The sequence below is a fragment of the Paenibacillus sp. Y568 genome (assembly GCF_059445545.1).
This window is the reverse complement of record NZ_JCAIUM010000001.1, coordinates 1-57671: the sequence shown is the minus strand read 5'-3', so window position 1 is coordinate 57671 and position 57671 is coordinate 1. Positions and strand designations below refer to the sequence as shown.

General features: G+C 40.8%; 46 protein-coding genes (1 of these 46 running past the window's edge). 34 read left to right on the top strand and 12 right to left on the bottom strand.

The genetic code is table 11. The features are described 5' to 3' along the window. Positions 1-37 carry the 3' end of a GerMN domain-containing protein gene (locus AC1D7X_RS00230; protein WP_495454612.1) on the top strand. Its footprint begins 515 nt before the window's first position, so the window shows 37 of its 552 coding nt (coding positions 516-552); the start codon falls outside the window, past its left edge; it ends in the stop codon at positions 35-37. 147 nt (positions 38-184) lie between these two features. Here AC1D7X_RS00230 and AC1D7X_RS00225 read toward each other — a convergent pair whose 3' ends face one another. Then, complete coding sequence (locus tag AC1D7X_RS00225) at positions 185-466, bottom strand: hypothetical protein (protein ID WP_495454761.1); 282 nt, start codon at positions 464-466, stop codon at positions 185-187. 199 nt (positions 467-665) lie between these two features. On the opposite strand from AC1D7X_RS00225, the gene AC1D7X_RS00220 reads away from it, so the two are divergent. From AC1D7X_RS00220 to AC1D7X_RS00105, 24 genes are all read left to right on the top strand, one after another. Next, complete coding sequence (locus AC1D7X_RS00220) at positions 666-2084, top strand: N-acetylmuramoyl-L-alanine amidase family protein (RefSeq protein ID WP_495474425.1); 1419 nt, start codon at positions 666-668, stop codon at positions 2082-2084. 124 nt (positions 2085-2208) lie between these two features. Continuing rightward, positions 2209-2892, top strand: coding sequence for a GerMN domain-containing protein (locus AC1D7X_RS00215; RefSeq protein ID WP_495454614.1), 684 nt, complete (start codon positions 2209-2211; stop codon positions 2890-2892). 80 nt (positions 2893-2972) lie between these two features. Continuing rightward, positions 2973-5735, top strand: a complete 2763-nt coding sequence (locus tag AC1D7X_RS00210) for an S-layer homology domain-containing protein (protein ID WP_495454615.1) — start codon at positions 2973-2975, stop codon at positions 5733-5735. An 89-nt stretch (positions 5736-5824) separates the two neighbouring features. Continuing rightward, positions 5825-6499, top strand: coding sequence for an endonuclease III (gene nth / locus AC1D7X_RS00205; RefSeq protein WP_495454616.1), 675 nt, complete (start codon positions 5825-5827; stop codon positions 6497-6499). Between the two features lie 30 nt (positions 6500-6529). After that, positions 6530-6802, top strand: a complete 273-nt coding sequence (locus AC1D7X_RS00200) for an NAD/NADP transhydrogenase alpha subunit (protein WP_495454617.1) — start codon at positions 6530-6532, stop codon at positions 6800-6802. A gap of 191 nt (positions 6803-6993) precedes the next feature. Continuing rightward, entirely contained in the window at positions 6994-10659 is a 3666-nt protein-coding gene (locus AC1D7X_RS00195) for a dynamin family protein (RefSeq protein ID WP_495474424.1), read from the top strand. A 357-nt stretch (positions 10660-11016) separates the two neighbouring features. Then, positions 11017-12789: an ABC transporter ATP-binding protein gene (locus AC1D7X_RS00190; RefSeq protein ID WP_495474423.1), complete on the top strand. Its 1773-nt coding sequence runs from the start codon at positions 11017-11019 to the stop codon at positions 12787-12789. Then, positions 12786-14648 (top strand): ABC transporter ATP-binding protein, encoded by a 1863-nt coding sequence (locus AC1D7X_RS00185; protein WP_495454620.1) that lies wholly within the window; start codon positions 12786-12788, stop codon positions 14646-14648. Before AC1D7X_RS00190 ends, AC1D7X_RS00185 begins: the two co-directional genes overlap by 4 nt. Before the next feature lie 181 nt (positions 14649-14829). Beyond that, complete coding sequence (gene purT / locus AC1D7X_RS00180; RefSeq protein WP_495474617.1) at positions 14830-16020, top strand: formate-dependent phosphoribosylglycinamide formyltransferase; 1191 nt, start codon at positions 14830-14832, stop codon at positions 16018-16020. Next, positions 16010-16465, top strand: a complete 456-nt coding sequence (locus AC1D7X_RS00175; protein ID WP_495454621.1) for a GNAT family N-acetyltransferase — start codon at positions 16010-16012, stop codon at positions 16463-16465. The genes purT and AC1D7X_RS00175 overlap by 11 nt, the downstream gene beginning before the upstream one ends. A 155-nt stretch (positions 16466-16620) precedes the next feature. After that, on the top strand, positions 16621-18303 hold the full coding sequence (locus AC1D7X_RS00170) for a response regulator (protein WP_495454622.1): 1683 nt from the start codon (positions 16621-16623) through the stop codon (positions 18301-18303). Between the two features lie 94 nt (positions 18304-18397). Further along, complete coding sequence (locus AC1D7X_RS00165; protein WP_495454754.1) at positions 18398-20104, top strand: sensor histidine kinase; 1707 nt, start codon at positions 18398-18400, stop codon at positions 20102-20104. After that, complete coding sequence (locus tag AC1D7X_RS00160; RefSeq protein WP_495454623.1) at positions 20101-21078, top strand: substrate-binding domain-containing protein; 978 nt, start codon at positions 20101-20103, stop codon at positions 21076-21078. The genes AC1D7X_RS00165 and AC1D7X_RS00160 overlap by 4 nt, the downstream gene beginning before the upstream one ends. Before the next feature lie 133 nt (positions 21079-21211). After that, positions 21212-22240 carry a galactose ABC transporter substrate-binding protein gene (locus AC1D7X_RS00155; RefSeq protein ID WP_495454624.1) on the top strand — a complete coding sequence of 343 codons (1029 nt, stop codon included), beginning with the start codon at positions 21212-21214 and terminating at the stop codon, positions 22238-22240. Positions 22241-22375: 135 nt separating this feature from the next. Next, a complete protein-coding gene (locus AC1D7X_RS00150) occupies positions 22376-23887 on the top strand; it encodes a sugar ABC transporter ATP-binding protein (RefSeq protein WP_495454625.1) in 1512 nt (503 codons plus the stop codon). A gap of 21 nt (positions 23888-23908) precedes the next feature. Beyond that, on the top strand, positions 23909-24916 hold the full coding sequence (gene mglC / locus AC1D7X_RS00145) for a galactose/methyl galactoside ABC transporter permease MglC (RefSeq protein ID WP_495454626.1): 1008 nt from the start codon (positions 23909-23911) through the stop codon (positions 24914-24916). A gap of 262 nt (positions 24917-25178) precedes the next feature. Next, entirely contained in the window at positions 25179-25979 is an 801-nt protein-coding gene (locus AC1D7X_RS00140; RefSeq protein WP_495474422.1) for a CAP domain-containing protein, read from the top strand. Between the two features lie 256 nt (positions 25980-26235). Further along, positions 26236-27105 carry a GDSL-type esterase/lipase family protein gene (locus tag AC1D7X_RS00135; protein WP_495454628.1) on the top strand — a complete coding sequence of 290 codons (870 nt, stop codon included), beginning with the start codon at positions 26236-26238 and terminating at the stop codon, positions 27103-27105. 29 nt (positions 27106-27134) lie between these two features. Further along, on the top strand, positions 27135-28112 hold the full coding sequence (locus AC1D7X_RS00130; protein WP_495454755.1) for an ABC transporter ATP-binding protein: 978 nt from the start codon (positions 27135-27137) through the stop codon (positions 28110-28112). A gap of 4 nt (positions 28113-28116) precedes the next feature. Then, positions 28117-29097: an ABC transporter permease gene (locus AC1D7X_RS00125; RefSeq protein ID WP_495454756.1), complete on the top strand. Its 981-nt coding sequence runs from the start codon at positions 28117-28119 to the stop codon at positions 29095-29097. A 76-nt stretch (positions 29098-29173) separates the two neighbouring features. Beyond that, complete coding sequence (parE, locus tag AC1D7X_RS00120) at positions 29174-31156, top strand: DNA topoisomerase IV subunit B (RefSeq protein WP_495454629.1); 1983 nt, start codon at positions 29174-29176, stop codon at positions 31154-31156. A gap of 11 nt (positions 31157-31167) precedes the next feature. Further along, positions 31168-33600, top strand: a complete 2433-nt coding sequence (gyrA, locus tag AC1D7X_RS00115) for a DNA gyrase subunit A (RefSeq protein WP_495474421.1) — start codon at positions 31168-31170, stop codon at positions 33598-33600. Positions 33601-33850: 250 nt separating this feature from the next. After that, positions 33851-34273, top strand: a complete 423-nt coding sequence (locus tag AC1D7X_RS00110) for a MarR family winged helix-turn-helix transcriptional regulator (protein WP_495454757.1) — start codon at positions 33851-33853, stop codon at positions 34271-34273. A gap of 68 nt (positions 34274-34341) precedes the next feature. Continuing rightward, a complete protein-coding gene (locus AC1D7X_RS00105; RefSeq protein WP_495454631.1) occupies positions 34342-35562 on the top strand; it encodes an MFS transporter in 1221 nt (406 codons plus the stop codon). 105 nt (positions 35563-35667) lie between these two features. Here AC1D7X_RS00105 and AC1D7X_RS00100 read toward each other — a convergent pair whose 3' ends face one another. Continuing rightward, the gene (locus AC1D7X_RS00100; protein ID WP_495454632.1) at positions 35668-38508 is read right to left on the bottom strand and encodes a glycosyl hydrolase; all 2841 of its coding nucleotides are present in this window, start codon (positions 38506-38508) and stop codon (positions 35668-35670) included. 492 nt (positions 38509-39000) lie between these two features. Further along, on the bottom strand, positions 39001-39207 hold the full coding sequence (locus AC1D7X_RS00095) for a hypothetical protein (protein WP_495454633.1): 207 nt from the start codon (positions 39205-39207) through the stop codon (positions 39001-39003). Positions 39208-39472: 265 nt separating this feature from the next. Between AC1D7X_RS00095 and AC1D7X_RS00090 the strand changes: the two genes are divergently transcribed. The 3 genes from AC1D7X_RS00090 to AC1D7X_RS00080 all read left to right on the top strand — a co-directional run bounded on the left by AC1D7X_RS00090 (position 39473) and on the right by AC1D7X_RS00080 (position 41319). Continuing rightward, on the top strand, positions 39473-39667 hold the full coding sequence (locus tag AC1D7X_RS00090) for a hypothetical protein (RefSeq protein ID WP_495454634.1): 195 nt from the start codon (positions 39473-39475) through the stop codon (positions 39665-39667). An 88-nt stretch (positions 39668-39755) separates the two neighbouring features. After that, on the top strand, positions 39756-40478 hold the full coding sequence (locus tag AC1D7X_RS00085; protein WP_495454635.1) for a hypothetical protein: 723 nt from the start codon (positions 39756-39758) through the stop codon (positions 40476-40478). Positions 40479-40497: 19 nt separating this feature from the next. Next, positions 40498-41319 (top strand): methyltransferase domain-containing protein, encoded by an 822-nt coding sequence (locus AC1D7X_RS00080; protein ID WP_495474420.1) that lies wholly within the window; start codon positions 40498-40500, stop codon positions 41317-41319. Between the two features lie 274 nt (positions 41320-41593). Here AC1D7X_RS00080 and AC1D7X_RS00075 read toward each other — a convergent pair whose 3' ends face one another. Further along, entirely contained in the window at positions 41594-42454 is an 861-nt protein-coding gene (locus tag AC1D7X_RS00075; protein WP_495454636.1) for an AraC family transcriptional regulator, read from the bottom strand. 87 nt (positions 42455-42541) lie between these two features. Further along, positions 42542-43558: an SDR family oxidoreductase gene (locus AC1D7X_RS00070; RefSeq protein WP_495454637.1), complete on the bottom strand. Its 1017-nt coding sequence runs from the start codon at positions 43556-43558 to the stop codon at positions 42542-42544. Between the two features lie 217 nt (positions 43559-43775). Here AC1D7X_RS00070 and AC1D7X_RS00065 point away from each other — a divergent pair, with 217 nt between their 5' ends. Both AC1D7X_RS00065 and AC1D7X_RS00060 read left to right on the top strand, forming a co-directional pair. Next, positions 43776-44237: a MarR family winged helix-turn-helix transcriptional regulator gene (locus AC1D7X_RS00065; RefSeq protein ID WP_495474419.1), complete on the top strand. Its 462-nt coding sequence runs from the start codon at positions 43776-43778 to the stop codon at positions 44235-44237. Positions 44238-44362: 125 nt separating this feature from the next. Continuing rightward, complete coding sequence (locus tag AC1D7X_RS00060; RefSeq protein ID WP_495454639.1) at positions 44363-45073, top strand: glycosyltransferase family 2 protein; 711 nt, start codon at positions 44363-44365, stop codon at positions 45071-45073. 630 nt (positions 45074-45703) lie between these two features. Here AC1D7X_RS00060 and AC1D7X_RS00055 read toward each other — a convergent pair. Both AC1D7X_RS00055 and AC1D7X_RS00050 read right to left on the bottom strand, forming a co-directional pair. After that, positions 45704-46417, bottom strand: a complete 714-nt coding sequence (locus AC1D7X_RS00055) for an RluA family pseudouridine synthase (RefSeq protein WP_495454640.1) — start codon at positions 46415-46417, stop codon at positions 45704-45706. Between the two features lie 4 nt (positions 46418-46421). After that, on the bottom strand, positions 46422-47285 hold the full coding sequence (locus tag AC1D7X_RS00050; RefSeq protein WP_495454759.1) for a class I SAM-dependent methyltransferase: 864 nt from the start codon (positions 47283-47285) through the stop codon (positions 46422-46424). Between the two features lie 323 nt (positions 47286-47608). Here AC1D7X_RS00050 and araA point away from each other — a divergent pair, with 323 nt between their 5' ends. Beyond that, positions 47609-49102 (top strand): L-arabinose isomerase, encoded by a 1494-nt coding sequence (gene araA / locus AC1D7X_RS00045; RefSeq protein WP_495454641.1) that lies wholly within the window; start codon positions 47609-47611, stop codon positions 49100-49102. A 165-nt stretch (positions 49103-49267) separates the two neighbouring features. Here the strand turns inward: araA and AC1D7X_RS00040 are convergent, their stop codons facing one another. Further along, positions 49268-50128, bottom strand: coding sequence for a GNAT family N-acetyltransferase (locus tag AC1D7X_RS00040; protein ID WP_495454642.1), 861 nt, complete (start codon positions 50126-50128; stop codon positions 49268-49270). A gap of 38 nt (positions 50129-50166) precedes the next feature. After that, a complete protein-coding gene (locus AC1D7X_RS00035) occupies positions 50167-50442 on the bottom strand; it encodes a GNAT family N-acetyltransferase (protein ID WP_495474418.1) in 276 nt (91 codons plus the stop codon). A 155-nt stretch (positions 50443-50597) separates the two neighbouring features. Here AC1D7X_RS00035 and AC1D7X_RS00030 point away from each other — a divergent pair, with 155 nt between their 5' ends. Further along, the gene (locus AC1D7X_RS00030) at positions 50598-52049 is read left to right on the top strand and encodes a 4-hydroxyphenylacetate 3-hydroxylase family protein (protein ID WP_495454644.1); all 1452 of its coding nucleotides are present in this window, start codon (positions 50598-50600) and stop codon (positions 52047-52049) included. A gap of 270 nt (positions 52050-52319) precedes the next feature. Here AC1D7X_RS00030 and AC1D7X_RS00025 read toward each other — a convergent pair whose 3' ends face one another. From AC1D7X_RS00025 to AC1D7X_RS00015, 3 genes are read right to left on the bottom strand one after another with little or no spacing between them, the layout of a single operon-like run. Continuing rightward, entirely contained in the window at positions 52320-53147 is an 828-nt protein-coding gene (locus AC1D7X_RS00025) for an ABC transporter ATP-binding protein (protein ID WP_495454645.1), read from the bottom strand. A gap of 20 nt (positions 53148-53167) precedes the next feature. Further along, positions 53168-54211: a FecCD family ABC transporter permease gene (locus tag AC1D7X_RS00020; protein WP_495454646.1), complete on the bottom strand. Its 1044-nt coding sequence runs from the start codon at positions 54209-54211 to the stop codon at positions 53168-53170. Continuing rightward, a complete protein-coding gene (locus AC1D7X_RS00015; RefSeq protein ID WP_495454647.1) occupies positions 54208-55194 on the bottom strand; it encodes a FecCD family ABC transporter permease in 987 nt (328 codons plus the stop codon). Before AC1D7X_RS00015 ends, AC1D7X_RS00020 begins: the two co-directional genes overlap by 4 nt. Positions 55195-55357: 163 nt before the next feature. Here AC1D7X_RS00015 and AC1D7X_RS00010 point away from each other — a divergent pair, with 163 nt between their 5' ends. After that, positions 55358-56368, top strand: coding sequence for an ABC transporter substrate-binding protein (locus tag AC1D7X_RS00010; RefSeq protein WP_495454648.1), 1011 nt, complete (start codon positions 55358-55360; stop codon positions 56366-56368). Between the two features lie 169 nt (positions 56369-56537). Continuing rightward, positions 56538-57113: a hypothetical protein gene (locus AC1D7X_RS00005; protein ID WP_495454649.1), complete on the top strand. Its 576-nt coding sequence runs from the start codon at positions 56538-56540 to the stop codon at positions 57111-57113. The last annotated feature ends 558 nt before the right edge of the window (positions 57114-57671 follow it).

The window sequence follows — 57671 nt, the reverse complement described above, 5'->3', positions numbered from 1 at the left end:
TCATGCTGATCTAGAACATCCAATGCTAAGAGATTAGATAATAGATAATCTTGTTATGAGGAACCACTAAAAGCGTTCATTTCTGATACTACAATCGGAAGTGAACGTTATTTTCGGTTTGCGTAATGTTTATACCCGTGTCTGTGTTTTAATTTACTTTTTTCGCTTCAATTTTATAACGTATTCACTTGATTTGTCCTACATTCTTTGTCCGCGTAAATGCCTCGCGAATTGCCATATGTCCTACTTTACAAACGTATATCCCTAATTTAGCTACTGATTGTTGAAGTTGTTTCCAATTGCCTTTTTCACCTTTCGTAATTACAGCAGCTGTAATAATACGCTCTTCATTCATTGCAATATGTGTCTTATAGTAAGAAAAAGAGGGATCGGCCGTTTTGTGACCTACACGCGCATCTGGATTATTGCTATAAAGTTCGACAATATAACCATTTTCCTCCGACAATTCAAACTGGATTAATTGGGGATATTTTCATGATTGCGTATGTTGTATAGTGAAAAAGTAGGATATTTTTTTCGAAAAAAGGAATATATTCGCAACCTTTAGCACAGAATTGCGTCTAATAGTTGTCCATCGAAAGGATGTGAGACCAGGACTAATGCATGAGAGATTACAAAATTAATAAAGGATGGTAGGGTGAATAATGAAGAAATTTAGCTTGTTGATGATGGTCATCATCTTCGTCATGGCATTTCCTGGTAGGGGACAAGCTGCTTCTGAACATTCAAATATATATTTGGACGGTAAGGAACTTGTCTTAGCTACAGATGCTAAAATTGAAATGATTAATAACAATATTATGATTCCAGTTCGTGTCGTCGTGGAGAATCTGGGATTTAATGTTATATGGGAGCAAAAGGCGCGCACGGTAACTATAAAAAATAACAAGACAACGATACAGCTTATTGTAAATAACAAAATTGCTACAGTGGATGGAAGTAAAGTTGCATTGCCCATCGGTCCAGTATTAAAAACAGATACCGTATTAGTACCTATTCGTTTTGTTAGTGAACAAATGGGACTTCAAGTTGACTGGGATAACACAACTAAGAGAGTATATATGTTTTCTCCTACTGGAGGTTCAGGAAACACGGATGATGGAACCGTAGGAACAATACCTAACCCTGACGACACAACAAGCAGTGACTTAGCAACAATAGACGGTCTAAACTTCAGTGACAATCGTTTAATCATTTCTACTACGGGAAGTATAGAGCCTAAGGCATCCGTTATGTCTTCACCTGACCGTATTATTATTGATATACCCTATGCTAAGTTTGCAGAAACTTTTGGATCAAGTAATCAACTAGATAGTAATTCACAAGGAACATTTTCTGTGATGGGTTATAGTGATGTATCTACAATTCGTTACTCCCTCTATAACGATTCCCCATCGACAGTGAGAATTGTGATAGATTTGAATTATGCTAAAAATTATAAATTATATGCTGAAGGCAGTTTACTTATTGTAGATTTAAATACGTCAAATTCGGGTTCCGGAGTACCACAGGTGGGTGGGAATGGTAAAAAAATCGCTGTTATAGATGCTGGACACGGTAATCAAGACCCAGGAGCTATTGGTATAACAGGAAAGAAAGAAAAAGATTACAATTTGGCCGTTGCACTTAAAGTAGAGAAATTACTAAAAAACGAATCTAATATAGACGTTGTTCTGACACGAAGTAATGATATCTTCTTAGAGTTAAAAGAACGTGTTAAAATAGCTAATGATTTAAATGCGGATGTATTTGTATCCATACATGCAAATAGTGCTGGGTCTTCTACCGCAGCAGGAACTGAAACTTACTATAAGAATAGTAGTAGTAAGGCGTTTGCTAATGTTATGCATAAATATATCGTGAAAGCTACTGGTTTCACAGACCGCGGAGTTCTTTACGGGAATTTCCATGTTATTCGTGAGACGAATATGGCTGCTGTTTTACTGGAAGCTGGGTACCTAAGTAATAAGAGTAATGAGTCTGCACTCTTTACAGATAGCCTGCAAAATCGGGTGGCTCAAGGTATTGTGGATGGAATCAAGGAATACCTTGGAGTAAATTAATGTTTAAGAGTTTTGACGAAGTATATCAAGAAGTATCGCTACAAAACTTTTGGTAATGCTTCTGATGTGAGTTTTGACGAAGTATATCATGAAGTATCGATACAAAACTTTTAGGAGGAAGATCATGAATAAAATAGGGTGGTGTACGGGACTCCTAGCGTTAGTCGTAGTTATTGGAACAGGTTGCGGAGATAAACCACAGGTAGCGCTTAACAATGTCCCGAATGAAGATCAATCTGGAATTGTGACTGTACCTGAAGAGAATGCTCCAACAACGAATGCCTCGGACGGAAATAATGCAAGTAATACGGTAACAGAGAACGAAGAAAAAGGAATTGTTGATGATGACGATGATGATGGTACCCTAGATAAGGGTGCAGAAGACAAAGGTAATGTGGTAGAGAATCAAACGTCATCTAATAAAGAAACGATCACAGTGTATTATACGGATACGCAGGAAATGGAATTGAAATCGTCTAAACAAGAAATTTCATTTAAGGATGATCTAGAAAAATATAAAGTAGCCTTTATGGCGCTACAAACTAGCGGTAATGATGAACTAGTACCTTTATGGGGTAAGGTAGATTTGAAATCTATCGAAATTAATAAGGGAGCTATGACGATGGATATCCATCTTCCTGACGAAGCGCGTCTTGGTTCAGGTGGAGAGATGTTCGCACTCGAAGCTCTACAAAACACGTTTTTTCAATTTGCAGAAGTGAAATCGATAGAACTTCTTGTAGATGGAGAACAAGTAGAAAGTTTAATGGGGCATGTCGATTTAGAGCATCCCATGATGAAGAATTAAAAAAAAGCAGGAAATAGAGCTCAAATGTCGAATATACTATTTTTGTAGTAGGAGTTTTTGATTTAGAGAGGGGAAACCATATGCAGTCCAAACGTAGTAATTCTATTAAACGAAGTAATTCTATTAAACGTAGTAATTCTATAAACTCTAAAAAAGTAGTGTCAGCTATACTCGTCAGTATGGTGACTTTGAGCTCAGGAACGGTTGCCTTTGCCGGAGATGTGACAACACCCATGGTTACGAATCAATCAGTTACAACAAGCAGCTTATTTAGCGATGTAAAGAGTGGATTCTGGGCAGAAAAGCACATTTATAAATTAGCGTCTCAAGGTATTCTTTTAGGTGACAAGGGTTTATTTAGACCTAATGATTATGTAACACAACAGGAAGCAGTAACAATGGCTATTCGGTTCATGAATATTCAGGATCAATTAAATTCAGGAACCACAGTAACTTGGCCAGCTAATGCAACTGTGAATAATTATTTCAAGCCGTTTGTCACGCTAGCGATCGAGAAGAATTTGTTGGATTCGAAGTTAGTAGTGGATGATACTAAATCGAAAACGACTTGGGGTGAGACAAGAGCAAGTCGCGAATGGATTACTGAATTGTTAGTGCGCTCTATTGGAAAGGAAAGTGAGGCTGCCTCATTCGCGAATAAAGCAACATCCTTTGTGGATAATAGTAAAATTTCCGCATCCAAACTTGGTTATGTGAACACAGCAATTGAGATGGGGTTAACTACAGGTGTAGAAGGAAATCTCTTCGACCCGTTGGGATCTGTAACTCGTGCTCAGCTAGCGACCTTCTTCAGCCGTGGTGAAGCATTCATGGATACGAAATATGCTAATTCTGAGGAAGGTGTTGTTACAGGACTGAGTGACAATGCTATTAGTCTATACATTAATGGGAGTGTACGTAATTTCTCGTTAGATAGTGCGACTTCTTATTATACTAGTGTTTCAGAAAAGAAGATTCCCTTATCTGAGCTTAAAATATATTCTAAAGTGATGGTCGTTGAGAATGCTGGCAAAGCTGTATACGTAGAAGTGACGGATCCAAAGGAACAAGTAGAGAGTATAGAGACTACCTTTGAACGCTTATTCCAAGGTAATTCTTTAGGGGTATCTGACGATAAAGGTTTTGCTTCATATAATTATGATAGCAGCACCGTTTTCCTAGATGTGAGTGGGAATAAGATTGAATCTAAAGATTTAACTGCGGGAAGTCAAATTATTATTAAACGTGAAAACTACACTACGAATAAGAGTATTCTCATTGTTCAAGTGAAAACAGGCATTGTGAATAAGACAGCTACAGGAACGTTGGAAACGCTAGAGATTAATTCTAAGACAATAGGAATAAAGAATGCTGCAGGTAGCATTGAAAGTTACAAATGGGATGATTCTTCTATGATTCGTTACCATGATCAAATATTGACTCCAGCGGAACTGCAAATAGGTTCAACGATTAACTATACAATTCAAAACAATATGATTCGTTCCGTAGAAGTTACTCAAGCTGTTGAGCGCAAGGTTCTTGGTTCTCTATATGAACTTGGTTCTAACGGGAATACGATTACCTATAAAAAAACAGGAGGTTCATTAGAAGTTAAACTTCTATCTGATAAACCTGAAATTGTGATTAGTGGCATTGATAAACCTGTACTTTCTGATCTGATCGCTGATGTTTCTGCGGGTGATCAATTAGAATTGACTTTGGACTCTAAAGAAGTAGTTAAAAAGATTGTTGTACTGAATAGACAAATGGAGCAGAAACCTTCTTCAACTGTTGTATCCTATGATTCAAAGACTAAGATATTGACTCTGTTGGATTCCAATAATAAGCCATTTGTCGTAACATTAGATGACAAGACTAAGTTGATTTATAATGCGGCAACTCCTACGTTAGCTGGCATTGAACCACTCTTAACAAGTACTCGTAAAATTAATCTGAGTTATATAAGTAACCGCGCGTTATCACTAGAAGTTATTAATAAATACGATGGAATTGTGACTGTGGTGGATACAAGTACCAAGAAAATTACCCTTCAAGTGGCTGGAGGGAATAGTGTTATTGTTGGTTATGAATCACCTTTGATTGAGTGGCATGGTAAGAGTAATCTGAATATATCTGATGTGAAAGTTGGAAGCGAAGTATCATTGGTGCTTTCAAACAATCAGAGTGTTGCATTTAAAATCAATGTTAAATCTTCCAGTCAATTTGAAGTCGCGTCTACGGATACAGGTAATCGAGTCTATTTGAAAAATAGTGGAACTACTAGCTTAGTTTATTTTGATCAAGCAGCAATTACAGGAATTAGTGGAGAAACGTTGAAAGCTTCTGATCTGCAAGCAGGCCAGTTTATAAATGTGAATTTCAGTGGTAACACGGTTTCTTCAGCACAAATAGTTAAATTATTAACAGGCGAAGTGCTGAAAGTTGATGCGACAACTAAGAATGTGACATTTAAAAATTACAATGGTACCACAGAAGTCTTTAAGGTAGATGGTGCTGTTAAAATCGTTCGTGCTGGAACTACTAATATTAACTTAAATAGTCTTATTCCAACCGATCGTGTGGAATTGCGTAAAGATATGGATGGAACTTCGATTATCAAAGTTATAAATTCAGCAAATCGTGATTTCTGGAAATATGATAGTGTGACCAAGGAATTATTCGTTAAACGACAAAGTGCGACAGATACTAATAGTTATGTTTTGTCACCAAACGCATATATTCATCAAGGTGACACGACATTACTCGTGCAATCTCTCAAAGAAAATGATAATATTGTAGTGTATTTAAACAATGACGTTATTGTGGAGATACAGAAACAATAATCTGCTTTGGGAATGGTCATGAAATACACCGTCTTGATACGGGGGGTACTTCCTGTATCATGACGGTTTTTTTGCAGGAGGAATTCATCATGAAGTCTGAAACGGTACGCCACATTCTGAATACAATAGCAGAAATGTTTCCTGAGGCGCATTGTGAATTGATCCATAGTAACGCTTTTGAACTGACAATTGCCGTATTACTTTCTGCTCAATGTACAGATGAGACGGTAAATAAGGTCACCAAAGATTTGTTTCAAAAGTATACATCACCTAAAGATTATATCTCAGTTCCTCTTGAGGAACTGGAGCAGGATATTCGACGTATTGGTCTTTTTCGGAATAAGGCCAAGCATATTCAGAATTTATGCCGAATATTGATTGAACAATATGACGGTGATGTTCCTCAAGCACATGATCAATTGATTTTACTTCCAGGAGTAGGGCGAAAGACGGCGAATGTTGTCGTGTCTAATGCATTTGGTGTTCCTGCTATTGCAGTAGATACACACGTAGAGCGAGTATCCAAACGACTGGGTTTAGCAGGTTGGAAAGACTCTGTACTCGAAGTGGAAAAAAAGCTGATGAAGAAGGTTCCTCGCGAAGAGTGGACGGATACTCATCATAGACTTATTTTCTTTGGGCGCTATCATTGTAAGGCTCAAAATCCACAGTGCCAAATTTGTCCGCTTCTTGACGTATGTCGTGAAGGCAAAAAACGTATGAAGATGGCCCAAATCAGGAAAGATAAAGAGAATATAGGATAGTTGAACATTAGAGATGGGATGGGATGTCAGATGAAGTGCATTTCTGTATACACAAATAATTTTGAAGCGTTCTCCGATATTTTTGAGAATGTTGTGGAAACTGTTTTTGAAGAGAATGAAGAAAAGGAAGTAGAAGGTATTACGGTTAGCCACTCTGGAGAAGTACCTGAGTTCTACTTGGAGCGCATGTCACAGAAACCAGAAGTTGTGGTTATGAAAGATAAATCACGTGGGGTTACGATTCTTCAACATGGTTCTGTGTTCGAGATATTGATGCCTGACCTTGAGACTGTATTGGCGTAGGTTCATAATCACTGCCTCGATGCTTTAGTTACAAGGTCTTTCAACTTTCAACGAAGTTGTGTAATAAAACCGAAGGAATTTTCTTCGGTTTTATTTTTTTAGGGTAAAGGCATTTCACTAAGACTCTTGAAATGTTAGAATAGTGTTATTTCTATGAGATAGATCACAAGGGACAAGGGAGAGAGTAGACCATGATGGCAGCGACAGAGAGCAACAGGAAGAATAACCGTGCATCCTTGGAAGCGCTTAAGAGTCAACTATCATCTTGGGGAGATAGTAAAGCAATAGATACGATGGATGATTTAATACATAAGGAACAATTAAGTGAACTTACGATCGCATGGTGCGGTCATTTCTCAGCAGGTAAATCGAGTATAATTAACGCATTATGTGGGATGAATGTACTACCATCGGGTCCTGTACCAACGAGTGCCAATGTCGTTACGATTCGAAATGGGTTATCTCGTGCGCTTATTTATACACCTGAGGGCGGTCATATCCCCCAAGAGGTAACTACAGATGAGCTTAATGAGTATTGTACTAACGGGGGCGCTTATTCTGCGGTAGAAATATGGGAACACATTCCCTTTCTTACTTCTGAGGGCGTTCTAATGGATACTCCAGGAGTGGATTCTACAGATGATGGACATAAGAAAGCTACGCATTCAGCTCTTCATTTGGCCGATGTTGTTTTTTATGTGATGGATTATAATCATGTTCAATCGGAGAATAACCTGGTGTTTGCTAAAAGTCTGTCAGATTGGGGGAAACCACTGTATCTTATTGTAAACCAGATTGATAAACATCGTGAACAGGAGTTGTCTTTCCAATCGTACCGTGAGGGAGTGGTCTCGGCTTTTGATCGGTGGCAGGTGCGGTATGCTGGATTACTCTTTAATTCACTCAAAGATGCCGATCATCCTTATAATCAATATGAGAGTTTGAAGGGATTAATAGAAGAGTTAATCATGCAAAAGGATGCATTAGTACAATATAGTGTCTCCTGCTCGGCCCAACATATTGTGGATGATCATCTTGAGCAATACGTAGCATCTCTAGCGGATGAAAAGGAAAGCCTCCTTGTAGAACTCGGAGGAATGGAATATTTAAATCGGTTGGAAGATGAGAGACTCTCGTTAGTTCAAGAACAGGATCGGCTTCGAAATCGTATACAGGAAGAAAGAGCAACGTTACGTCAGGATATAAATAAAATCTTGGACAATGCCAATCTTATGCCCGCAGAATTAAGAGATATAGCTTACAATTTTGTAGAAAGTCGAAAGCCTGGATTCAAAAAGGGATTATGGTTAGCTGGAAATAAGACACGTATCGAACAAGATCATAGACAAGCTATATTTCTTCGGAAGCTTCAAGAACAAGTCTCATCACAAGTTGAATGGCATATTCGACAATCCATTGCAGCCTGGGGTGAGAAACATCATTTATGGAATGATGAATGGTCGAAGAAGATGGATCTTTGTATTCCCACGATGGATGAAGACATGATTGTAAAGACGCTTCAGTCTGATGCAATCTTGTCAGGTGAGTACGTTCTAAATTATTGCCGTAGTGTAGCAGAACATATAAAAAGCCAATATCGGCTTAGCCTAATGACGTTTACTGAACAACTTCTGCTACGCTTAGAAGAGGATGTTGCACGCGAGCTGCAACATCTGAGCCAGCAGTTGACCGACTTGCAACAGCAGTCGGTCGCCGCCTCCCGCTACGCTGCGCTCCAGCGGGAGGAGACCGCGCACGCGGCAGCTCTAGCCGAGCTGCTGCCGCTGCGCCTAAGCCTCACCCCCGGCCTTCTGCCGGCGGTGAGGCCCCTACAGCCCTTACAGCCGCCCGCTCCTGCGGAGGCGGCTGAGGCGGGCGCGCTACGCGCTGCGCCCGCGCAAGTTCTTGCCCCGCCGCACAGCGGTAGCGGGGCACACCCGCGCGGCGGTGCGGCCACAGGCCGCCGCCAACGGCTAGCAAGCGCGGCTGCGCAGCTGCATGGCGCTGCTGCGCTGCTAGAGCAGTACCCCGCGATGGCTTCCGCCGCGCGGGGAATCCGTGAACGTGCCGCTGCCCTGGAGGGCGGCACGTTCACGCTGGCGCTGTTCGGGGCATTCAGCGCCGGTAAATCTTCCTTCGCCAACGCTTTGCTAGGCGAAGACGTGTTACCGGTATCGCCACATCCAACAACCGCGGCGATTAATCGGATTCTTGCGCCACATGATGAATTTGTGCATGGAACAGCACAGGTGGTTATGAAGTCGCGTGAGACACTTATGGAAGATCTAAGAATATCGTTCTCTATCCTTAGATTAGGGGAACCGGATCCGATGCATTGGAGTGATGTCGTAAATTCCCTATCATCCGAAGGGATACATCCTGCGGGATTACCTCACTATAGTTTCTTAAAGGCCGCTTCCCTAGGTTGGGCAAATGCTGAACGGTTATTAAGAACGGTCCAAACCGTTGAGCTCCCAGAATATCGCGTGTTTGTAGCAGATGAGACCAAATCCTGTTTTGTTGAACGAATAGATTTGTTTTATAGTTGTGACCTAACGGAGCAGGGGATTATTCTAGTGGATACACCAGGGGCCGATTCATTACATGCACGACATACGGGCGTAACTTTTCAGTATATGAAGCATGCAGATGCCTTGGTGTTTGTTACTTATTATAACCATGCCTTTTCCAAAGGTGATCGCCAATTCCTCTCTCAGTTAGGAAGAGTGAAGGATAGCTTTGCACTGGATAAGATGTTCTTTATTATCAACGCCGCGGATTTGGCAGAATCAAGTGATGAGTTGGATCAAGTGATTGAACATGTTCAAACCAACTTGAAAAGTAATGGCATTGGCTCACCGCATATTTATGCTGTGTCTAGTATGAATGCCTTAGAAGGAAAACTTACAGATAATGATTCCCAAAGGTTATCTTCTGGATTTACAACTTTTGAAACTGCACTGGGTGACTTTGCAGGGAAAGAACTTCCGGGATTGTCTATTCAGGCTGCTAGACAAGAGATTGTATCTGCGCGTAGACGTGCCGAAGAATGGGATCGATTATCACAGCAAGATGAGGAGACTCGAGAGATACGACGACTTGAACTTGAGAACATCTATGCGAAGGCGAAGTCCATGTTGAGCCAATTTACGCAGGTTTCAGGACAAGATAGAATCATTGAGCAAGAGGCGGTAGAATTGTTATTCCACGTAAGGAAGCGAATGGATTATAATTGGGTAGCTTTTTTTAATGAGGCCTTTCATCCATCATTACTCCGCGAAGGAACAGGATCATTGAAAGGGATCTTTATCGATTGCGGTCGTGAATTAGAACAATCTTTATTAAGGGAAATCGATCAAGAACTATGGGCTACGACATTACGACTTGAGTTAAAAGCGAAGTCTATTCTTCTAGAAGCTGCAGTACGGGTCACAGATCAGATTAATGCTCTTGACGAAGGATTATTACTTACCCCTATCAAAGAAGAACAAGACTGGATTATTCCTGATTTGCACAGCAGTCAGTTCCATCAACAGATAGATTGGAGTACGCTGTGGTCTACTTTCAAATCCCCTAAGTTATTTTTTGAAGGTAAGGGCCGTGACAAATTGAAGATGAACGTAGAACCTATGCTTCATGAAAACATAACAGAAGCTGTTAAAGCGCAAGAATCTTCCTTATGTCATTTCTATATTCATGAATATAGTGAAGCTCTGACTCGACAGGTTTCACTATTAGAGGAGCAATTATTAGAAAGCTATAGCGCAATGGAAAGTACGCTACAATTAACAGATTCTCCTGTATCGTGGCTGGATTTAGCTGAGAAACTGAAGTCATATGAGCAAATAACACACTAAAATTGGAAAAAATAGATTATTGAAGGAAGCGCTTTAATAGCGTTTCTTTTTTTATGCTTGTGTTACCTAGGGATATGGAGTAATTGGCAACATTTAATAAATATATCATGATTGTGTCTAATATTTGACCTATGGGAAGGTATCGTGCCTGATTATGCTAGCTTATGGTCTTTGCCGCCTTTTAAAGACGATGTTAAACTTCATTAATGTTCACATATTACTAAATGAATTAGTTAGATCTAATGTATCTAAAGGGATTGAACTAAAGGGGAATACCCTATATTCTGGATTTTACTCAAAATGACAGACTTTAGGGGATTGTAAACTTTAGTACAGTCTATCCAAAGGAGGAGAAACATGAATGTTCTCAGGCAACTGCAGGGCTTCTTCTGGGACAAACGGAAGTTTTTGTATCTATCAATTCTATTCTTAGCGATTTCCACTGCATTAGGACTGGTAACACCTAACCTGCTTCGAATTCTAATTGATGATGTCATTACCCCCAAGCAGTTTGACAAAGTACCTATGCTCGCTTTAACCGTAATTCTAGTCGTCATTGTAAAGGCGATTATGCAGTTTCTAAGTGGAATGCTCGGAGGCAGATTGGGTAACCATCTAGCTTACCGTTTACGTAACGCTTGCTATGAGAAGTTGCAATTTCTATCCTTTCGTTATTATGACACGGCTAAGACTGGAGATTTAATGTCTCGTCTTACAGGTGATTTAGAGGCGATTCGTAACTTTATCGGTTTTGGATTAGCACAGATCATGAATACCATTCTAATGGTTGTGTTTGGTTCCATCATGATGTTCTCGATTAACTGGCAGTTAACGTTAGTGACCATGATCAGTGTTCCATTCTTAATCATTGTAGCTTTGAGATTTGAAGGTAAGATTCATCCAGCATTTCAAGAAATGCGGATCGCTCTTAGTACATTAACTACGGCTGTACAAGAGAATGTCACAGGTGTAAGAACCGTTAAATCATTTGCCCGTGAACCTTATGAAGTAGAGAAGTTCTCCGTTCGTAATGAACGGTATAAGACGAATCAAATTTTTACATCAACATTATGGAGTCGATTCTTCCCATTAATGGAGTTCTTGGCTTCCATAACAGTGGTACTGTTACTTACCGTAGGAGGAACCTTTGTTATTAACGGGTCACTTTCATTAGGAGAATTAGTTGCATTCTTTAGCTTAGTCTGGTACATAATTGGGCCTATGTGGAATATTGGGTACTTAATAAATAACTATACGCAATCGGAAGCATCAGGAGAACGTGTCTTAGAGCTACTTAATCATCCGATTGATGTCCAAGACCGAGAAGGCGCAAAAGATCTTCAGACGGAGGAAGTTAAAGGGAATGTGACGTTTGAGAACGTTACTTTTGCTTATGGTAATAAGATAGCAGCCATTAAGGATGTTAACTTTGATGCCGCTTCAGGTTCTGTTATTGGTTTTCTAGGTGGAACAGGTTCGGGTAAATCAACAATCATTCAGTTATTAATGCACGCTTATAACGTTAATGAAGGATCCATCAAGTTGGATGGAACCGATATTCGAGATATTACCGTACACAGTTTGCGAAGTCAGATTGCCTCCGTATTTCAGGAAACATTCCTTTTCTCTTCTAGCATTCAGAATAACATTTCTTATGGATTAAAGGATGTAACGATGGACGAAATCATTCGTGCGGCAGAGCTTGCAAAAGCCCATGAATTTATTATGGAAATGCCAGATGGATACGATACCGTAGTTGGTGAACGTGGTATGGGGCTTTCTGGGGGACAGAAACAACGGATCGCTATTGCGCGGGCATTGCTGAAGAATCCCAAAATTCTTATTCTGGACGATGCAACGAGTGCCGTTGACATGGAGACAGAGCATGAAATTCAGTCAGGGTTCCAGGAAGTGATGAAGGGTCGGACGACATTTATCATTGCTCATCGTATCTCATCCTTACGCCACGCGGATGAAATACTTGTGTTGGATGAAGGTAATGTTGTTCAGCGAGGAAGACATGAAGAATTAATACGTGTTCCAGGTCCTTATCGTGATGTTTACCAAATTCAGTACGCTGACCATATTGCCCGGATAAATGATGAAGCAGAAGAGCAGGTGAAATCATGAGTGATCGTGTAAATACAGATCGGCAGAAAGATCAATCTGGGAACACAGAGAAAGCAAAAGTTGCAAGTACCGGCGGAGCAAGATTCGTATATCAGGATGATGTAATTATCGATAAAGCGTTTGATTGGGGACAGTTCCGACGATTATTTGCATACATGAAACCTTATGCTAGACAGTTGCTTCCTCTCATTGGATTGATGATGATTCTTGGAACAATAACCAAATTAACAGTTCCTTATCTAACCAGTATGGCGATCGATAAGGCGATATCACCTGATAGCCCTAGTCTGAAGCTCTTATATATGATTGCTGCGGGTATTTTAGTTCTATACGCAATTCAGTGGGTAGCTACTGCTTTTCGGATTAAATATATGAATATTATTGGACAGAGGGTCATTTTTGACCTCCGTGCAGATCTATTTAAGCATATTCAAAAGTTATCCTTTAACTTTTTTGATAAAAGACCTGCAGGCTCGGTGCTTGTTCGTGTCACGAATGACGTGAACTCACTGCAGGAGCTATTTACCAATGGTGTTGTCAACTTAATGATTGACTTGGTTCAATTAGTAGGTATCGTTATTATCTTATTATTGATCAATTTCAAGCTTGGGATTGCGGTAATTATCACTGTTCCCATCATGTTCTTTATTTCTACGAAATTACGGGTGAAGATCCGTCGAGCATGGCAGGAAGTTCGCATGAAGGGATCTCGTATCAATTCGCATCTGAATGAGTCAATTCAAGGAATTCGTGTCACTCAAGCGTATACGCAAGAGAAGGAAAATATGGAATTCTTCGACGCGATGAACAAAGATGCCAAGAAATCTTGGGATAAAGCGACGACCATGAACCAAGGGTTTGGACCGCTTATAGAAATCACAGGTGGTTTCGGAACGTTGATCCTATTCTGGTTAGGTGCTTACTTGATCCAACAGGGAGAATTAACGGTAGGGTTACTGGTAGCTTTCTCTAGTTATGTAGGTAACTTCTGGGATCCTATTAACCGTCTAGGACAAATGTATAATCAATTGTTGGTCGCCATGGCTTCATCGGAACGTATATTTGAATTTATGGATGAGAAGCCTAATATTGATGACAAACCAAATGCGTTACCTATACCGCAGATTAAAGGGAATATTACGTTCGAGAATATTGTCTTTGAATACGAGAAGGGTCGCCAAGCTTTAAAAGGAATTGACTTAAATGTTGAGGCAGGTCAGACGATCGCATTGGTGGGGCATACAGGATCAGGAAAAAGTACGATTATTAATTTATTAAGTCGTTTCTATGACATCACAGAGGGTCAGATCAAAATTGATGGATACGATATTAGAGATGTAAAAGTAGAAAGTCTACGTAGCCAGATTGGTATTGTTCTACAGGATACATTTATCTTCTCAGGTACGATTCGAGATAATATTCGATTCGGAAGACTAGATGCTAAGGATGAGGAGATTGAAGCAGTAGCTAAAGCTGTAAACGCGCACGAATTTATCGCGAAGTTACCTAAAGGGTATGAGACAGAAGTAGAGGAACGCGGAAATATGCTGTCTATGGGTCAACGTCAGTTACTGTCCTTTGCTCGCGCGTTACTAGCCAATCCTCGAATATTAATTCTTGATGAAGCTACGGCTAGTATTGACACAGAGACCGAACTTAAAATTCAAGAAGCATTGAAAGTTCTTCTTGAAGGGCGAACATCCTTTATTGTTGCCCATCGATTATCAACGATCCGACATGCGGACAAAATTGTTGTGCTAGATCATGGAGAAATTAAGGAAGAGGGAAGTCATGCGGAACTAATTAAACGTAAGGGGATTTATAATGGACTGATCGAAGCCCAATTTAAATTTATATAAATCATATAATATTACACAATCGTTCCATATCCTTCAAATTTAAACAAGCTTTTCACCCGAATGTATCTATTTTATGATAAATTATTTGTGAAATTTGATGAAAACTTGCAGAGTACTCTTGCATTATTCTTGCCAAACCCTGAAAATAGAGATGAAAGAACTATAGGGGGGATGGCAAGTGGTGTGGGGTGCTCCTTTTTCTGCATATTCCAGGAAAATGTTACTGCTGGGCAGTGGAGAATTAGGAAAAGAAGTGGTACTTGAGGCCCAGCGTTTGGGAATTGAGACCATTGCCGTGGACCGCTATAAAGATGCCCCTGCAATGCAGGTTGCACATAGGTCCCATGTGATCGATATGCTTGATGCTGAAGCTTTGAAATGCATTATTCGACAAGAACAACCAGATGTTATTGTTCCTGAGATTGAAGCGATTGCAACACACGCTCTATTGGATTTAGAACAAGAAGGTTATCATGTAGTTCCAACGGCACGTGCTACAAATCTAACTATGGACCGCGAAGGGATTCGCCGTTTGGCAGCAGAGACTTTATCGTTGCCAACCGCTAGCTACCGATTCGCAGACAGTTTAGATGAATTAAAGGCTGCAGTGGCTGAATTAGGAACTCCTTGTGTAGTAAAACCTATTATGAGTTCGTCTGGTAAAGGGCAAAGTGTATGTAGGAGTTCAAATGATGTAGAAGCTTGTTGGTCTGCCGCATTAGAAGGTGGACGAGCTAAAAGTACGCGTGTCATTATCGAATCCTTTGTTCAGTTTGACAGTGAAATTACGCTTCTTACGGTACGTTCTGTATCCGGTACGCTGTTCTGCCCACCGATCGGCCATATTCAAAAAGATGGCGATTATGTGGAGTCTTGGCAACCGCATCAGATGAGTATTGCACAACTTGAAGAGTCACAAGCCATTGCAAAAGCAATTACGGATGAATTAGGTGGTTACGGCGTTTTTGGCGTTGAATTATTCCTAACATCCGATGGAATTCTGTTCAGTGAAGTATCACCACGTCCTCATGATACCGGTATGGTCACTATGGTGACGCAAGATTTATCGGAATTTGCTTTACATGTTAGAGCTATACTTGGGTTACCAATTGAACAAGTAGAGCTTCTGTCACCGGGTGCATCAGCAACACTGAAGGCCCATAGTTTTAGTTCTGATTTTGTAGTTAGCGGAGTTGCTGAAGCTCTTGCATTACCACGTACTCAAGTGAGGGTGTTTGGTAAGGGTGAATGTAAGCCAGGTAGAAGAATGGCCGTTGCTCTAAGTAGTACTGAGAATGTAGAGATTGCTCGTGAGACAGCTAAACATGCTGCTACTCTATTAAAAGTGGAGGTATATGATCATGAACAGTAGTTTGTCTGCTCCTACATTATGTATCCGTAATTTTCAATGGAATGATTTGGAGACTATTACTGCATTAATGCGTGAACTTAACTATCCTACAACCCTAAGTGTGATGAGGGAACGGATGGAAGAAATGGAGTCCAGTCCTTTGTATTGCACTTTGGTAGCTGAAGTTGATGGTCAGGTCGTAGGCAAAATCAGCTTGCACCAGGTTGTATCCTTTTGTCGTACTGAACGAACTACCCAGATTACTGCGATCATAGTAGCTAAAGAATTCCAAGGTCAAGGGTTAGGTAAAAGATTGATTCAGCAAGCTGTAGAATGGAGCAAGGGACAAGGAAGTACACTACTGTTTCTCACTAGTGGCAATCGTGTTGAGCGTGCCCCTGCACATGCATTTTATGAGCATATCGGCTTTACAAAGACAGGTTATCGTTTTAATAAAAAATTATAGGACAACCTAATGCCATAGCGTCCCCATCCCATCCCTTATCGGGTTGGGATTTTTTTTGTTTACATCATTTGGGGATTTGATATACAATACCTGCATAAATCACACCCAATTTTTTAAATTAGGTAAGCGTTTACATTATAGCGATGAGGGATGACATGTATAATCTTATTTTGGTAGATGATGAAGAAGATGTGAGAGAAGGCTTACTTGAAGAAATTGCATGGGAAGAATACGGTTTTCAGGTCATAGACAAGGCAGAGAATGGGCGAGAAGCGATGGAGTTAATTGAAAGACATTTACCGGATGTCGTTGTAACGGATATCCACATGCCATTTATGAATGGATTGGATCTTGCTGAATGGATTCGCAAGCATTACCCGAATATGAAGATTATCATTCTGACTGGATATGATGAATTTGTATATGCACAGAAAGCGATCAAAATGCAAATTGATGAATACGTACTAAAACCATTCTCTTCTAAAGAACTTGTCGACATTCTGTTAAAAGTGAAACATAAATTAGATGAAGAGGCCTCGGAGAAAGATAACTTAGATAATCTAATGCAGCATTATCGAAAAAGTCTACCACTTTTGAGAGGAATGTTCTTATCATCTTTAGTATCCAAAAGAGTACCTATTGCAGAGATTCAAGAGAAAAGTCTAAGTTATGAGCTTAATCTAATAGCCAACTCCTATATGGCCTCTATTATAAGAGTGGATTATAACCATTCAGAGTTACAAGTAATAGAACAGCCAAAGGTACTTAACGCTCCAGAGTCTATGAAAGATACTAAGGATCGACAGTTACAATTGTTCGCGGTGCTGAATATTACAAATGAGATTTGCCAAAAGTACCAGATTGGCGAGGTGTTCCTACATAACGATGATGTAGTTCTATTGCTAATGGATCAAGAAGAAGCAACAGATAAGACAGGTGGACGTTTGTTTGAAGTGTTAGAAGAGGTTCGACAGAATGTAGAAAAATACTTGAAGCTTACCGTCACGCTTGGCGCAGGAACGATTACACATTCCGTTGAAGGTGTGCATCATTCCTATAATGAGGCGTTACAGGCATTAGATTATCGATTGATATTAGGAAATAACCGTGTGATATGGATCTACGATGTGGAGACAAGCCATGACCCACTTCTGTATGAGCCACTTCACTATGATGAATTGAAACAACAGGCGTTGATCCGATCTATTAAAGTTGAGACTGCTCAGGAAGTAGGAGATTCCGTAGCAGGTCTATTTGCAGATTTAGAGATGACACAGCTAACAGTAAAGGATTGTCATGTATATGTTCTAGAAATTCTAACATCACTCATGAAAGTGGCCAAAGAGTTTCGATTGGAATTTGATGAGATATTTGGATCTAACGAGTATCCATTTGCAGAGATTACTAAGTTTAATAACTTGAATGAAGTAAAACTATGGATAACCGGTATTTGTATTAAACTTATGAATCACATTTCGAAAGGGCGTCAATCGAATTATAATCAGCTGGTTGAAGATGCGAAAGCTTTCATAGCGGTTCATTATCATGAGAGTGATATTTCAATCAACAAAGTATGCAAACATTTGCACATTAGTACAGGTTACTTTAGTAGCATTTTCAAAAAAGAAGTGAAGATGACTTTTGTTAATTATTTGATGCAACTACGCATGGATGCTGCAAAGGATTTACTACGTTCAAGTGATATGAAATCGTTTGAAATTGCGGAGAAGGTGGGGTTTATCGACCCTAATTATTTCAGCTTTTGTTTTCGTAAGAGATTGGGTATTTCACCTAAAGAATATCGAAATAACACGGGGGCTGCTATGAGTGAACATTAAATATTCACGTCGACCGAAATCTTCAAAAAAACCAAAAGTCCCTCTTTCATTTAATGTCAGAAGTATTCAGGTCATCATTACGATTTCATTCTCAATGATTACAGTTGTTGTGGTTCTGTTAGTCAGCCTATTACTCTACAACAAGTTCGCAAAGTCAGCTGAAGAAAACGCGTATCTGAACATTCAACAAATTATAGAACAGGTGAACTCAAGCTTAGAGATCTATGTTAAGGGAATGCAGGATATATATGAAGTTGTTGAACAGCAGATTGATCAAACGGAGAATATTTCAAATACATTATTGAAAGAACAATTGACGACACTTCTACATACTCGCGGGGATTTAGTCTCTGTTGCCTTGTTTACTCCACAAGGCAACATGGTATTGGACGTTCCTGATGCCAATATGAGACGAAATACACAGTTAACGGAACAAAGTTGGTTTCAATCCGCACTTAAGCAACCTGAATCCGTTTCCTTCTCACAACCTCATATTCAGAACTTATACAAAGGACAGTATAAATGGGTTGTTTCATTAAGCAGAATGATCAATTATAAGGAAAATGGCGAATTGAAACAGGGAATTCTATTGGTTGATGTTAATTTTCGAACAATTGACGAGCTAAGCAGTAAAGTAAGTCTGGGCAAAAAGGGATATGCCTATATTATCGATTCCTTAGGTAATATTATCTACCATCCACAGCAACAGTTAATTTATGCAGGTCTTAAGTATGAGAATATTGAGCCTGTATTTGAATATGCCTTTGGGAGTTATATGGATAGCTCAACAGAAGAACAAAGATATATTACGGTTAGAACGGTAAAGCCCATTGGTTGGAAGGTTGTAGGTGTGGCCTATGCGGATGAGATTGTTACGACGAAGAGGGACCTTAATCATTTTGTTGTATGGTTTCTTACGATTGTGATGTTCGTAGTTCTATTGATCTCTATCTTTGTCTCAGCCAAAATATCGCAACCTATCCGCCGATTGGAAAAGGCTGTGAAGCTGGTAGGGCAAGGGGATTTGAGCACACCTATTGATGTGAAAGGTGCTTATGAAGTAGAACAATTATCTAAGAGATTCAATCTCATGTTACATCGGATTCGGCAGTTGATGGGGCAGATCATACATGAACAGGAAGCGAAACGTAAAAGTGAACTAGATGTACTTCAAGCTCAGATTAATCCACATTTCTTATATAATACATTAAATTCTGTCATCCGACTTGTGGAGCGTGGGAAGAATGAGGACGTCGTCACCGCAATTACTTCATTGTCTAAGCTATTCCGAATAAGTCTGAGTGAAGGACGAAATATGATTACGCTAGAGGAAGAGTTAGAGCATGTTCGGCATTATTTAATAATTCAAAAGATACGATATAAGAGCAAATTCAATTACAAGATGGATATCCAAGATGAGGCATTAAGTTGTACAACATTGAAACTCATAATTCAACCCATAGTAGAAAATGCCATCTATCATGGTATCGAGCTTATGCCAGACGAAGGGTGGATACAGATCACAGTAAAAATTGAAGGTGAGAAAGTTATTATTTCAGTTACGGATAACGGTCTCGGGATGACTCCACAAGTTATGAGTCAACTGTTAACAGGTAGAGTGAAAAGTGCAGGGGGATCAGGCGTAGGTGTGAAGAATGTCCATGAACGCATCCAATTGTATTACGGCAAGGCTTACGGCTTGACATTCAAGAGTGAATTAGAAGAGGGTACGACGGTTACGATTACCCTCCCAATGATAACGAACGAAACAGATCGTGTGGAAAGAGAGGGATTGTTATGAGTAGAAGTATGAAAATCATCATGGTTCTTATGGCAACCTTTTCTCTGATGTTGGTTTCTTGTTCGGAGAGTTCGACAAGTTTACGCATGACAGATACTGTACGTAAAGTAACGATGATTGTAAAGATGGACAGTGGTGCTTTTTGGAATACCGTTAAGATGGGCGCAGAGGTCGCTGCGAAAGAATACAACGTGGATTTAACCTTCCTTGGTCCAGATAGCGAGAATGACATCGAGGGACAAGTTCAGTTGGTTGATGATGCGATAAAGCAAAAAACGGACGCCATCATCCTATCAGCCAGTGATTATATGAAATTAGCACAAGTAACCGATCGCGCAGCCTATCACAAGGTACCTGTTATCTCCATGGATTCAGAGGTAGCTTCTGCTCGAGTGAAGACTTTTGTAGGAACTAATAATTATGAAGCGGGGCAGAGGGCAGCAGAAAGATTGATTACATTGATTGGTGGTAGAGGTCAGGTTGGATTAGTCAGTTTTGTTGAGGGCTCTCGTAATGCGGGTGAGCGGGCATCCGGTATGTTGGATTATATTGCACGTTTCCCTAATGTTACTGTGATGGATATCGTGTACTGTGGTTCTGATGTGCAGCTTGCGGCGCGCTTAACGAATGAATTACTGGAGAAATACCCTGATCTCAGAGGCATAATCGCGTTAAACGAAGTGGCGGGGATTGGTGTATCACAAGAAGTCCAGAAGCTAGGCGTAGGTGGAAAAGTGAAAGTCATTACATTTGATAGTCCGCCCGAGGTCATTGAAATGTTACAAGAAGGGATTGTCCAAGCAACGGTTATTCAGAATCCATATAGCAATGGATATTTAGCTGTCCAACATGCTGTTGAAACGATTGAAGGGATTCATGTTCCCGAAAGAGTAGATACAGGCTCTAAATTGATCGATCTTGATAATATGTTATGGCCAGAGAACCAGAAGCAACTATTTCCATTTGTTAGATGAAAAGTAAACCATGAGAATTTTTATATAAAACATGAGTATTTTATATTTGGTTATGTAAGGTTATCAGCGATAATGAAAACGTATCCAAGAGGATATGCAAAGTCAAAGAAAAGTCATGGGGAGGTCTATTTAAATGAACAAAAGATTGAAGAAGATTACACCAGCTATACTCGCAGGGGCACTGCTTGGTTCTGTTGTGGCAGGGTGCTCAAACTCAGCAGACGGAGGTAAAGAACCTCAAATTGGGGTAGCCATTTATAAATTTGATGATACCTTCATGACAGGTGTTCGTAACTCCATTAAAACGAATGCTGAAGGTAAAGCGAAGGTAGAGATTGTTGATAGTCAGAATTCCCAACCGACTCAGAATGACAAAGTTGATCTGTTTATTACAAAGAAAACGGATGCTCTATTGATTAATCCCGTAGACCGCACTGCGGCTGGCGTAATTATTGATAAAGCGAAGACTGCAGATACTCCTGTCGTATTCCTCAACCGGGAGCCACTTCCAGATGATATGAAGAAATGGGATAAAGTCTACTATGTTGGAGCCAAAGCGGAAGAATCAGGAACGATGTCAGGGGAGCTTATTGTTGATTACTGGAAGGCGCATCCTGAAGCAGATAAGAATAAAGACGGAGTTCTCCAATATGCCATGTTAATGGGTGAACCAGGTCACCAAGATGCTGAGTTACGTACACAGTATTCTGTCGAAGCCATTGAAGCAGCAGGGATCAAAGTACAAAAACTTGCTGAAGATACGGCCATGTGGGATCGCGTTAAAGGACAAGAAAAAATGGCAGCATTCTTAGGCAAAAATGGAGACAAGATTGAAGCTGTGCTTGCGAATAATGATGATATGGCATTAGGCGCTATTGAAGCTCTTAAAGCTGCTGGTTATTTCAAAGGTGATAAATATATGCCGGTTGTAGGTGTTGATGCTACAGCACCAGCAATTGAAGCATTACAAGATGGAACGATGCTTGGAACGGTACTTAATGATGCGAATAATCAAGGTAAAGCTTCTGTTATTCTAGCTACGCTATTAGCTAACGGTGAGGCACCAACAAAAGAAAACGTAGGTTTTGATATCACTGATAATCAATATGTATGGATTCAATATAAGAAAATTACAAAAGACAACGTTGACGAAGTTAAATAAGGGAAATTCATTCGGGGAGCTGGATGTTTCACGAGAATCCAGCTCTCTAATGATTGTACAAGAAAGAATCCGTATATAAAATGATGTGCCTCTAAAGGCAACACATATGTCAGGTAGGAGGAGGCGGTGGAGACCATGGCTGAACATGAGTTTTTGCTAGAAATGAAAGATATCACCAAGGAATTCCCGGGTGTAAAAGCCTTGGATGGTGTTACCTTACAAGTTCGTCCCGGAACAGTACACGCTCTCATGGGCGAGAATGGCGCTGGGAAATCAACGCTAATGAAATGTCTTTACGGTATTTATGAACCAGATGCTGGTCAGATTATGTTGGATGGTGTACAAGTTGAAATACACAATTCCAAGGATGCACTAAATCAAGGTGTTTCGATGATTCATCAGGAACTTCATCCGGTCCCTTTTCGCAATGTGATGGAGAACATTTGGTTAGGTCGGTTTCCAACCAGAGGATTCGGTCCCATACAGTTTATTGATCATAAGAAAATGTATAAGGATACAGAAGACCTATTCAAGGAACTTGACATTGATTTGTTGCCGGACACCATTGTTGGAAAGTTATCTGTTTCCAAAATTCAATCCATTGAAATCGCGAAAGCTGTTTCCTTCCATTCGAGGGTTATTGTGATGGATGAGCCAACCTCTTCGCTTACGAGCGTTGAAGTAGAACACTTATTCCGCATTATCCGCGACCTACAGAAGCGAGGAGTAGCCATTATTTATATATCGCACAAAATGGAAGAGATTCTGCAAATCTCTGACGATGTTACCATTATGCGAGATGGGAAGAAGATTGGGACTTGGCCAGCAAAGGAATTAACGACAGATAGTATCATATCGAAGATGGTTGGTCGTGATCTTACGAATCGGTTCCCAGAAAAAGAAAATGTGCCTGGTGATGTTATTTTGAAAGTACATGAATTAACTTCGATACAGTCAAATTCATTTAAGAATATAACATTTGATCTTCGTAAAGGCGAAATTCTGGGAATCGGTGGCTTAGTTGGAGCGCAACGCACGGAGCTTATTGAAGCATTATTTGGGCTTAGAGAAATCGTTTCAGGGACGATATCTTTGAATGGCAAAGAGATCAAAGTGAAATCGGCGGAAGATGCCAAACGTTATGGCATGGCCCTACTTACTGAAGAACGTCGAGCTACGGGTATTTTCTCCGTATTATCGGTTCATGAGAATGGCGCCATCGCGAATATGGACCGGTATCAGAAGCCCTATTTGTTACTTGATGAGAAGAAGAAGAAAAAAGAAGTCGATCATATGGTTGGAAAACTACGTACTAAGACACCGACTACTCGCACACTAATGATGAATTTGTCGGGTGGAAATCAGCAGAAAGTATTATTAGCTAGATGGTTGCTAACGGAACCAGAGATTCTTTTGTTAGACGAACCCACACGTGGAATTGATGTAGGAGCAAAATACGAAATATATTCCATTATTGCTGACTTGGCGAAACAAGGAAAAAGCATCATTATGATCTCATCTGAGATGCCTGAACTGCTTGGGATGTCTGACCGGATTATGGTGATGTCCGAAGGACGACTAACTGGAATCGTTGAGGGAAATGTTGCCACTCAAGAACAAATTATGACTCTGGCCGCGCAGCATTAAGGCATCGAAGGGAGAATATTCATGAATACGAAAAGATTACAAGGTTTTGCGTCGCAGTATGCGATTTATATTGTTTTAGTTGTACTGATTGTTGGGATTACAGCGTACAATCCAGCATTTCTATCTATTAACTCATTACGAGATGTATTAATTCAATCATCTACACGTGCTATTATAGCTCTAGGTGTTGCATTTATTCTTATTACAGCTGGAACTGACCTTTCCGCAGGTCGAATTGTTGGGTTAACGGCAGTTATTGCTGCTTCAATGTTACAGAAGGCGGAGTATGCTGCTCGCTTCTTTCCAGATCTTCCGCAAATGCAGTTTATCATCCCGGTTGCAATTGCTATATTCGTAGGTCTGCTTTGTGGACTTCTGAATGGATTTATTGTAGCAAAACTTAATGTACCACCCTTTATAGCTACATTAGGGACCATGGTTGCCGTGTATGGAATTAACTCCTTATATGTGGATATGGAACCGAATAACTCCCAGCCTATAGCGGGTCTTCGAGATGATTTTACGATTATAGGAACAGGTTCCATCGGAGAAGGGAAGTTCTCCTTACCTTATATTGTCCTTATCGCAATTTTTGTAGCATTCGTAGTATGGGTCATCTTCAATAAAACGAAGCTTGGTAAAAATATGTATGCCATTGGTGGTAACATTCAAGCCGCTAAAGTATCTGGTATTAATGTAGCCAAATATTTAATCTATATTTACGCTATTGCAGGAGCACTTTATGGTCTTGCCGGTGTGCTTGAGTCCGCTAGAACAGGTGGAGCAACGAATAATTACGGGAATATGTACGAGCTTGATGCAATAGCAGCTTGCGTAGTTGGTGGTGTATCAACGACGGGTGGAATTGGTACAGTTCCTGGAGTTGTTGTTGGGGTACTGATCTTTACAATTATTAACTATGGTCTAACATTCATAGGTATCAGTCCTTACTGGCAACTGATTATTAAAGGTCTGATCATCGTTGCTGCAGTAGCCTTCGATATGCGTAAATACGCTGCGAAGAAATAAGATGAACTGAACCATCTTATATAATTAGTATCATAGTTCTACCTTATATAAACGCACATTGTGCGTTTATATAAGGTTTTTTCTGTTGGGAAAGTTAATTTTCTATGGATATATCAAGGTTTGGAGGCGAATCCCAAAATCTGTAGGATCAAAAATAGATTCTATCATGTTACAATAGTTTTGTTGTTGATGACAGTTTTGTAACCTTTTTGTAACCTCGAGATACGAAAATACAATATTAATTTAGGGAGATGTATTATATATGAAAAAATCAATGATTAAAACAGTTATGACAGGTACATTTGCTTCTATTTTAGCAGTTGGACTTGCATTACCTGGATTGGCCTCGGCTGCCTCCAATCAAACATGTAACTATACAGATATCAATGTAGTTCTTCAAGAGTGGGCTAAGAATCATAGTGTTAATGGAAATTGGAAAGTTATCGTGTTAGACAAGACACAAACAACGATTAAGCCTACAACACCAACAACTAAACCAGAAGCAAAACCAGAAACTAAGCCAGAAGCAAAACCAGAAACTAAGCCAGAAGCAAAACCAGAAACTAAGCCAGAAGCAAAACCAGAAACTAAGCCAGAAGCAAAACCAGAAACTAAACCAGAAACTAAACCAGAAACTAAACCAGAAACTAAACCAGTAACAACTCCAGAAACGAATACTACAACTACAGATAAATCAAGTGTTGCTGCACAGGTCGTAGATCTAGTAAATCAGGAACGTACTAAAGCAGGTCTTAAAGCATTGACTGTAGATTCTAAACTAGCAAACATGGCTCTAGATAAAGCTAAAGATATGAGTAACAATAATTACTTTGATCATAATTCACCAACTTATGGGTCTCCATTTGATATGATGAAGACTTATGGTATCTCTTATAGCTATGCGGGTGAGAATATTGCCAAAGGTCAAAAAACACCTGCTGACGTTATGAATTCGTGGATGAACAGTGAAGGGCATCGTGCCAATATTTTGAGCCCTAACTTCACAACGATTGGCGTGGGTTTCTATAATGGTCACTGGGTACAAGAATTTATTAGCAAATAATAAACAAACAGAAACATTATATATTTAGCGACTGGGCTATTCTAATAAGATGCCCAGCCGCTTTTTTGTGTGTTAAATGATCATTACATACCCCGAAACAAGGTGAATAACACACTTTGACTCTTTGTTATATCGTCTTTAGGGTACTCGTCATTTGCAAATTTGATTTAGAAGTTTTAATGTAAACTAAATATAGGTAATCCAAGTATTAGGTAAAATGATGACAGGTACACCAAGAATAAGGGAGGTATTGAACATGAAATCATCACAGTGGATCTGGCGCTTGGTGAGTATCGTCTCGATCGTGACGACATTCATATTGCTAGCTGGATTTATATATGCCATAAAGGATATTAATGCACCACAGGCAGGTAAAGAGATGATAGCTCCAACACAACAACAAGGAGCGGGTGTAAAGGATAGTATGGAAACCAAGAAGGAATACAAGGTTGCTGCTATCGGAGACTCCTTAGCCAAAGGCACGGGAGATCAGACCGGAAGAGGGTTCGTGAAAAGAAGTGTGGATGCTCTTGCGAAGAACACGGGTAAGAAGTCTATATTACTTAACAACTTAGGCATTAACGGGTTAACTACGGATGGACTCGTATCTAAGTTGGACGAGACAGGTGTTCAATACGTCCTGAAACAGGCGGATATTATCATTCTTTCTATTGGGGGAAATGACTTATTTCAAGGAGCTCAATTGCTTTTAGCTGATGCTGGGAGTTCTGACAATTCTAATGATTCAGCAGATACAAAGTCGACAACTACGGTAGAAGAGGTAACAGCTGATAAGATATTGCGTGCATTGCCTAAAGCAACCGAACAACTGAAAACTGTGTTGGAGAAAATAAGAGAGATTAATCCTGATTCTTATATCGTATATGTGGGTTTGTATAATCCATTCGGGGATCTAACCGAATTGAGAACGGTGGGTAACGAGGCTGTAGCGACATGGAACAATGTAGCACTCACGACGATGAATAACTATGAGAATATGACGGTAGTTCCTACATATGATTTGTTCACATCCAATTTGAAACGATATTTATCAACAGATCATTTTCACCCAAACGCTGAGGGGTACCAACAAATCGCGGACCGTATAGTTCAGGGGATACAGTAAGAAGACATTCTGGAGGGAGGTAGTTGACTATGGTAAGGGAATTGAAGCGCGCGGACAATATTGTTCTATCTGTAGAACATGTGAATAAGAAAATCGGTAAAAAAATGATTATTAAGGATGTTACTTTTGACGTGCGAGAGGGTGAAATATTTGGTTTCTTAGGTCCCAATGGTGCGGGCAAGACGACAACGATACGTATGTTGGTTGACCTGATTAAACCCAGTAGTGGAACCATAAAAGTCTATGGTTATGATGTTAACCGTGATCAAGAGAATGCCTTACAATATGTAGGATCGATTGTCGAGAATCCAGAAGTGTATACTTATCTTACAGGATGGGAGAACTTGGAACATTTTGCCCGTATGCAACCCGGTGTAGATGTTGTGAGAATTCAAGAAGTCGTAGATATTGTTAGGTTAGATCAACGTATCCATGATAAGGTAAGTACTTACTCACTCGGTATGCGTCAGAGACTTGGTATAGCTCAAGCGCTATTGGGTCGTCCTAAGTTACTTATTCTCGATGAACCTACGAATGGTCTTGATCCCAAAGGAATTAAGGAATTACGTGTGTTTATACGAAAATTGGCAGAAGAAGGTCTAGCGGTATTTGTATCCAGTCATTTGTTAAGCGAAATCCAACTGTTATGTGATCGTGTAGCGATTATCAGTCAAGGAAGAGTACTTGCTGTGGGTGAGGTAAATGAATTGGTGTCAGAGAATGCTGAATATGTCATTTGGGAAATGGAACCTATGCAAGCGGGGCGAGATATATTATCTAAGTTTGAAGGGGTTCAGCTGGTAGAGTCGGCAGAATCTAAGCTCGATGATACTATCGTTGCGGGTATGTCAGTGAATGCAGTGGTGACACAGAATGGGGAGGATCTTATTCCGATGATCATCTCAGAATTGGTTAAGGCGGATATCGCTGTGAAGGGTGTCAATAAGATTAATCCAACACTTGAACAACTATTCCTACAAATGACTGCAGGTGAGAACATTGAGTAGTCATATGGTACCTCTAATTAAAAATGAATGTATTAAGATCATTAAGAAAAAACGATTTTATGTCATTCTACTTATTCTATGTGTTCTGGTGCCGATTTTCACATATGCTCAAATGCGTTCATCAGAGCTTAGTCGAGACAAGTTCAATGGCGATTGGAAGCTTGAACTGCAGCAGCAAATAACAGATAATCAGAATTCACTGGGTAGCGATCGTGTACCGGAGGAATGGAAGAAGTATCGACTTATTTTCGTGCAACAGCTACAGTATTATCTAGACCATGATGTTAATCCCAAAGAACCCAACGGGGTGACATTTACACGCGAGTTTATGGATAATTCCATCTCTTTATTCATTCCGCTGTTGATTATGGCTATCGCTTCGGATATTGTATCGGGTGAAAGGACATCAGGTACGATCAAGATGTTGTTGACAAGACCCGTAAAAAGGTGGAAGGTACTGCTGAGTAAGATGATTACAATGATCATGTTTGTATCGTTGATTGTATTATCTACTTTTGTAATAAGTTATTTGATCTCAGGAGCCTTTTTTGGATATAAGGGATTTAATATTCCCGTGTTTACTGGGTTTCAGATTAGTGGTTCTAATGTGGATATGTCAACAGTACATGCGATACCCCAATGGGAGTATATGTTGATGCAATGCGGATTAATATGGTTCGTAGCTGTAACTGTGGCCTTGCTTGCATTTATGGTGTCTGTGTTAGTTAGAAGTACTGCGGCAAGTATCGTCGTGATGATGGCGGCACTCATAGCTGGTACGATTTTGACAAATATGGCATCAGCATGGACAAGCGCTAAATATTTATTTATGGTAAACTTGCAACTTACGAATTATTTAGCCGGTACACCAGCACCTATTGAAGGTATGAATCTTAACTTTTCATTGATTGTACTGGGGATTTGGGCGATTATATCGGTGATTATTTCATTCGGAGTCTTTACGAAAAGGGATATCTTGAATTAAAATGGACAAGGATAACAAAACATCTGTTTGCATCGGATGAACATCCTACATAAAGATTTACAAAGGGGGAGCATGAATGGTCGATCAGATCGATTTGTTTGCAGAGTCTTCCAAGGACGGCGCTCAAGGCCATACCGGGTACGATGTAGACGACATTCAAGTGCTCGAAGGTCTAGTTGCGGTTCGCAAGAGACCAGGAATGTATATTGGTAGTACAAGTACATCGGGACTTCATCATCTAGTATGGGAAATCGTTGATAATGCGGTGGACGAACATCTTGCCAAATACTGCACAAGAATTGAAATAACATTACACAAAGACGGATCCGTGACGGTTCAAGATAATGGACGCGGTATTCCTACAGGAATTCATAAAACAGGTATACCTACACCTCAGGTTGTATTTACAATCCTGCATGCAGGAGGTAAATTCGGAGGTTCAGGATATAAGAAATCAGGCGGACTTCATGGTGTTGGTGCTTCCGTAACCAATGCTTTATCAGAATGGCTGGAAGTCGAAATCTATCGTGATGGTAAAATACATCGCCAACGTTTCGAATATTGGGTAGATAAAAAAGGTGTAGAACATGTAGGGGAACCCTCTACAGGTCTTGAAGTGTTGGGAAATACCAACAAGACAGGAACCAAAGTGACATTCAAACCAGATATTCGTGTCTTCGCAAATGGGATTCACTTTAATTATGATACGTTGGCGGAACGGGTACAGGAACTTGCATTCTTGAATTCGGGTCTTCGTATTGTGTTGAAAGATCTTCGTTCGGATAAACAAGATGAATTTCATTACGAAGGTGGTGCTAGCCAATTCGTTGAATTCCTCAATGAAGGTAAAGATGTGTTGCATGACGTCATTCACTTTAATGCCGAGAAGGATGATGTGGAAGTTGAAGTTGCCCTTCAGTATAATGCAGGGTATACAGAGACACTGGCCTCATTCGTTAACTCCATTCCAACGCGGGGTGGCGGTACGCATGAGACAGGATTTAAGACAGCTTATACTCGAATAATGAATGATTATGCTAGGAAAACTAGCCTCCTGAAAGAGAAGGATAAGAATCTGGAAGGGACAGATTTACGTGAAGGCATGATGACGGTAATCAGTGTCAAAATGTCGGACGTTGAATTTGTGGGCCAGACCAAAGACCAACTAGGGAGTGCTTCTGCACGGAGCATGGTGGATGCGATTGTCTCGGAGAACATGCAAATTTTCCTAGAAGAGAATCCTCAAGTCGCGCAGACATTGATTAAGAAGGCAGTTCAGGCATCGAGAGCGCGTGAAGCTGCTCGCAAAGCACGTGATGATATGCGTACGGGTAAAAAGCGTAGTGAAAGCTCAAACCTGAATGGTAAACTCACACCTGCACAGTCTAAAGACGTGACTCGAACAGAATTGTTCATCGTTGAAGGAGATTCCGCGGGTGGTTCAGCTAAACAAGGTCGAGACTCTAAGATTCAAGCGATTCTACCTTTGAAAGGGAAACCGCTGAATCCAGAGAAAGCTAAACTAGCTGATGTCCTCAAGAACGAGGAATATCGCGCGATTGTATCGGCTATTGGGGCAGGGATTGGAACTGATTTTGAAGTGGAAGACAGCAATTATTCTAAAGTTATTATCATGACAGATGCGGATACGGATGGAGCGCATATTCAAGTATTGCTTCTGACGTTCTTTTATCGTTATATGAAACCACTTATTGATGCTGGTAAGGTCTTTATTGCACAGCCGCCATTGTACAAGATTACACGTAAATCGGGTAAACTCGAGACGATGCGTTATGCATGGAGCGACGAAGAGTTAGCGAATTATTTGAAAGAATTCGGAGACAAATACGAATTGCAGCGTTATAAAGGACTCGGAGAAATGAATCCTGAGCAGTTATGGGAGACAACGATGAATCCAGAGATGAGAACGCTACTGAAAGTACAGATTGTAGATGCAGCGAAAGCAGAGCGACGCGTATCCACCTTGATGGGTGACAAAGTTGATCCTCGTAAACGCTGGATTGTTGATAATGTTGACTTTACTGAAGTTGAGGAATAGAAGGTGAATAGATGAGCTTATCAGAAGAATATCTACCGGCCTATTTAGAAGAGGTCGTTGGTGACCGTTTCGGACGGTACTCTAAATATATTATTCAAGATCGTGCGATTCCCGATGTACGTGATGGACTGAAGCCTGTTCAGCGACGTATTCTATATTCGATGTATGATTCAGGGAATATGCCTGACAAACCATATCGTAAGTCAGCTAAGGCGGTCGGAGATGTGATGGGGAATTACCATCCACACGGAGACTCGTCGATTTATGATGGTATGGTACGTATGGCACAACCCTGGAAAATGGGACATACGCTTATCGATGGACATGGTAACTGGGGATCCATCGATGATGATCCAGCGGCAGCTATGCGTTATACGGAAGCAAGGTTATCACCGATTGCCTTAGAATTATTGCGTGATATCGAGAAAGGTACTGTATTATTTAAGGACAATTTCGATAACACCACACAAGAACCAACGGTATTACCTTCGAGATATCCTAATCTTCTCGTTAATGGTGCGAGTGGGATCTCTGCAGGTTTCGCAACTGAAATTCCTCCGCATAATTTGCGTGAGGTTATCGATGCGTGTATAGCAGTCATGCAGAAACCAGAGATTGAACTGGAAGAATTGATGACCTTTATCAAAGGTCCAGACTTTCCCCTTGGTGGAACAATCATGGGCGGAGAAGGCATCATGGATGCTTATCGCACAGGTAAAGGACGCATTTATTTAAGATCTAAGACGGATATTGAATTTATGCGTGGTGGGAAGCAGCAGATTGTAATCACGGAGATCCCTTTTCAGGTAGTTAAGTCACGCCTTGTAACCGCTATGGAGAATATCCGATTAGAGAAAAAGGTTGAGGGTATCGCTGAGGTGCGTGATGAAAGTGGTCGTGAAGGGCTTCGTATCGTTATTGAATTGAAGAAAGAAGCCGATGCACAAGGAATCTTGGCTTATTTGTTGAAAAAAACGGATTTACAAATCACGTATAACTTCAATATGGTTGCGATCGTGAACAAGGCTCCTCATCAATTAGGGCTTAAACCGATTCTCCAGGCTTATATTGAACATCAACGTGAAGTAGTCACTCGTAGAACGAAATATGATCTGAATAAAGCTGAAGATCGTCTCCATGTGCTCGAAGGCCTAGTGAAGGCACTTAACATTCTAGATGAAGTCATTGCAGCCATCAAAGCTTCTAAGAACCGACAGGATGCTCAGAACAACTTACAATGGATGTTTGGCTTCACGGAGCGTCAAGCGGATGCGATTCTTACTTTACAACTATATCGAATTACGAACTTAGAGATCACGACATTAACGAAAGAAATGGACGAGATTAATAAGAAGGTTGCTACGCTACGCGGCATTATTGAGAGTGAAAAGAAGCTGTTAGCAGTCATTCGTAAAGAACTTATGGACATAAGAGAAAAATATGGAATAGACCGCCGATCTGTTATTCAGGGTGAAGTTGAAGAACTGAAGGTGAATCTTGAAGTATTGGTTAATGCAGAAGATGTAATTGTGACCCTCTCTAACGATGGTTATATTAAGCGAACTAGTATGCAGTCGTTTACTAGATCGGGCGGTGATCGTGAAGGGTCTGGAGTGAAAGACGGCGATTACCTTAAAAAAGTACTTGAGTTAAACACACTCGAAAACTTATTGGTCTTCACTCAAAAAGGACAATACTTTATACTACCTGTTCATCAGATTCCAGAGTTTAAATGGAAAGATGCCGGTACGGCCATCGTGAATGTCATACATCTTGCCAAAGAAGATGAGATTGTTGGCTTCATACCGGTTTCAACACTCGATGATCCAGGTAAGAGTCTTGTATTTGTTACTAGAAAAGGCCAAGTTAAACGTACGGAACTGAAAGAGTATATGACGAATCGTTCAAATGCTGTCGCTGCTTGTAAAGTAGCTGAGGCAGATGAGATCATCTCCGTTACGATGAGCGATAACAGTAAAGACATACTACTCGTAAGTAAATTAGGAATGAGTATTCGCTTTAAAGAACAAGAAGTGAACTCGATGGGTCGCGTATCCACGGGTGTACGAGGAATGCAATTACGTGAAGGTGACGAGATCGTGTCTGCTCTATGGGTGGAGGACGATGAAGGTGAAATTCTTACGGTCAGCGATATTGGTTATGCCAAACGATCCCTGTTGGTAGACTACTTATCCCAAAGTCGCGGAGGCAAAGGATTACCGACATTTGAATTCAAAGAGGGTAAACGTGTCAAACCAAATGGAAGTCACTTGGTAGGCGCATTCTATTGTAAGGAACCCGTTCATTTAGTAGCTGTGAGTCAAGCGGGGACTACAGTTGAGATGACTTCCGAACAAACGCCAATATCCGATCGTAAATCGACGGGTAAACAACTGATTCATCTAGACAAAAATGATCAGATTAATGATTTGTTCGAGAAGTAAAATAGGTAAGATAGAAGGCATTCTACTACGATTGTAGTGAGGATGCTTTCTTTAAAATATAAGAATTTATAAGTAGTTCTGCTTATAATTAGGCTTATATTTCAATGCTAAACGTTTCTTCACCGCGAAAGAATGGTGAGGCCATTTTTGCTAATAAAATGAAAATTTTAGGAGATAGGAAGGAAATGGAACAAATTTCGCGAAAGTTAATGATATAAACGAAGTGGTATATAGAAAGGTAGGTATACTGTTGCAAACTTCCGAATTCGCGAAATTATGGTCCCAGCTTAGCAAAGATTATAAATTACATATGGAAAGTGAACTTGCACCTGTACTGACAGAAGCTCAGTTAACTGTTCTTGAGGTCATCATGGAACGTGGCACGATGAAACCTTCCGATTTCATACCTTATTTGGCTACAAGTCCAGCGGCAGTCACGATGCTATTGGATCGAATGGAGAAGAGTGGTCTGTTAGGTAGAGAGCGTGATAGTCAAGATCGCCGTATCGTCTGGGTGTCCATTTCAGAGAAAGGCAAACAGGAGGCAGAGCGCGGTATACAGATTCGCGATGCTTTTTTATCCACGGTGTTAAATCGTATATCATCACATAATCAACAATTACTTGTATATCTTCTTGGAAAAATTACAGCGAATACTACGAAAGTGGTATGAATATTTAAGGGTAAGCTGTGTACAAGGTTAGAGTAACTCTGTTGAGACAACAAAGGGAGTCTTTCATAATGAACAAGATGGAAGTGTTACGTAATCCTAAACAACGTAAATTACTATTTGGTGTAGGTCTTAGTTGGCTGTTCGATGCCATGGATGTGGGTATCATTTCATTTATCGTTGCAGCGCTTAGTGTGGAATGGTCCCTGACAGCGGGACAGGTTGGTTTTCTAACAAGTATAAGTTCCTTAGGGATGGTTCTTGGCGCTGCCTTAGCAGGAGTTATGGCAGATCGATATGGACGTAAATCTATATTGTTGTGGACGTTATTAATATTCTCGATCGCAAGCGGATTATCTGCCCTTGCAACAGGCTTCGGCGTATTGTGTGTATTACGATTTATATCAGGTGTTGGACTCGGTGGAGAGCTACCTGTAGCGTCTACACTTGTATCTGAATCTATGCCAGCGAAGGAACGTGGACGTGCCGTAGTGCTCCTGGAGAGTTTTTGGGCAGTCGGTTGGATCTGTGCTGCACTGATTGGCTACTTTATAATTCCTGAATTTGGTTGGCAGGCCGCTTTCGTCATTGGTGCAGTCCCTGCAATATACGCTCTCTATCTAAGACGTGCGATTGAGGACCCACCTCGGTTCATCAAACAAAGTGGGGTACGTAAAGTTTCTTTTCGTGAAAAAGTAGCTCAGGTATGGTCAATGGAGCATCGACGATCTACGATTATGTTGTGGATCTTATGGTTCACTGTCGTGTTTTCCTATTATGGTATGTTCCTGTGGTTACCCTCCATTATGACAATGAAAGGGTTCACGTTAGTTAAGAGTTTTGAGTATGTCCTTATTATGACTTTAGCTCAACTCCCTGGATATTTCACCGCTGCTTATTTCATTGAGAAATTCGGACGCAAATTCGTCCTTATCACATACTTAGTGATGACAGCTCTTAGTGCCGCGTGGTTTGGATATTCCACATCCGTAGGGATGCTAATAACGTCAGGAATATTTCTATCGTTCTTTAACTTGGGAGCTTGGGGAGGTTTATATGCCTACAGTCCAGAGTTATATCCAACAAAGGTGCGGACGACAGGCGTTGGGCTTGCAACGGCCATGGGACGTATAGGAGGAGTTATCGCTCCATTATTAGTGGGTGGACTTATAACAAAAGGAATTGAACTGAAAGTTATCTTTATGATGTTTTTCGTGGTGATCCTCATTGGCGCTGCTGCTGTACTCTTTTTGGGTAAAGAGACCAAGGGAATGGAATTAGCAGATGAGTAGATTTGAATAGTGCAGTACTCCAGATAGGCGACCTTCCGTTCATAATCGAACGAGAAGTCGCCTATTTTGACTTATGCAGATAGGTTTAATGTTCTGCTTTAAACACTATTGGGAATGAGTGTACTGATAATGCGGTGAATCATATTGTGGTCCTGATTTCTCATAAGTGAACCAATAATCAATGACATGTCCATTGTTCAAGTTAGAGATAACCTGTTCCCATGTTCCATTGTTATTCGTCATACGATAATTTAGTTGTCCTCCTCCTGCAACGGTATAGTGAACATCTACATATGACGCCGCCACGACAGGTCTGAAATAGATTTGTGCTTCAGAGGAACTGAGTCGAGTAACCCCAGCGGTATAGTCGTTTGTTACAATTTCTCCGTTTCCTCCGTTAGGAGAATCGGTCGTAACAGAAACTGCATTGCTAGCAGGAGAGAGGTTACCAGCAGCGTCCTTGGCCTTTACTGTAAAAGTATACGAGGTGTTCGCTGTTAAACCACTCACGGTAGCTGATGCACCAGATACGGAAGTAGCTAAGGTACCGCCACGATATACTTCATAGCCAGTAACGCCTACATTGTCCTGGGAAGCATTCCAACTTAAACTAACGGATGTTGCTGTCTTAGATGAGACAGTTAGAGTATTCGGTGCCGTAGGGGCTTGTGTATCTAGTGGCGGAGGTATTGTTCCTCCTCCATTACCAATGTTGAAACTATTAGGCTGCACAGTCACTTGCTGACCATTAGAGAAAGTTACGGTTTTGACATTGCTCGTCATATTGTATACTACGTATGTTCTAACGCCATTTTTATTAAATACGGCATACATGGGGTAATCTGCTGTAATACTGCGGTCTGCGTTACCTAGAGCATCTAGATTATAAATCCAATGATAGGCGTTTGCTTTGGAGTTACCTTGTTCTGGTACAAGTGTTGATGACCGGGCATTAAATTTCGCTTTGGCATCAGATGGATCTGAAATGGCTCGGTACATGTATACGATATCTTCCCATGGACTGAAATTACCGCCGCTTTCGGATAAGAGAGCATTGTAGTTTATCGCGGCGTATCCTGGATGTTGTGTTAAATACAGTGAAGCAGATGTTATAGGGAGCCAATTAATTCCATGCACTTCTGCAGGGTTAGCCGTCCACCATGTGGCATCACCAACGGTCTTCCCGCCCCAGATCATACTTGCTGTTTCCTTCGTAAATCCTGCCGGATGATTAGTGCCATCGACATCGAACCAATATTCATTAATAGCATTCATTTCGGTTGTATACTGATAAATTCCAGCGTCGCGAATCGTTTTATCTCCGGTAGCTTCACCCCAAAGAATCATTCCTGCCCAAGCATTCATAGCTTCAGAAGAAGACTCATTATTGTTACCGTCTCCAAATCGGGCATGGCCGGATGCCCAAGAATGTCCAGCATACGGATCAAAGTTTCGGAGGTAAGGGAATGAGGTGTCATTACGGTCTACATTGGCGATATCGCGGATCAACAGTTTGACCATCCCGCCCCAATTCGTATCACTTGCCCAATTCTTATCCAAGCGTGCAATTTCCGCCGCTGCTTTGATGTAATATCCATAGTGAAAATGATGGTCGTTCAACTCAAGAGCGGATCCATAACTATCGGGATACCCAATAACAGTTCCCCAATTGTTGTTATAATAAAATAAGTTAGTGCTTTTTAAATTAGAAGATGAATCACTTGCTGTGAACCAATCTATGAGCCTGCTCTTGATCTCACTACGGAACTGGGATGCTACCGCCGTATTCCCCATCTGATCGGCAATGGGAGCCAGCGTCGCTAGCTTACCGAGACGTTTACCTACCCAGTACGTATCTGGAGCATCCGAATATACTTCTTGTGCAGCTTCATTAAGATATTGATTTAATTTATTTTTGTCATAAGTACCCTGATCAGGTAACGAAGGCAGAACCCCTGTGAATTTCAGCTTCGTTTGAAAAGAGGATCCTTCGACTGTCTTCATCAATCCTCTTACGGATGGATAAGTGTAAGATAGAGTGGCATTCTGAGAGTTTTTCCATTGATGAGGATAAAGTGCCATAATCGTCCCCGTCTGAGTTCCCTCTTTGGCCACCGTACTCACGGTGAAGGTTGTCGTTACTTCGCTGCTACTTTCATTGTAAGTGTAGTTGGACTTGGTATCCGTCACATGAGAATACGCGTATTGTTTGTATTTATTTAAAGTTGCCACCGATGAATCCGGAAGAGAGGCGATGGAGAAGTAATTTTTGCCGTTTAAATTGTTGGTTAACGTTGTTGTTGAGATTCCGCTCCAAGTGCTCCCGGTGGGGCCATAGAGCCCATAATGTGCACCTTCGATCGTAATACCAAGAACGGAGCTACTCGCTCCACCAGACCATACTGTAGGAGGTGTATAGAACTTTAGCTTAGGGTTTCCTCCTGCATAAGTGAAATACACGTAGGGAGAACCGTGCCCATAGGACACATTCATCGAGTTGTTTCCTTTTTGATACAATGCTTTGACAAACCAATCACTAAATCCGTCCACTTTAGCATCTGGGAATACGGATTCTGAGGTATGTCCCACCGTGAAGTCATGAATGTCGCCCATCCACCCAGCAATATATCCCGGTTGTGCTGTGATTCTTGAGCCAGGATAATAAATCCGTATGCCATCCGATTGATTCTTCATCGCGAGTGGATGTGGATATTGTGCTTCTGAATAGTTATCCCATGCTAGATTACTCCACCAATCGTTTGTAGGCATTTTACCTGTGACATTGGAAGTTTTAGATATGGCTGACTGTACAGCATTTGCCCCGGAGGGAAGGATTGTAGAATACGATCCCTGTCCTACGTTAATCTCGCCTGAAAACGCATACATTTTTGCCGGTAATACTAGACCTAAACATAGCATCAATAGATACAAGATGATCTTCTTCACTTAAATCCTCCTTTGTAGAATAGATTATTGGATTGGATGACTTGCATACATAGGATTACAATGATGTTTACCGTGATAAATACGTGAGCGTCTCCTTTCTTAGGATGATTTGTAGGTAATGATGGAACCTCAAGATATCAGCGCTGTACGGTGTATACACCTTCATTCTTAATCACCAAATATTACCAAGTCAAGCTATTGTTACTAATTATCAACGAAATGATCCGAAAAACCCATAAATTTGTTAAAAATAGGTTACGAAAGCCCTATTATTATTTTCGTAAAATAATAGAAAATATCTTGGGAAGGAGAGATTCTTGGTTGTGGAGATAAGGTGAGAGAAGAGTTCGAAATTTTTCGTTAAGATATCATCTATTAGGGGGGCGTTAGAGGGACTCTGAAGCAAAATGAAAACCTGTTCATAAATGAACAGGTTAATTTTATCACGTATGTTTTTTTATTATGAAGGGGGAGTTAAAAGAAACTTATAATTTAGATGAGATCGTCTTCTGTTTCAACTTCTTCATCAAGCTCTACTTCTTCCTCACCATCATCTTCATCTTCGTCTTCTTCCTCATCGGCATCTTCATTAACAACTTCTTCTGTTAAATCTTCGATGGGATCTGCTGATTCAGTTACTTCTAATTCATCAACAACGACTTCATCTTCTAATACGATAGCATTTTCTAAATCTCCCATATTAATCCCTCCGTTTATGCACCTAGTTCACTAAGTGTAGAACAAATATATCATTTATGTTAGAAAAAGATTGTCATATCATGCAGCTTGAAACTAATAATTTTCCACTATTTTTTGATGATTTATGACTCTATTCTTTCGAATATTAGCTAGCAATAGTCTGTTTTTGCAGATTCATAGAATGAAATTATTTGTGTGTAGTTATGTTTGCTAGATGGTATGATACTTACGTTGATTTATACATGAGGAAATGAAGGGTGATAGGATGCAAACGTTATATGATGTTATTTTTGATATGGATGTACATGATGAATTTGGTTGGGAATTAGAGAATGTGAAGGTCATGAAGTTAAATGGATTAGAGATAAATCGTAAATTTCTGAATTTTGTTCTGCAATTAGGTGATCGTGTAGAGATCGAAACGTTGAATGGGAAGGTCTATACGGAGATAGTACATTAAGCCATTCAAGTTATTTTAGCTAAAAGGTTGTAACCTTATGAACTACTTGGCGTTATATATGATAACGACACAGTGAAGGGGACTCCGAATGTTCATAAAAAAGAAGAATAATGTTGTCCATTTATACGACCTTAGAGTGGAAGATCGGCCGCCGTTCGTTCGTGATCGACGGTCTTTGATTATAGCGATGGCTCTGTTGTTGTTAGTGATTATATTGTGCATTCGCTATCCTGGGCCGCTGACTGTGGCTGAAATGCTCTTTCAATGGGTAGGGTTACCCATACACTCGGGTGAGAATGGCATGGGATTTCATTACGCGAACATAGGTGTATTGTTGATATTGGTGGTCTTATTCTTTGTATTAGACAGAGCTCTTAATCGGGGGCTATTTGTAGCATTCATTCTTATTATGATGTTATTGAATAGTGCTCCAGGTTGGGTTATAACGACGTATCAACAGTTATTTGCATCAGGTGTATATGCTGTAGAAGTGGAACGGGATCATGTTAGTTGTAATTATGTTCTTGAAAAAAACAAATATACAGGTACCTGTCAATTAACATTAACCAATTATAGTAGAAATACTGTTGAAATAACTCCTGTCATCGAAGTTCCTATTTTTTATGGCAAGCCGCTATCTAACTTACCTGATATCCGATTGTCTTCGTTGGATCTAGCGCCACATTCAGAAGAAATCTATGGTGTGAAGTTTGATTATGATATAGATTATTCTGTGAGCATGACGGGAACCATTGGGTCCGGATTGATGATTACTTTGAGTGATGGCGTTCATGAGCGAAGGTGGGAATGAAGTGAAGGGTGATATCCACATGACAAATTCGGTATTGAATTATTATAATAGCTTCGGGGAGAGGGAGTGGAGTCGCTTAGACCGTGAACCTCTTGAATTCACCGTGAATTGGCATTACATCAATAAGTATTTACCGCCCACAGGTCATATTCTAGACAATGGTGCAGGGCCAGGTAAATATGCTATGAGACTTGCTCAGCAGGGATACCGAATGACATTAGCTGACCTCACACCTAAACTTGTAGACATAGCTAGAGAAAAGTCATGTGAGTTCCGAGTGGAGGCACTCTTTAATGGGTTTCATGTAGCGGATGCTCGGGATTTATCGGTGTTTGCAGCTGATTCCTTCGATGCATCGTTAATGCTGGGTCCGATGTATCATCTACAGGATGGGAGAGACCGTCGGATGGCTATCCAAGAACTTCATCGAGTGACGAAGAAGGGAAATTACGTATTTGTTGCTTTTCGTTCTCGTACGAATCATGCGCTGGCGTCGCTGTTATCCCCGAATCATTGGAGACCGAATGACAATATGGATGCTATTCAAGCGTTTATGCAGGATGGTATTTTTAATCATACAGATGAAGGAAGATATACCGGGGCCTACTTCTACAATGTAGAAGATATTAACCCTTTCATGGAGAGTCATGGGTTTGAATCTATTCAGCTGATTGGTTCAACCAATGTCGGGGCGTTATTGAACGAAGAGCAATGGTCATATTGGCAACAGAGGGGTCAAGAAGAATATGATCAGTTGATCAATTACCTTATACAAAATGCTCAAGATCCATCGTTGTTGGGGATTTCCTCGCATCTTCTATATATTGGGCGTACCGTTTAATAGATAGATTGTTGATATTAAATGCTGCAGAGGTAGGGTCCTTGCCATTAATCTAACGAGAACGTCATTTACAATATCGGTTAAAAAGGGCGACTTTCGTTCAATCTGAACGGAAGTCGCCTTTTTTTGAAATATAAGAATTTATAAGTATTTCCACTTATAAATGGCTTATATTTCAACGCTAAACGTTTCTTCGTCGTTAAAGGACGACGAGATCGTTTATGCTTATCCTCTTTTACTTTATTTACAGAAGTCGAAGTAACGATGAACTGAATTATTTTTTCTTAATTGGAATCCACACTTCACAGCGATAATCCTCAGCACTTGGATTACCAGGCAGATACAGTTCAAACTCGGCTCCACCCGCGTGCTCATACCCTGTTCCAGGGAACCATTCTTGAAAGATCCGTTCCCAAACCTCTTGAATGGCGTGCGGCATGGGCCCTACAGAAGTGAAGATGGCCCAATTCGCAGCAGGAATAACAGTGGTTGCGAAACCTTGTGGGTCGGTTTCAGGGCGTCCTTCCACAGCGATCCAATAAGAAAATGTTTCTTTGTCATGCTCCATACCTGTACAGATACCCATTAAATCCTTGTCAACACCAATCTCGATAAGCTTATCGGAGGTGCCGTCTTCGTTTGCTTTCTGCCAAAGGAGGGGGATTTCGCGTGTATTCTCCCCATCTCTAGTCGTAAGCTGAATGGGTTTGCCGATAACAGTAAATGCTTCCTTTTCCACGATTCTGTATTCCATTTCTTTATCTCCCTTCAAAGCTAAGTGGAAGGAGAGGCGGGGGAACGCTTTAAGTTGTATTCCTGGCTCGCGCGCTGTAGAAGGTGCAATGCCGTGTGCCTTTCGGAACGCCTTAGCGAAAGATTCAGGAGACTCATATCCGTATTTCAGAGCTACGTCTAGCACTTTAACTTTGGAGATTGCTAGTTCCTGAGCAGCCAGTGTCAATCTACGTCTGCGAATATAGTCTGCAACCGATACACCGGTCAGCATGAAGAACATGCGCTGGAAGTGGAAAGGGGAGGAGTATGCTACTTTTGCGATATCGTCAATAAGTAAGGTTTCCTCCATCTTGCTCTCCATATAATCCAAAGCTTCCTTCATTCGGATAAGCCATTCCATGGTTGCCATCTCCTCTTGAATTCATACTATCATGATGAGGTTCTCCGCACCTGTTCCTCCGTGCTCTCTAAAGACAGGTTACATGTCTTATTCGATCATTGTCATGAGAGCGGCATCTAATGCATGGACAAGCTTATCGCACCAAATATCAAACTCCTTATCTTCTTTTTGAAGTTCAGGATGTGCGAGTATGTGTTGAACAGTCTGCTTAATACCTTGATCAAGTCGAGTGGTTGCCACGAATTCAGGTACAAGCCTTTTCAGTTTACTATTGTCAAATACGACAGAATTAGCTTTATCCCCTAGAAGTCCACCTCTGAAATCTTCTTTACTAGACGCAGCCAAGAATTCGGATGATACATGTACTGCGTTGAGTTTCACACCTAAGGCATCTGCAATGATCTCGTATATTTGATTCCAAGTAACAGATTCATCTGACGTGATATGTACGGACTCACCAATCGCATGGATATTTCCCATTAAGCCGATAAAGCCTTTCGCAAAATCACGATTATGTGTCATTGTCCATAAGGATGTACCATCGCCATGAATGATTACAGGTTTACTTTCCAACATACGTTTAGCAACTTGCCAACTTCCGTTTGCTCCATGTACACCCAGCGGAATGGAACGTTCATCATAGGTGTGACTTGGTCTTATAATGGTGATTGGAAATCCGTGTTCACGATATTGTTTCATCAGATACTCTTCACAAGCAATTTTATTTCTTGAATATTCCCAGAACGGATTCGATAGAGGGGTTCCCTCCGTAATTCGATAATCGGATAGAGGGGTCTGATAGGCAGAGGCAGAACTTACGAATATAAATTGTTTCGTCTTACCTTTGAACAGTCGAACATCTCTTTCCAACTGACTAGGTTCAAATGCTATGAAATCTGCAACGACATCAAACTCCATATGTTCAATAAGTGAAGATACATTCTCTTCGTCATGAATATCCGCTGTAATGATCTTTACTCCAGCTGGCAGAGTATCATTATGCGTACCTCTATTTAGAAGATAAAGGTCGCACCCTTGGTCCAATAACTGTCTTGTGATAGCAGAACTAATGGTTCCTGTTCCTCCAATAAATAGTGCTTTCATGATCCACCTCCGTGAAATAGTACTACGATTTCCTTCACTATCATTATAGCGCGAACTTTAATCAGTAGAGTGTGAATTAAAAGATAAATCTTCGGAATTAGTTCAGAAAAAGGATAGGTTGCTAACCTAAATATATTATGCTTTAATATTACTATTGCAGTTAATGGATATTTACTAGGTTGACATGTAATTATCTGAAAAAGAGGTGTTTAAGATAATGGATAATTCTAACTTGTTGCTCGCAAGAGAAATGATTGGGATTTTTGATAAATTTATTAAAATTGATTGGGGTAAGAAAGAAAACCTCGGTATACGACCAAGTGAGGTTAGAGTATTGCTGTGTATTAAACAATTAACGACGAATGAGAGTGATAAAGGGGTCAGCATTTCAGATATTAGTAAAAAACTAATCGTAACCTCTCCATCGGTAACTCAAGTGACGAAACAATTAATTGAATATGGTTACGTACAGAGTGTACCTGACTCCAAGGACAAACGAATAACATTACTCCGCTTCACAGATTGTGGAGAGGAATTTACTCAAAGAGCATGGGAGCGAGTAAGCACTCACTTTACGGGTCTAATTGAGAGGCTTGGAGAGGAGAAAGTGACAACACTTATTATGCTGCTTGAAGAAGTTTATGAATATTCTAGAGAGTCGAAGGAACTTAAATCATAACAGACATGGCAAGCCATTGTCCGTCCATGAAAGAAGTTTATTTTACAGGATGATATAATGGGTCGGAGTCGGTTGTTTGAGAATGGAATGGAACAATAAATCGTGGATGTTAGAGGTGAATCGGAATGATTAAGTTATCTGTAATCGCACCGATGTACAATAATGAAGATCATATTAGAGAACTTCATCGTAGTATTACAGATGCAATAAAAGATAGAGTTGAGAGTTATGAGATTATACTTGTTAATGATGGCAGCAAGGATCGCAGCGCAAGTGTTCTGAATGACATAGCGAGTACAGATGAGTTCGTAAAAGTAATTCATTTTGAGAAAAACTGTGGTCTAACGGCGGCTATTTGGGCAGGCATTAGAAAGTCAGAGGGCGAATTAATTGCATTAATTGATGCAGATTTACAAACAGATCCCCGAGATATTTTTAGATTAATGCCTTTTATTGAAAGAGTGGACTTTGTTAATGGCAAACGAACGGATCGAAAGGATGCTTGGATTAAAAAGGTATGTTCACGCATTAGAAATGGCATTCAAAATTGGTTGACAGGTGATACCATTAGAGACGCAGGGTGTCCGCTGAAGTTAATGAAACGGGAAGTGGCTGAGAGTTTCTACTTATATAATGGCATGCATCAATTTCTCCCCACACTGGCAAAAATGAATGGATTCTCTGTTATTGAGGTTTCCGTAACGCATAGGAAAAGCAAGAAGCATGGCGGTTCAAAGTATGGTTTGTATAAACGAACATTTCTTGGGTACAAGGATGCAATAATGTTGGGGTGGATCAAGAAAAGAGTCGTTCAGTATAGAATAAAAGGCGAATAGCACGAAGTTTCAAGCTCCATATATACGATAGGATCAAAAAAGCACCTCAAGATTAGGAGGGAACTGAAAAACTTTCGTGTTTAATTTTAAGTGAACATACAAAATAAAATGGGTGATCTTTCGTTCAATTTATAAACGGAAGGTCGCCTTTCTTTACGCCGTATTTCAGTTTTTTTCTGTCATCAAGAAAGTTATGTTTCGTTTCAGATTGACGGAGAATACTGCCATCGCACCTTGGCACTGCATTGCGACCATTATCGAGACAATATTTATAGAGGGAAGCATCATGAACACCCGTCTAGATTTGATACCTTTATCATACGAAAAAACAGGCACCTTTTGCACAAAGAGATTGTGAAATAGATGCCTGTAAAGAAAAAAATGGAATACGTTCGAAGCAGTGAAGATGACGGAATTGTCCTGAAGAAGCGTAAGCGTTCGTCTAAAAGCTTTCCTTAGGAAAGCTACATCGGAAGCATAATCTTGCCATCGGATTTCAACCGCTATAGGGGGTTATACAATCAAGAAATCTGAGGGCAACAGCGATCGTAAGGACAATCCGTTATCGTAGCGGCATCCTACACAATGTGTCGACTTTGTCAGTGACATCCAAGAATAGAAATTGTTCCACTATAATCTAATCTGATCTTGCGGCCATAAGTCCCAAGGATATTGGGATGGCGGTGTAGAGATTAATGTCACTTCTTCCTTCGTGACGGGATGAGGGAAGCCAACAAATACCGACCAAAGGGCGATTTGCTGTCCAACCTTGTTCACCCCACGACCGTACTTCTGATCACCATATAGGGGGTAACCAGCATGACTGAACTGTACACGAATCTGATGGGATCTCCCTGTAAGAAGTTCGACTTGGACTAGACTTAAAGAACCTGAGGTTCCGATCACTTTGTAATCTAGGATCGCTTCTTTGGCTCCGGCTGTACCACGCGCAACAACAGATACAGTATTCGTCTTAGGATCTTTTAACAGCATATCGTGTAATCTTCCTTGTGGGGAAGATAGGGTTCCGTGTACGACGGCTAAATAGACTTTACGGAAACTACGGCTTCGAACAGTTTCGGATAGACGGGAAGCTGCCTTGGATGTCTTCGCGAAAATCATTGCGCCTCCAACAGGTCGATCTAGTCTATGAACAAGCCCAACGTATACGTTGCCGGGTTTATTATACCGTTCCTTAATATCCTGTTTAAGAATATTCACGAGGTCGGGATCACCCGATGCGTCTTCTTGGGTAGGAACATTCACAGGCTTAACAATGCCAAGAAGATGGTTGTCCTCATAGAGGATAGGTATAGTGGAATTCGATGTATCCTCTTGCTTCATAGATTTAAGCCTCCCAGCGACCTAGAATACCACATGGAAGAGTTAGGCCTGATGAAGAAATAGGAAGACCAATTTCCCCTGAAGATATACTACCACTATATTTCCGAGCCATAGTCATAGACAACATATTGGTCAGAACCGTTGGTGAAATCCCAGTCGTATAGGAATTGATGAGCATAAAGAGAGGGTTGTCTGACATAATTTCCATACAGCTCTCAAGAAACGGATACAAGCTGGACTCCAGCTTCCACATCTCGCCACCAGGACCACGACCATAGGAAGGGGGATCCATGATGATAGCGTCGTATTTATTCCCACGACGTTGTTCACGTTGTACGAATTTAAATACGTCATCAGTGATGAATCGTACCGGCCGGTCTTGTAGACCGGAAAGATGAAGATTCTCTTTCGCCCATTGCACCATACCTTTAGCTGCATCTACGTGTACAACCTCTGCACCCGCATAAGCTGCTGCAACCGTGGCACCACCTGTATATGCGAATAGATTCAATACTTTAATCGGACGACCTGCAGCTGAAATTTTGTCCATCATCCAGCGCCAATTCACAGCTTGTTCTGGAAATAGTCCAGTATGTTTGAAATTCGTTGGTTTTATGTGGAATTTCAACTTATCGTAAGAAACAGTCCAGCGATCTGGAATAGGTTTCTTCATATCCCATTGACCGCCACCAGCTGAACTACGAGTGTAATGACCATGGACTTTACGCCATGCGTCAGTTTCATTCTCTAGTGGCCAAATGATCTGTGGATCAGGTCTACGTAAGAAGACATCGCCCCATCTTTCAAGCTTATCACCGTCACCTGTGTCTAATAATTCGTAATCTTTCCAGTCGTGTGCTACATACATCATTAATCCATCCTTCATTTCAGTCTAAAAGTCATTTAGCTTATATTGTACAACATTTGTCCCACACAATACATCTTATGAAGGAAAAGGTTTTGAATATGTACTTGATATCTTCGTTCCATGAGGTTAAAATGGGGATGTAACAAGTTGTACGTACAAGGTGATATTTAAACAAGTGATACGTTAGGCAGTTATCATATGTAACCTTTTGAAAAAGAATGATTAGCACTTCTAGTTGTACGTACAATACGGTGTGAACTTTTCAACCTGATAGTGAAGCTTGCATGAAATATCTATGGAAGTTATTAGAGGAGGATTTATTCATGTTAAAAGTGAAACCGTTTCAATTCTGGTTTGTAACCGGGAGTCAGCACTTATATGGTCCAGAAACACTTCAACAAGTAGAAGAACATTCCCGTAAAATAGTAGAAGGCCTTAATCGTCATGACAATGTCACATTTGAAATTGTAAATAAACCCGTTCTTACGAACCCAGATTCAATACGTAGATTGTGTATCGATGCAAATAGTGACGAGAATTGTGCCGGTATTATTACATGGATGCATACATTCTCTCCATCCAAAATGTGGATTGCGGGTCTTTTGCAATTGAAGAAGCCACTTCTACATTTACACACGCAATTTAACCGTGACATCCCTTGGGATGCCATCGATATGGACTTCATGAACTTGAATCAGTCTGCACACGGTGATCGTGAATTTGGATTTATCGGTGCTCGTATGGGTATTCCTCGTAAAGTCGTTGTGGGTTATTGGGATGATCTTGCTGTTGTGGAGCGCATTAGTAGTTGGATGGCAACGGCTTCAGCAATTAATGAAAGTCAACATCTTAAACTGGCTCGCTTCGGGGACAACATGCGTAATGTTGCCGTTACAGATGGGGATAAAGTAGAAGCACAGATCAAGTTAGGCTGGGATGTAAGAGCTTATGGGATCGGTGATCTAGCTGATGTGATTAGTGGCGTGTCTGAAGGTGATGTTAATGCACTCTTTGAAGAATATACACAGAAATATGTATTATCTGAACAGGCGAAATCTGCGGGTCCAGTAAAAGAAGCTATTCTTGAACAGGCTCGTATTGAGCTTGGTATGAAGGCATTCCTTGAGCAAGGTGAATTCTCCGCTTTTACAACGAACTTCGAAGATCTACATGGAATGAAGCAATTACCAGGACTTGCTGTTCAACGTCTGATGGAACAAGGGTATGGATTCGGTGGAGAAGGAGATTGGAAGACATCTGCTTTACTTCGTCTCATGAAGATCATTGCTCGTAATGAGGGTACTTCCTTCATGGAAGATTACACATATCACTTCGAACCAGGGAACGAATTAATTCTAGGATCTCATATGTTGGAAGTATGTCCAACGATTGCTGCTGACAAACCACGCATTGAAGTTCATCCATTGTCCATTGGGGATCGTCAAGATCCTGCTCGCATGATTTTTGATAGTCGTAGTGGCCCGGCACTTGTTGCCTCTCTGGTGGACATGGGGAATCGTTTCCGTCTTATCATTAATGTAGTTGATGCCGTTAAAGCCATTCATGATATGCCGAAACTTCCCGTTGCGCGCGTCATGTGGAAACCGGAACCATCCCTTGCGGTATCTGCGGAATCCTGGATTCTTGCAGGGGGAGCGCATCATACCGTATTCTCATATAAAGTGACTACAGAACAGCTTGTAGATTGGGCAGAAGTGGTGGGTATCGAGTGTGTCATCATTGACAAGAATACAACGCCACAACTGTTTAAGAATGAGCTTCGTTGGAACGATATGTACTGGAAAATGAATTCTTAATTTTATCATTTGATTTAGCCAATAATGCAATATTCTTTCATATGAGGGTCAAACGATTCCCTGTGGAGATACTTATCTACGATAAAAGAGACATTCAAACGATTCCGTTTGAACGTCTCTTTTTCTTTTTTAGAAATGATGCACTTTATTTTTCGATCCGATCCGTTATCCACTGTATTGATAATAATCTTGTTGCTCCTGTGTAACGAACCCACAGGCTTCATATAGCTTCAAGGCTTTAGGGTTTTGAACGGCTACTTCTAGCCAGATTTCCTTCTCCTTAGGCCGTTCCTGCTCAATAATGAGCTGGAGTGTTTTACGACCAATCCCTTGACTACGAAGAGCTTGATCCACTACGAAGCCGTAGATCCATGTTTGTGCTTCCATTGGGACAACATTAACTTTTCCAACAGTTGCACTGTCAGAGTTCACAACATACATATGCTGTAGCCCATCTTCAGTTAAGGACTTCTTCATATCAAGTATATCGTCGTCACTCATTCCAAATCCTTCTTTATCCAGACGGAGCAATTCTTCGATATCATCATCGATAGCACTGCGAAGGGTAACATCATGTTGAGGTGTATCTACTTCATTAGAGCCTGTTGGGTCCTGGATATGAGCAGAATCCCATCGCATCTGATATTCCGAACTCTCATATTGACAAGGGATCGATTGAAGGAATTGTTTCCCAGAGACCGAATTAGCAGGTGTGTTTAGTAATAGTGATGAATAGCCTACTTCAAATAGGTCCTGTGTGGCTTTTTGAAATAGGGATGTAAATATCCCTTGTCGACGATACGCGGGATGTACCATACCACAAATCTCAAATTTAGCACCAAATTTATAGACACCTAGGAAGCCGATTAGCGTATTCCCATCATCTGAATAATGGAAATAATCATTCTTTTCCTCTGCTTTTCGGGAACGTAATGATTCCCAATTAAGCTTAAGGGCGATAGCGTCGGTATTCTCACAAAGGTGTTGAAGTGTTTGAATATCCTGTAGTTGTTGTTGATTAAGCAAGTGCAGATTCCTCCAATTTGTCCTCTCCCATGAAAAGGTTACTTCAATACATCTGCATATTCTGGATGTTTCTCGAATTGGTGTTTGGCGTAGCTACATTCTGGAATAATCTTACTGTTCTCTTGTCTAGCCTGATCGTCAACATGGCGAACAAGTTGTTCACCGATGGATTGGCCTCTAAGCGTCTCAGATACGTATGTGTGATCAATAAGAAGTTGCTGTTGTTCAGGTCTACTATACGTAATCTCTGCTAGCATCTGTCCATCTTCTTCAATATAGAATCTTCCTTTTTCGGATTGAATGTTGTTACTCATTGGCAAAGCCTCCTTATATTGTAGATTGTAACATTTGACAGTCTAGGAAATCCAATGTTGTGAAGTATTCTGTAAACAATGGGCGTCTGCCCCTTTCTCACCCTGGGTGAAAAGAATATGCTGAGGTATTATTAAGCTTAGAAGGTGGTTAACACATGGGGATCAAGACAGGTTCACAATATATACAGCAGATCGATCACTCTAAGCCCGAAGTCTGGTTTCATGGAGAGAAGCTCTCGGGACGGATATCTAATCACAGAGCATTTCGAGGGTTAATGGTTACACAATCCTCCATGTACGATATGCAACATGAGCCTATGTATAAGAATAAAATGACCTTTAGCTCTCCAACAACCGGTAATCCAGTAGGACTGTCTTTTCTGCACCCCAAGAGCAAAGAAGACGTGGCCAGACGTCGTGAGATGATGGTATTGTGGGGTGAACAGCACCAAGGATTCATGGGCCGTTCGCCGGACTATATGAATACGGCCTTGATGTCATTTAACGCTGCTTCTGAAATATTGTCAGAGGGATCACCACAATATGCACAGAATCTAAGAGATTATTATGTGTATTGCCGTGAGAATGACGTGACACTTTCACATGTGTTTGTTCAACCTCATGCAAGTAGGGTCCTGAAATTAATGGATAATGGATCTTTTGATACCGAAGCGGCAAAGATAGTAGATTCAAATAAGGATGGAATTATTGTGAACGGTGCCTTTTTATTGGCTACACAAGGGGTTACTTCGGATGAGATATGGGTTCATCCACCGGTTACAACCTACCTTCAAGAGACGAATAATCCCAATACTTTTGTATTTGCTGTTCCTAACAATTTACCAGGGATGAAATGGATTTGCCGTGAGAGTATGGTTGGTGGGGGTTCGCTCTTCGATTATCCGTTGAGTTCGAGGTACGAAGAAATGGATACATTGATCGTATTTGATCATGTGCTTGTTCCATGGAACCGTGTATTTGTTGCGGGTAATGATCGTTTATCTCAACGTTTATTTAGTGAGAGTGGATTTCATACACATTCTGCCCATCAAGTATTGTGTAGGTACATTACAAAAGCTGAGTTCTTACTAGGTGTCATTCTTAATATGGTGGAGTCTCTTGATCTAGGGGCACAACCACAGATTATAGAAAAGGTATCTGAAGTGATCGTTAGTGTCGAGACCTTAAAGGCGTTGTTAATAGCTTCCGAGGTTAATGCGTCTGCTGATCGATGGGGAGGTATGTTGCCAGATCGTAATTCGCTATGGACAGCTAACGTGTTGTTTCCCAAAATATATCCTCGTATGTTGGAGATCATTCAACTCATTGGAGCGAGTGGCATCATTATGATTCCGTCGGAAGCGGACTTCAATACGGAAATTGAACCTTATTTAAGTACTTATTTAGAAGGTAATTCCATGGATGCAAAGAAAAAGGTACAGTTATTTCGACTTGCATGGGAGCTAAGTGCAAGTGGGTTTGGAGGTCGACAGTCGCTATATGAGCGATTCTTCTTCGGTGATGCTAATACTGTGAATAGGAGACTATTTCAAGGTTATTCGCATAAAGATCATTTAATCAAGAAAGTGAATGATTTTCTGACATAATCACTTATTAACTTGCATATCTATGGTAGGGGGAACGTCCGGATTTACAGGAGAGGGAAACCGTCCGAAAGAGCCATTCTTGTATAAGATGGAGGCGGACGGATATGACCGTAGAACAGCTCATTCAACTGCTTGTGCTGATGATTATGATCATGGAGCTCGTGGTTGGAAAAGGAAAGTCATAATGGATGTATATGCACTTTATTCAAGTGAGTACTTCGTAGGAATAAACAGACAAAGAGCGCCTATTGTGGCGCTCTTTGTCTGTGTTTACATGGAGGAGAGATTAACTCCGAGTGAATTCTGTCTTTTTCTTCGCAATTTACCTTGTGGGACAATCATAGGAGAGTCATATATAGGATCTGGCATTACTTCACATTTCAAGCGGAATACAGCTTCAATGGTTTCGGCATTAATGACATCTGAAGGATGTCCTTGTGTATATACAGCTCCGTCTTGAATGGCTACGATATGATCCGCATAACGGCAAGCCAGATTAATATCGTGAAGGACCATAACGATTGTACGACCGTCTCGTTCGTTTAATTCACTTAATAAATCTAGCACATCGATCTGATGAGTCAAATCAAGGTAAGTTGTTGGTTCATCAAGTAATATAATATCGGTCTGTTGAGCTAGTGTCATCGCAATCCAGGCACGTTGACGCTGACCTCCAGATAAAGAATCAACAGACCGCTCCGTTAAATCTTCAATACCTGTCGCTTGTATTGCAGAGCTTACAGCATATTCATCTTCCTTAGACCATTGTTGAAGCCAAGACTGATAGGGATATCTACCTTGCTTAACTAATTGCAAGACGGTCAGTCCTTCTGGAGCAACGGGGCCTTGGGGAAGGAGAGAGAGTTGCTTAGCTAATGATTTGGAAGCCAGGTTTGAGATATTCGATCCGTCCAATTGAATCTCGCCTTGCGCTGGTTTAAGGAGACGGGCTAATGAGCGTAATAATGTCGATTTGCCACAACCGTTGCTACCGATAAAGACGGTAATTTTCCCTTCAGGTATTTCTAGGTTTAAATGATCAAAGATGAAGACTCCTCCGTAGGACACGGCCAAGTCTTTGGCTTCAAGTATGCTCATTAAGGTCATTCCTCCTTCAGTTATGCATTTCGACTACGATATAGTAAATATAAGAAGAACGGTGCCCCAATGGCTGCAGTGAATACGCCTGCTGGAATATCAAGAGGTGTAAAAATCGTTCTTGCAGCTAGGTCTGAGATAAGTAATATCAGAGCACCCAATAATGCACTAACAGGGAGCAATCCGCCGAAGGATGAACCAACTAGCTTTCTAGCCATATGAGGTGCCATCAAACCGATGAATGTAATTGCGCCTCCTATTGCCACAGCAGCACCTGCCAGGGCAACACTAAGTAATAGTAGAATAAGTCGGTGTAGTTGTACGTTTGCGCCAGCGCTTGTAGCCACATCATCTCCAAGTGCTTGCACATTCACGTGTCGTGCTTGAATCCAAGTTAATGGGAGTAAGATGAGAACCCATGGTAGTAATGTAGTAACATCTTTCTCCCAAGACGAACCATAGATGCTCCCAGTCATAAATGTCATTGATTTGTTAGCAAGAACAAAGGCGCCTGATATGATAAACATATAAGAAATGGACTTAAAAGCAGCAGATAACCCCGTTCCTATGAGAATCATCCTTAATGGGGATGCGCCATCCTTCCATGACAGAAGATAGAGCAGAGCGGTTACGACGAATGCACCGATGATCGCTGCTAAGGGAGCCCATTGGATCGATACATGTTCAGATAAGAAGAAAATGAACAGTACGGTACCAAGAGAAGCCCCTTCCGTAATACCCGTTACATCAGGTGAAGCAAGTGGGTTGCGAATGATCCCTTGAAGAACAGCACCAGAAACGGCTAAAGAGGCACCTACAAGTACGGCTATAATAATCCGTGGAAGGCGGAGTTTCATAATGATGACGTCATTCACGCTACTTCCTTTACCGGCAAACGTCTGAATCACTTCAAGAGGAGACACATATTTACTACCAATTCCAGTACTAATCACAATAAGCGCGGCGGTAAGAATAAATAATATCGTAGTAATCCATAGCGTTCGTTTCTCAATTAGGAAAGAAAATTTCGACTTATTCCATCGCAGTGATGTGTATTTACTCATTGCACTCGTTTTCCTTTCCTTGCGATATAGACGAAGAATGGCACACCAAGGATGGCCGTCATTACGCCAACAGGTATTTCTTTGGGCATAGCTATGTAACGGGAACCAATATCTGCGCCTACTAATAATATCCCGCCTAATAGGGCGGAGTATGGTATGAGCCACCGGTAATCGTTGCCGACGAGAAATCGGACAATATGTGGGATGATAATGCCTACAAATGCAATTGGACCAGCCATAGCGACAGATCCCCCAGCAAGGAGAATTACAGCAATAGAAGCTAGGGTTTTGATTACAACCGTACGTTGACCAAGGGTCTGTGCAACATCATCTCCCATTAATAACACGTTAAGATGTCTAGAGAGTGATAGAGCTATAACGAAGCCAACCAATAGATACGGTAACACATTGATGAGTGCATTCATATCTCTACCTGCAACAGAGCCTACTAACCACACGAGGATCTGATCGAACATTTTACCATTGGTGAGCATATATCCTTGCGTCATAGAGTGAAAAAAGGCAGCAATGGATGAACCTGCGAGCGTAATTTTGATAGGTGTCATACCATCTTTTCCGATACTTCCAAGATAAAATACGATAGATCCGCTTATGGCCGCGCCTAGTAGAGCAAATAAAGTCAGTGATTGCATACCACTGATTCCGAGCCATCCTGATGCAATAACGACCATAAATGCAGCGCCCGAGTTAACCCCGAATAAGCTAGGTGAAGCGATGGGATTACGAGTAATGACTTGCATTAATGCTCCTGCTATTGCTAGACTTGCACCGGCAGCTGCAGCAATCAGGGCGCGTGGGACGCGTACCGTTTGAATGATTAAATGTTGTTGTGATAATGGATCATAATGAAGGAAAGAATCCCATATGGAGGATAACGGAATATCGGTAACTCCATATATAACACTACATATAATAGCTACAACTAGTAATAACAATGAACTTGCAAGACCAAGTAATCTCATATATGCCTACTTTCTGCTTCATTTGCGTAAGTCTACAGTAGAATTTTAGTAGATTCACGTACATGTGTCAATGCAATTGATAATCATTTTCATTGACAATATGGTGAATAATTATTACTATGGTCACAGTAGGAATAATTATTAATACATAGGGGGATTTAGCATGTTAAAGAAAGGCAATATGACCAAGACCAGAATGGGATGGGTACTAAGCACTCTTATTCTAATAATGATCGTAACGGGTTGTGGATCTAATAATAATAATTCAGCAAATGTGTCTAATAAAGTTAGTGACGATGCAGTAGGTACAGAGCAATCCTCGGACCAAGTTCGTACCATCAAACATGCTATGGGGGATACTGAGATTAAAGGAACACCACAACGTGTAGTCGTTCTAACCAACGAAGGAACTGAAGCCGTGTTGGCTCTTGGAATTAAACCCGTTGGAGCTGTTAAATCATGGACAGGTAGTCCTTGGTATGATCACATTGCAAAAGATATGGAAGGTGTTCAAGAGTTAGGCGAAGAAGGACAACCTAATCTGGAGTTAATCGCAGGATTGCAACCAGATCTAATCATCGCTAACAAGATGCGTCATGAAGAGATCTACGAGCAATTGAAGGCCATTGCACCAACAGTTGAATCTGAAACACTACGTGGTGACTGGAAAATCAACTTCAAGCTCTATGCTGAAGCACTAGGTAAATCAGAAGAAGCAGATAAGCAACTGGCTGCTTTTGACACTAGAGTTGAAGATTTCAAAGCTAAGGCTGGCGATAAACTGAAAGAAACGGTGTCCGTGGTTCGGTTCATGGCCGGAAAGACACGTGTATATCATGGAGATACATTCTCAGGTATTATTTTCGACCAGATCGGTATTGCTCGTAATGATATGACATTGAATAGTAAAGAAACGTTTGTAGATGAAATCACTAAAGAACGTTTACCAGAAGTGGATGCTCATCGTTTGTTCTATTTTACTTACGACACAGGTGATGGTAAAGCTAACGATACAGAAAAGGAATGGGTCAATGATCCGTTATGGAAAGGTCTAAGCGCGGTTAAAGAAGGACGAGTATATCGTGTGGATGATGCGATCTGGAATACAGCAGGTGGGATCAAAGCAGCTAACCTAGTCTTAGATGAGCTCTACATCATTTATGATGTGAAATAAAGAAGCGAATAAATGAATTGAAACAGTCGGCCCAAGACGGGTCGGCTGTTTTTGTATGATGAGAAATAGCATAACCTATTTGTTTACCCATATATTTAATGAGATGTTGCTGTTACGGTCGAGATTAGGGCTTAATTTAGTAGGTACATGTGAGAAGGAGGTACGTGGGATGAAAACTCTGTATAAGCTCATGTGGGTTAGAATCATCGGCGTAATTATTGTGGGGTATTGTATTATTCCAGGTATAACCGTGTTAGCCCATGTTCATGGGGAGGGTCATGCTACTAACAATACAGGAACTTCATCATTAACGATTTATACAGGTATCATTTCTCTTATTATCGTTATATTCCTCATAGCCGTTCTGATGGGTCGGTTGCATAAACAAGGATCAACGCTTTCTACAATGTCAGGTATGATGGCAACAATGACAGCGGGGATGCTCTCGAGTATGGTTGTTGGAACGATCGCGGGAATACTAATTGAACGATTATTATTGTCTGCCGTCATTGGCGTTCTCTTTGGCATAGTTGTCGGCTATATATTAGGATTGCCACTAAGTCTTCTTGCTTCGATGGACGGGATGCTCTCAGGTATAATGGGAGGGATGATGGGGGCTATGTTGGGTGTGATGGTCACGACGGATTATCCAACGTTAACTATTGTTTTCGTCGACCTTCTTTTCTTTGTTGCGATGGCTTTTCTGTATAAGCTATTAGAGACGGAAGTGACTACTTTAAAATAATGAAGAGAATGAATAAGCCTTCCGGTTGTTGGAAGGCTTTTGACCCTTTTGACCCTTTCTAAGGATTTAGGGATTTAGTGATGTTAGGATGTAAGACTCTGAGTCGTGAAGTCGCTAATGCTCTAAGTCGCGATGTCGGTAATGCTTCGAAGTTACTAATACACTAAGTCGCGATGTCGCTAATGCTTCGAAGTTACTAATACTCTAGGTCACTGAGTAACTAATTCTTCGAAATAAACAATGTTCTAAGTCTCTAAGTAACTAATTCAATAATTCACTAAGGCTCTAAGCACTAAGTTTAATTGTGTGTTGAAACAATGGAGTATGTAAGAAGTAGCAGGATGAAGGAATGAAACGGAAGTCACATTAATAATAACAGGAAATACTCCTGCTAATATGACTAGTGAACACTTCGTAGATCAGTTAACTGGAATTTTGTAGCTAGAATAAAAAGTGGACACCTGTTAAGAGAAACTGGATAATTTACTTAACAAAGAAAGAGGTGTCCTTTTATGAGGGAACAACGACAACGGTTTAATGAGGAATTCAAAAAACAGA

What these genes read in the sequence shown, in the direction of transcription:
- AC1D7X_RS00030 (WP_495454644.1), top strand. Translation starts at nt 50,598, where the DNA reads ATGGGGATCAAGACAGGTTCACAATATATACAGCAGATCGATCACTCT.
- AC1D7X_RS00200 (WP_495454617.1), top strand. Translation starts at nt 6,530, where the DNA reads ATGAAGTGCATTTCTGTATACACAAATAATTTTGAAGCGTTCTCCGAT.
- AC1D7X_RS00125 (WP_495454756.1), top strand. Translation starts at nt 28,117, where the DNA reads ATGGTACCTCTAATTAAAAATGAATGTATTAAGATCATTAAGAAAAAA.
- AC1D7X_RS00075 (WP_495454636.1), bottom strand. Translation starts at nt 42,454, where the DNA reads ATGGAATGGCTTATCCGAATGAAGGAAGCTTTGGATTATATGGAGAGC.
- AC1D7X_RS00190 (WP_495474423.1), top strand. Translation starts at nt 11,017, where the DNA reads ATGAATGTTCTCAGGCAACTGCAGGGCTTCTTCTGGGACAAACGGAAG.
- AC1D7X_RS00005 (WP_495454649.1), top strand. Translation starts at nt 56,538, where the DNA reads ATGAAAACTCTGTATAAGCTCATGTGGGTTAGAATCATCGGCGTAATT.
- AC1D7X_RS00210 (WP_495454615.1), top strand. Translation starts at nt 2,973, where the DNA reads ATGCAGTCCAAACGTAGTAATTCTATTAAACGAAGTAATTCTATTAAA.
- mglC (WP_495454626.1), top strand. Translation starts at nt 23,909, where the DNA reads ATGAATACGAAAAGATTACAAGGTTTTGCGTCGCAGTATGCGATTTAT.
- AC1D7X_RS00175 (WP_495454621.1), top strand. Translation starts at nt 16,010, where the DNA reads ATGAACAGTAGTTTGTCTGCTCCTACATTATGTATCCGTAATTTTCAA.
- AC1D7X_RS00090 (WP_495454634.1), top strand. Translation starts at nt 39,473, where the DNA reads ATGCAAACGTTATATGATGTTATTTTTGATATGGATGTACATGATGAA.
- AC1D7X_RS00215 (WP_495454614.1), top strand. Translation starts at nt 2,209, where the DNA reads ATGAATAAAATAGGGTGGTGTACGGGACTCCTAGCGTTAGTCGTAGTT.
- araA (WP_495454641.1), top strand. Translation starts at nt 47,609, where the DNA reads ATGTTAAAAGTGAAACCGTTTCAATTCTGGTTTGTAACCGGGAGTCAG.
- nth (WP_495454616.1), top strand. Translation starts at nt 5,825, where the DNA reads ATGAAGTCTGAAACGGTACGCCACATTCTGAATACAATAGCAGAAATG.
- AC1D7X_RS00055 (WP_495454640.1), bottom strand. Translation starts at nt 46,417, where the DNA reads ATGAAGCAAGAGGATACATCGAATTCCACTATACCTATCCTCTATGAG.
- AC1D7X_RS00010 (WP_495454648.1), top strand. Translation starts at nt 55,358, where the DNA reads ATGTTAAAGAAAGGCAATATGACCAAGACCAGAATGGGATGGGTACTA.
- AC1D7X_RS00080 (WP_495474420.1), top strand. Translation starts at nt 40,498, where the DNA reads ATGACAAATTCGGTATTGAATTATTATAATAGCTTCGGGGAGAGGGAG.
- AC1D7X_RS00130 (WP_495454755.1), top strand. Translation starts at nt 27,135, where the DNA reads ATGGTAAGGGAATTGAAGCGCGCGGACAATATTGTTCTATCTGTAGAA.
- AC1D7X_RS00195 (WP_495474424.1), top strand. Translation starts at nt 6,994, where the DNA reads ATGATGGCAGCGACAGAGAGCAACAGGAAGAATAACCGTGCATCCTTG.
- AC1D7X_RS00220 (WP_495474425.1), top strand. Translation starts at nt 666, where the DNA reads ATGAAGAAATTTAGCTTGTTGATGATGGTCATCATCTTCGTCATGGCA.
- AC1D7X_RS00070 (WP_495454637.1), bottom strand. Translation starts at nt 43,558, where the DNA reads ATGAAAGCACTATTTATTGGAGGAACAGGAACCATTAGTTCTGCTATC.
- AC1D7X_RS00140 (WP_495474422.1), top strand. Translation starts at nt 25,179, where the DNA reads ATGAAAAAATCAATGATTAAAACAGTTATGACAGGTACATTTGCTTCT.
- AC1D7X_RS00085 (WP_495454635.1), top strand. Translation starts at nt 39,756, where the DNA reads ATGTTCATAAAAAAGAAGAATAATGTTGTCCATTTATACGACCTTAGA.
- AC1D7X_RS00025 (WP_495454645.1), bottom strand. Translation starts at nt 53,147, where the DNA reads ATGAGCATACTTGAAGCCAAAGACTTGGCCGTGTCCTACGGAGGAGTC.
- AC1D7X_RS00050 (WP_495454759.1), bottom strand. Translation starts at nt 47,285, where the DNA reads ATGTATGTAGCACACGACTGGAAAGATTACGAATTATTAGACACAGGT.
- AC1D7X_RS00170 (WP_495454622.1), top strand. Translation starts at nt 16,621, where the DNA reads ATGTATAATCTTATTTTGGTAGATGATGAAGAAGATGTGAGAGAAGGC.
- gyrA (WP_495474421.1), top strand. Translation starts at nt 31,168, where the DNA reads ATGAGCTTATCAGAAGAATATCTACCGGCCTATTTAGAAGAGGTCGTT.
- AC1D7X_RS00020 (WP_495454646.1), bottom strand. Translation starts at nt 54,211, where the DNA reads ATGAGTAAATACACATCACTGCGATGGAATAAGTCGAAATTTTCTTTC.
- AC1D7X_RS00060 (WP_495454639.1), top strand. Translation starts at nt 44,363, where the DNA reads ATGATTAAGTTATCTGTAATCGCACCGATGTACAATAATGAAGATCAT.
- AC1D7X_RS00095 (WP_495454633.1), bottom strand. Translation starts at nt 39,207, where the DNA reads ATGGGAGATTTAGAAAATGCTATCGTATTAGAAGATGAAGTCGTTGTT.
- AC1D7X_RS00035 (WP_495474418.1), bottom strand. Translation starts at nt 50,442, where the DNA reads ATGAGTAACAACATTCAATCCGAAAAAGGAAGATTCTATATTGAAGAA.
- AC1D7X_RS00105 (WP_495454631.1), top strand. Translation starts at nt 34,342, where the DNA reads ATGAACAAGATGGAAGTGTTACGTAATCCTAAACAACGTAAATTACTA.
- AC1D7X_RS00065 (WP_495474419.1), top strand. Translation starts at nt 43,776, where the DNA reads ATGGATAATTCTAACTTGTTGCTCGCAAGAGAAATGATTGGGATTTTT.
- AC1D7X_RS00155 (WP_495454624.1), top strand. Translation starts at nt 21,212, where the DNA reads ATGAACAAAAGATTGAAGAAGATTACACCAGCTATACTCGCAGGGGCA.
- AC1D7X_RS00015 (WP_495454647.1), bottom strand. Translation starts at nt 55,194, where the DNA reads ATGAGATTACTTGGTCTTGCAAGTTCATTGTTATTACTAGTTGTAGCT.
- AC1D7X_RS00185 (WP_495454620.1), top strand. Translation starts at nt 12,786, where the DNA reads ATGAGTGATCGTGTAAATACAGATCGGCAGAAAGATCAATCTGGGAAC.
- parE (WP_495454629.1), top strand. Translation starts at nt 29,174, where the DNA reads ATGGTCGATCAGATCGATTTGTTTGCAGAGTCTTCCAAGGACGGCGCT.
- AC1D7X_RS00165 (WP_495454754.1), top strand. Translation starts at nt 18,398, where the DNA reads ATGATTACAGTTGTTGTGGTTCTGTTAGTCAGCCTATTACTCTACAAC.
- AC1D7X_RS00150 (WP_495454625.1), top strand. Translation starts at nt 22,376, where the DNA reads ATGGCTGAACATGAGTTTTTGCTAGAAATGAAAGATATCACCAAGGAA.
- AC1D7X_RS00135 (WP_495454628.1), top strand. Translation starts at nt 26,236, where the DNA reads ATGAAATCATCACAGTGGATCTGGCGCTTGGTGAGTATCGTCTCGATC.
- AC1D7X_RS00160 (WP_495454623.1), top strand. Translation starts at nt 20,101, where the DNA reads ATGAGTAGAAGTATGAAAATCATCATGGTTCTTATGGCAACCTTTTCT.